Source organism: Arthrobacter halodurans (assembly GCF_041877255.1).
GTDB classification, from domain to species: Bacteria; Actinomycetota; Actinomycetes; order Actinomycetales; family Micrococcaceae; genus Arthrobacter_N; species Arthrobacter_N halodurans.
In genome coordinates, this window is the sequence record NZ_JBHDLJ010000008.1 from 1 (window position 1) to 55,893 (window position 55,893).

Annotated in this window: 53 protein-coding genes (1 of these 53 only partly in view); 11 read left to right on the top strand and 42 right to left on the bottom strand. The window is 73.0% G+C overall.

Translation table 11 applies throughout. The annotated features are described in order from the left end of the window. Positions 1-508: 508 nt before the first annotated feature. The 7 genes from tyrS to ACETWP_RS10820 form a co-directional block, all read right to left on the bottom strand. Complete coding sequence (gene tyrS, locus ACETWP_RS10790) at positions 509-1,828, bottom strand: tyrosine--tRNA ligase (RefSeq protein WP_373972252.1); 1,320 nt, start codon at positions 1,826-1,828, stop codon at positions 509-511. Between the two features lie 31 nt (positions 1,829-1,859). Then, complete coding sequence (locus ACETWP_RS10795; protein ID WP_373972253.1) at positions 1,860-4,160, bottom strand: UvrD-helicase domain-containing protein; 2,301 nt, start codon at positions 4,158-4,160, stop codon at positions 1,860-1,862. 50 nt (positions 4,161-4,210) lie between these two features. Continuing rightward, on the bottom strand, positions 4,211-4,747 hold the full coding sequence (locus ACETWP_RS10800; protein ID WP_373972254.1) for an adenine phosphoribosyltransferase: 537 nt from the start codon (positions 4,745-4,747) through the stop codon (positions 4,211-4,213). 143 nt (positions 4,748-4,890) lie between these two features. Beyond that, positions 4,891-5,517 carry a DNA-3-methyladenine glycosylase gene (locus ACETWP_RS10805; protein ID WP_373972381.1) on the bottom strand — a complete coding sequence of 209 codons (627 nt, stop codon included), beginning with the start codon at positions 5,515-5,517 and terminating at the stop codon, positions 4,891-4,893. Positions 5,518-5,576: 59 nt separating this feature from the next. Then, on the bottom strand, positions 5,577-6,314 hold the full coding sequence (locus ACETWP_RS10810; protein ID WP_373972255.1) for a maleylpyruvate isomerase family mycothiol-dependent enzyme: 738 nt from the start codon (positions 6,312-6,314) through the stop codon (positions 5,577-5,579). A gap of 145 nt (positions 6,315-6,459) precedes the next feature. Continuing rightward, on the bottom strand, positions 6,460-7,881 hold the full coding sequence (gene argH, locus ACETWP_RS10815; RefSeq protein ID WP_373972256.1) for an argininosuccinate lyase: 1,422 nt from the start codon (positions 7,879-7,881) through the stop codon (positions 6,460-6,462). Further along, a complete protein-coding gene (locus ACETWP_RS10820) occupies positions 7,882-9,093 on the bottom strand; it encodes an argininosuccinate synthase (protein WP_373972257.1) in 1,212 nt (403 codons plus the stop codon). A 136-nt stretch (positions 9,094-9,229) separates the two neighbouring features. Here ACETWP_RS10820 and ACETWP_RS10825 point away from each other — a divergent pair, with 136 nt between their 5' ends. Continuing rightward, positions 9,230-9,646 (top strand): ankyrin repeat domain-containing protein, encoded by a 417-nt coding sequence (locus ACETWP_RS10825; protein WP_373972258.1) that lies wholly within the window; start codon positions 9,230-9,232, stop codon positions 9,644-9,646. A gap of 2 nt (positions 9,647-9,648) precedes the next feature. Beyond that, entirely contained in the window at positions 9,649-10,179 is a 531-nt protein-coding gene (locus ACETWP_RS10830; protein ID WP_373972259.1) for a macro domain-containing protein, read from the top strand. A 76-nt stretch (positions 10,180-10,255) separates the two neighbouring features. Here ACETWP_RS10830 and ACETWP_RS10835 read toward each other — a convergent pair whose 3' ends face one another. From ACETWP_RS10835 to argC, 6 genes are all read right to left on the bottom strand, one after another. Continuing rightward, positions 10,256-10,783, bottom strand: coding sequence for an arginine repressor (locus ACETWP_RS10835; protein WP_373972260.1), 528 nt, complete (start codon positions 10,781-10,783; stop codon positions 10,256-10,258). Continuing rightward, positions 10,780-11,751 (bottom strand): ornithine carbamoyltransferase, encoded by a 972-nt coding sequence (gene argF, locus ACETWP_RS10840; protein WP_373972261.1) that lies wholly within the window; start codon positions 11,749-11,751, stop codon positions 10,780-10,782. The genes ACETWP_RS10835 and argF overlap by 4 nt, the downstream gene beginning before the upstream one ends. Then, complete coding sequence (locus ACETWP_RS10845) at positions 11,748-12,965, bottom strand: acetylornithine transaminase (protein WP_373972382.1); 1,218 nt, start codon at positions 12,963-12,965, stop codon at positions 11,748-11,750. Before ACETWP_RS10845 ends, argF begins: the two co-directional genes overlap by 4 nt. Positions 12,966-13,033: 68 nt before the next feature. Then, positions 13,034-13,990 carry an acetylglutamate kinase gene (gene argB / locus ACETWP_RS10850; protein ID WP_373972262.1) on the bottom strand — a complete coding sequence of 319 codons (957 nt, stop codon included), beginning with the start codon at positions 13,988-13,990 and terminating at the stop codon, positions 13,034-13,036. 8 nt (positions 13,991-13,998) lie between these two features. Beyond that, positions 13,999-15,204 (bottom strand): bifunctional glutamate N-acetyltransferase/amino-acid acetyltransferase ArgJ, encoded by a 1,206-nt coding sequence (gene argJ, locus ACETWP_RS10855; protein ID WP_373972263.1) that lies wholly within the window; start codon positions 15,202-15,204, stop codon positions 13,999-14,001. Continuing rightward, complete coding sequence (argC, locus tag ACETWP_RS10860) at positions 15,201-16,232, bottom strand: N-acetyl-gamma-glutamyl-phosphate reductase (protein ID WP_373972264.1); 1,032 nt, start codon at positions 16,230-16,232, stop codon at positions 15,201-15,203. Before argC ends, argJ begins: the two co-directional genes overlap by 4 nt. A gap of 179 nt (positions 16,233-16,411) precedes the next feature. On the opposite strand from argC, the gene ACETWP_RS10865 reads away from it, so the two are divergent. The 3 genes from ACETWP_RS10865 to ACETWP_RS10875 are packed head-to-tail and all read left to right on the top strand — an operon-like array spanning position 16,412 to position 22,673. Then, entirely contained in the window at positions 16,412-17,419 is a 1,008-nt protein-coding gene (locus ACETWP_RS10865; RefSeq protein WP_373972265.1) for a quinone oxidoreductase family protein, read from the top strand. Beyond that, a complete protein-coding gene (locus ACETWP_RS10870; RefSeq protein WP_373972266.1) occupies positions 17,416-21,285 on the top strand; it encodes a Pls/PosA family non-ribosomal peptide synthetase in 3,870 nt (1,289 codons plus the stop codon). The genes ACETWP_RS10865 and ACETWP_RS10870 overlap by 4 nt, the downstream gene beginning before the upstream one ends. Beyond that, the gene (locus tag ACETWP_RS10875) at positions 21,282-22,673 is read left to right on the top strand and encodes a M1 family metallopeptidase (RefSeq protein WP_373972267.1); all 1,392 of its coding nucleotides are present in this window, start codon (positions 21,282-21,284) and stop codon (positions 22,671-22,673) included. The genes ACETWP_RS10870 and ACETWP_RS10875 overlap by 4 nt, the downstream gene beginning before the upstream one ends. Positions 22,674-22,683: 10 nt before the next feature. On the opposite strand, the gene ACETWP_RS10880 is transcribed toward ACETWP_RS10875, so the two are convergent. The 3 genes from ACETWP_RS10880 to pheS form a co-directional block, all read right to left on the bottom strand. Further along, positions 22,684-23,385, bottom strand: a complete 702-nt coding sequence (locus ACETWP_RS10880; RefSeq protein WP_373972268.1) for a 4'-phosphopantetheinyl transferase family protein — start codon at positions 23,383-23,385, stop codon at positions 22,684-22,686. 78 nt (positions 23,386-23,463) lie between these two features. Then, a complete protein-coding gene (gene pheT / locus ACETWP_RS10885; RefSeq protein ID WP_373972269.1) occupies positions 23,464-26,007 on the bottom strand; it encodes a phenylalanine--tRNA ligase subunit beta in 2,544 nt (847 codons plus the stop codon). Between the two features lie 3 nt (positions 26,008-26,010). Then, positions 26,011-27,099 carry a phenylalanine--tRNA ligase subunit alpha gene (gene pheS, locus ACETWP_RS10890; RefSeq protein ID WP_373972270.1) on the bottom strand — a complete coding sequence of 363 codons (1,089 nt, stop codon included), beginning with the start codon at positions 27,097-27,099 and terminating at the stop codon, positions 26,011-26,013. Positions 27,100-27,226: 127 nt separating this feature from the next. Between pheS and ACETWP_RS10895 the strand changes: the two genes are divergently transcribed. Continuing rightward, positions 27,227-27,739 (top strand): hypothetical protein, encoded by a 513-nt coding sequence (locus ACETWP_RS10895; protein WP_373972271.1) that lies wholly within the window; start codon positions 27,227-27,229, stop codon positions 27,737-27,739. 26 nt (positions 27,740-27,765) lie between these two features. Here ACETWP_RS10895 and pcp read toward each other — a convergent pair whose 3' ends face one another. Beyond that, positions 27,766-28,395: a pyroglutamyl-peptidase I gene (pcp, locus tag ACETWP_RS10900; protein WP_373972272.1), complete on the bottom strand. Its 630-nt coding sequence runs from the start codon at positions 28,393-28,395 to the stop codon at positions 27,766-27,768. A gap of 79 nt (positions 28,396-28,474) precedes the next feature. Between pcp and ACETWP_RS10905 the strand changes: the two genes are divergently transcribed. Further along, the gene (locus ACETWP_RS10905; RefSeq protein WP_373972273.1) at positions 28,475-29,632 is read left to right on the top strand and encodes an Rv2578c family radical SAM protein; all 1,158 of its coding nucleotides are present in this window, start codon (positions 28,475-28,477) and stop codon (positions 29,630-29,632) included. A 123-nt stretch (positions 29,633-29,755) separates the two neighbouring features. Here the strand turns inward: ACETWP_RS10905 and ACETWP_RS10910 are convergent, their stop codons facing one another. From ACETWP_RS10910 to infC, 5 genes are all read right to left on the bottom strand, one after another. Continuing rightward, a complete protein-coding gene (locus ACETWP_RS10910) occupies positions 29,756-30,196 on the bottom strand; it encodes an NUDIX domain-containing protein (RefSeq protein WP_373972383.1) in 441 nt (146 codons plus the stop codon). A gap of 181 nt (positions 30,197-30,377) precedes the next feature. Beyond that, complete coding sequence (locus tag ACETWP_RS10915; protein ID WP_373972274.1) at positions 30,378-31,280, bottom strand: TrmH family RNA methyltransferase; 903 nt, start codon at positions 31,278-31,280, stop codon at positions 30,378-30,380. Between the two features lie 234 nt (positions 31,281-31,514). Further along, positions 31,515-32,186 carry a 50S ribosomal protein L20, sunset domain variant gene (gene rplT / locus ACETWP_RS10920; protein ID WP_373972275.1) on the bottom strand — a complete coding sequence of 224 codons (672 nt, stop codon included), beginning with the start codon at positions 32,184-32,186 and terminating at the stop codon, positions 31,515-31,517. A gap of 106 nt (positions 32,187-32,292) precedes the next feature. Further along, a complete protein-coding gene (gene rpmI, locus ACETWP_RS10925) occupies positions 32,293-32,487 on the bottom strand; it encodes a 50S ribosomal protein L35 (RefSeq protein ID WP_373972276.1) in 195 nt (64 codons plus the stop codon). 120 nt (positions 32,488-32,607) lie between these two features. After that, complete coding sequence (gene infC / locus ACETWP_RS10930) at positions 32,608-33,615, bottom strand: translation initiation factor IF-3 (RefSeq protein WP_373972277.1); 1,008 nt, start codon at positions 33,613-33,615, stop codon at positions 32,608-32,610. A gap of 317 nt (positions 33,616-33,932) precedes the next feature. Between infC and ACETWP_RS10935 the strand changes: the two genes are divergently transcribed. After that, positions 33,933-34,301 (top strand): DUF1844 domain-containing protein, encoded by a 369-nt coding sequence (locus ACETWP_RS10935; protein ID WP_373972278.1) that lies wholly within the window; start codon positions 33,933-33,935, stop codon positions 34,299-34,301. A gap of 162 nt (positions 34,302-34,463) precedes the next feature. Here ACETWP_RS10935 and ACETWP_RS10940 read toward each other — a convergent pair whose 3' ends face one another. The 8 genes from ACETWP_RS10940 to ACETWP_RS10975 form a co-directional block, all read right to left on the bottom strand. After that, on the bottom strand, positions 34,464-35,780 hold the full coding sequence (locus ACETWP_RS10940; protein WP_373972279.1) for an MFS transporter: 1,317 nt from the start codon (positions 35,778-35,780) through the stop codon (positions 34,464-34,466). A 3-nt stretch (positions 35,781-35,783) separates the two neighbouring features. Then, a complete protein-coding gene (locus tag ACETWP_RS10945; protein ID WP_373972280.1) occupies positions 35,784-36,749 on the bottom strand; it encodes an SseB family protein in 966 nt (321 codons plus the stop codon). Between the two features lie 55 nt (positions 36,750-36,804). Next, the gene (priA, locus tag ACETWP_RS10950; RefSeq protein WP_373972281.1) at positions 36,805-37,545 is read right to left on the bottom strand and encodes a bifunctional 1-(5-phosphoribosyl)-5-((5-phosphoribosylamino)methylideneamino)imidazole-4-carboxamide isomerase/phosphoribosylanthranilate isomerase PriA; all 741 of its coding nucleotides are present in this window, start codon (positions 37,543-37,545) and stop codon (positions 36,805-36,807) included. Positions 37,546-37,633: 88 nt separating this feature from the next. Then, positions 37,634-37,795, bottom strand: coding sequence for a CG2302 family histidine operon protein (locus ACETWP_RS10955; protein ID WP_373972282.1), 162 nt, complete (start codon positions 37,793-37,795; stop codon positions 37,634-37,636). After that, positions 37,795-38,430, bottom strand: a complete 636-nt coding sequence (gene hisH / locus ACETWP_RS10960; protein WP_373972283.1) for an imidazole glycerol phosphate synthase subunit HisH — start codon at positions 38,428-38,430, stop codon at positions 37,795-37,797. The genes ACETWP_RS10955 and hisH overlap by 1 nt, the downstream gene beginning before the upstream one ends. Further along, positions 38,431-39,051 (bottom strand): imidazoleglycerol-phosphate dehydratase HisB, encoded by a 621-nt coding sequence (gene hisB / locus ACETWP_RS10965; RefSeq protein WP_373972284.1) that lies wholly within the window; start codon positions 39,049-39,051, stop codon positions 38,431-38,433. Positions 39,052-39,117: 66 nt separating this feature from the next. Continuing rightward, complete coding sequence (locus tag ACETWP_RS10970; RefSeq protein WP_373972285.1) at positions 39,118-40,239, bottom strand: histidinol-phosphate transaminase; 1,122 nt, start codon at positions 40,237-40,239, stop codon at positions 39,118-39,120. Between the two features lie 221 nt (positions 40,240-40,460). Then, positions 40,461-40,940, bottom strand: a complete 480-nt coding sequence (locus ACETWP_RS10975; protein WP_373972286.1) for a LysM peptidoglycan-binding domain-containing protein — start codon at positions 40,938-40,940, stop codon at positions 40,461-40,463. 287 nt (positions 40,941-41,227) lie between these two features. On the opposite strand from ACETWP_RS10975, the gene lexA reads away from it, so the two are divergent. Further along, complete coding sequence (lexA, locus tag ACETWP_RS10980) at positions 41,228-41,947, top strand: transcriptional repressor LexA (RefSeq protein ID WP_373972287.1); 720 nt, start codon at positions 41,228-41,230, stop codon at positions 41,945-41,947. Here the strand turns inward: lexA and ACETWP_RS10985 are convergent. After that, positions 41,944-43,911, bottom strand: a complete 1,968-nt coding sequence (locus ACETWP_RS10985) for an ATP-dependent DNA helicase (protein WP_373972384.1) — start codon at positions 43,909-43,911, stop codon at positions 41,944-41,946. The two genes, lexA and ACETWP_RS10985, sit on opposite strands and share 4 nt — an antisense overlap. A 43-nt stretch (positions 43,912-43,954) precedes the next feature. Beyond that, positions 43,955-45,538, bottom strand: a complete 1,584-nt coding sequence (hflX, locus tag ACETWP_RS10990) for a GTPase HflX (RefSeq protein ID WP_373972288.1) — start codon at positions 45,536-45,538, stop codon at positions 43,955-43,957. Between the two features lie 393 nt (positions 45,539-45,931). On the opposite strand from hflX, the gene ACETWP_RS10995 reads away from it, so the two are divergent. Beyond that, a complete protein-coding gene (locus ACETWP_RS10995; protein ID WP_373972289.1) occupies positions 45,932-46,543 on the top strand; it encodes a class I SAM-dependent methyltransferase in 612 nt (203 codons plus the stop codon). 43 nt (positions 46,544-46,586) lie between these two features. Here ACETWP_RS10995 and dapF read toward each other — a convergent pair whose 3' ends face one another. The 6 genes from dapF to ACETWP_RS11025 form a co-directional block, all read right to left on the bottom strand. Continuing rightward, positions 46,587-47,522: a diaminopimelate epimerase gene (dapF, locus tag ACETWP_RS11000; protein WP_373972290.1), complete on the bottom strand. Its 936-nt coding sequence runs from the start codon at positions 47,520-47,522 to the stop codon at positions 46,587-46,589. A gap of 9 nt (positions 47,523-47,531) precedes the next feature. Next, positions 47,532-48,509: a tRNA (adenosine(37)-N6)-dimethylallyltransferase MiaA gene (miaA, locus tag ACETWP_RS11005; RefSeq protein WP_373972291.1), complete on the bottom strand. Its 978-nt coding sequence runs from the start codon at positions 48,507-48,509 to the stop codon at positions 47,532-47,534. 3 nt (positions 48,510-48,512) lie between these two features. Continuing rightward, positions 48,513-50,051 (bottom strand): tRNA (N6-isopentenyl adenosine(37)-C2)-methylthiotransferase MiaB, encoded by a 1,539-nt coding sequence (miaB, locus tag ACETWP_RS11010; RefSeq protein ID WP_373972385.1) that lies wholly within the window; start codon positions 50,049-50,051, stop codon positions 48,513-48,515. A 55-nt stretch (positions 50,052-50,106) separates the two neighbouring features. Continuing rightward, on the bottom strand, positions 50,107-50,820 hold the full coding sequence (locus ACETWP_RS11015; protein ID WP_373972292.1) for a regulatory protein RecX: 714 nt from the start codon (positions 50,818-50,820) through the stop codon (positions 50,107-50,109). Between the two features lie 3 nt (positions 50,821-50,823). Then, positions 50,824-51,873 carry a recombinase RecA gene (gene recA, locus ACETWP_RS11020; RefSeq protein WP_373972293.1) on the bottom strand — a complete coding sequence of 350 codons (1,050 nt, stop codon included), beginning with the start codon at positions 51,871-51,873 and terminating at the stop codon, positions 50,824-50,826. A 197-nt stretch (positions 51,874-52,070) separates the two neighbouring features. Continuing rightward, positions 52,071-52,292, bottom strand: coding sequence for a DUF3046 domain-containing protein (locus ACETWP_RS11025; RefSeq protein ID WP_373972294.1), 222 nt, complete (start codon positions 52,290-52,292; stop codon positions 52,071-52,073). 60 nt (positions 52,293-52,352) lie between these two features. On the opposite strand from ACETWP_RS11025, the gene ACETWP_RS11030 reads away from it, so the two are divergent. Then, positions 52,353-52,829, top strand: coding sequence for a MarR family winged helix-turn-helix transcriptional regulator (locus tag ACETWP_RS11030; RefSeq protein WP_373972295.1), 477 nt, complete (start codon positions 52,353-52,355; stop codon positions 52,827-52,829). A gap of 109 nt (positions 52,830-52,938) precedes the next feature. Here ACETWP_RS11030 and ACETWP_RS11035 read toward each other — a convergent pair whose 3' ends face one another. The 4 genes from ACETWP_RS11035 to ACETWP_RS11050 form a co-directional block, all read right to left on the bottom strand. Continuing rightward, positions 52,939-53,376: a helix-turn-helix domain-containing protein gene (locus tag ACETWP_RS11035; protein ID WP_373972296.1), complete on the bottom strand. Its 438-nt coding sequence runs from the start codon at positions 53,374-53,376 to the stop codon at positions 52,939-52,941. A gap of 170 nt (positions 53,377-53,546) precedes the next feature. Then, positions 53,547-54,038 (bottom strand): CinA family protein, encoded by a 492-nt coding sequence (locus ACETWP_RS11040; RefSeq protein ID WP_373972297.1) that lies wholly within the window; start codon positions 54,036-54,038, stop codon positions 53,547-53,549. Next, positions 54,039-54,641: a CDP-diacylglycerol--glycerol-3-phosphate 3-phosphatidyltransferase gene (pgsA, locus tag ACETWP_RS11045; RefSeq protein ID WP_373972298.1), complete on the bottom strand. Its 603-nt coding sequence runs from the start codon at positions 54,639-54,641 to the stop codon at positions 54,039-54,041. Positions 54,642-54,650: 9 nt separating this feature from the next. Continuing rightward, positions 54,651-55,893: the end of an FtsK/SpoIIIE family DNA translocase gene (locus tag ACETWP_RS11050; RefSeq protein ID WP_373972299.1), read on the bottom strand. Its footprint extends 1,673 nt past the window's final position; 1,243 of the gene's 2,916 nt are visible here — the last part of the coding sequence; the start codon falls outside the window, past its right edge; it ends in the stop codon at positions 54,651-54,653.

Genomic DNA, 55,893 nt, shown 5'->3' on the forward strand with positions numbered 1-55,893 from the left:
GCCATTCACCAATCGATAAAAAATCGGTGTCAACAAACATGGCACACTATTGAGTTCTCAAACAACAGACAGCTTACGGTTCCGAGCGAATGAATTCGAAAGAATTCGTTTTCTTTTCGCTTTTCGTCCGTAGCGATATTTATAATTTATTCGACGATCTGCTTGCTGTCAAATCGGTGTTTTCCGACTCGATCGCGACCAGATCGGCGCTCCCTGCCTCTCATCCGGCGTTCTCCGGCGCTCTAAAGCGTCCGGTGATTTCCGGGTGATGGGAAGGGGGTGGCCGCCCCGCGATTCCCAGCGTTTCCGCTGTCCTCGTCCCGGCGACTCAGAAAACAATACAGGCGTCCGCGGTCGACGCCAAATCGTCCCCGACGCCCGGGCGTGTCGCGCCGTCGTCGGGCCGTCGTCGGGCCGGACAGGCGCCTCTCCCCGGGCCCAGTAATGCAGAAAGGCCGCGCCGCCGGGAGCAATCCCGGTGGCGCGGCCCCTCGGCGAACCGGTTCGGCTAGCCTGCGACCTCGACCATCGCCAGGTGCTTCTTGCCGCGGCGCACCAGCAGGTAGCGGCCGTGGAGCAGGTCGTTGCTGCCGAGTACCTCGCCGGCATCGGCGATCTTGCGGTTGTTCACGTAGGCGCCCCCCTCGGACACCACCCGGCGCGCGGCCGATTTGGAGTCGGACAGACCGGAGGCGACCAGCAGGTCGACGATTCCCAACGCATCGGAGGCAACGGTCGCGCCGGGCAGTTCGGCCGTGGCGGCCTTAAGGGTCACCTCGTCGAGGTCCTCCAAGGCACCCTGGCCGAACAGCGCCCCAGACGCGGCGATCACGTTCTCGGTCGCGCGCTGCCCGTGCACCAAAGTAGTGACCTCGTAGGCCAACGCGCGCTGCGCCTCGCGTGCGAAGGGGCGTTCGGCCACCGCCGCCGCGAGCGCCTCGATCCGCTCCCGCGTCATGAAGGTGAAGACCTTGAGACGGTCCACCACGTCGGCGTCGGCGGTGTTGAGCCAGAACTGGTAGAAGGCGTAGGCGCTGCACATCGCCGGATCCAGCCAGATGGCGTTGCCCTCGCTCTTGCCGAACTTCGTACCATCCGAGTTCGTGATCAGCGGCGTACCGTAGGCGTGCACCGACGTGCCCTCGACCTTGCGGATCAGGTCGGTCCCGCTGGTCAGGTTGCCCCACTGGTCGGACCCGCCCGTCTGCAGGACACAGCCGTAGTCGCGAAACAGCTGGAGGTAGTCCATGCCCTGCAGGATCTGGTAGCTGAATTCGGTGTAGCTGATGCCTTCGTCGGAGTTCAGGCGCGCCGCGACGATGTCCTTCTTGATCATGGTGCCGACGCGGAAGTGCTTGCCGATCTCGCGCAGGAAGTCGATCGCGGACATCGGGGCGGTCCAGTCCAGGTTATTCACCATGCGCGCCGCCGACGGCCCCTCGAAGGACAGGAAGCGCCCGACCTGCCCCTGGAGGATGTTGACCCACTCGTTGACGGTCTCCGGGGTGTTGAGCACCCGCTCGGCGGTCTGTCGCGGGTCGCCGATCAGGCCCGTGGAACCACCCACCAGGCCGAGCGGCCGGTGCCCCGCCAGCTGCAGCCGGCGCATGTTCAACAGCTGCACGAGGTTTCCGAGGTGCAGAGAGGGCGCCGTTGGATCAAAACCGCAGTAGTAGGTGATCGGCTCCCCCGCGAGGAGCTCCTCCAGCTCGGACTCGTCGGTCGAGACGTGGACGAGCCCGCGCCACTTCAGCTCCTGCCAGATGTTGGGGAAGGACGGATCGTTGCTCTGCTCCGCGATCGCGCGGTTCTGTTCGCTGGATAACACGCGCTTAAACCTAGCAGTAGGGACCGCCCCGCTAGTCGAGGGACTCGATCCCGTCCGGGACATGACCTTCCGCGAGCACGCGGAGCCGCTGGGTGGCGCGGGTCATGGCGACGTACAGCGCCCCGACAGTCCCCTCGGCCTCCTCGACCAGTTCCTGCGGCTCGAGCACCACGACGACGTCGAACTCCAGGCCCTTGGACTCCGCGGCGGTCGTCACGACGATGTCCTGGTCCAGCCCGCCGGAACCGCCGCCGACGCGCCGCCCGTACAGCCCGACCACGGCGGCCCTGGCAGCGCGCAGCCGCTCGGCCGGCACGATGACCGCGACCAGGCCCCCCTCGGCGAGATCGACCTCGCCCGGGAGCACCTCGACCAGCCGGCCGATCAACCCACCGGCGGGCACGCGGTCCACGATCGGCGCCCAACGGCCCTCCCGGACCGCCTTCGGCGTGGAGACCACGAGTCCCGCGGACTGCGCCATGCGGGCCGCGGCCTCGGCGATCTGGGTGGGCGTGCGGTAGTTCACGGTCAGCTCCTCGAGCGCGAACCGGTCACCCACGAACGGGGCCATGGCCGCGTCCCAGCTGGACGCACTGGCCGCGGAGCTGGCCTGCGCGATGTCCCCGACGACCGTGAAGGACTTCAGCGGGCAGCGCCGCATCAGCAGGCGCCACTGCATGGGCGAGAGTTCCTGCGCCTCGTCGACCACAACGTGCCCGTAGGCCCACGTCCGGTCCTGCGCCGCGCGCTCGGCCGCGGTCATGCTCTCCTCGGTCTCCTCGTTGAGGTCCGCGAGGTCCTCGGCGCTGACGAGCCCGTCGTTGCCGGTTTCACGCAACATCGAGTCGACGTTGCGCAGGGCCTGCTCGGCGTTGGCGATGTCCCGTTTGCGGGCCGCCTCGCGTTGGGCCTGCTCGTGCCCGCCCGTGGCGTCGTGTTCCCCGAGCAGCTCTGCGGCCTCGTCGAGGAGCGGCACGTCGGCCTCCGTCCAGGGCGCGTCCGGCTCGCGGCGCAGGGCCCGCAACTCGGCCTCGGTCAGATGCGGCGCGGCGGCGGCCAGCTGCTCGGGTTTCGAGAAGAGGTCGCGCAGGAGCTTCTCCGGCGTCATGGGCAGCCAGCACAGGTTCAGCGCGATCCGCACGTCACGCGAGGATCGCACGTCCTCGATGAGGTAGGCGCGGTCCACGGAGTTGCCGGTGCCCGAAGAGTCCTCTAGTCGCTCCTGCAACTGGTCTGCCAGCTCGCGGAGGAGGATCTTCACGAACGTGGTTCGGGCCTCGTTGTGCGGCTTGTGCGTGGCGCGCGCCTTGTCGCGGGCGCGCCTGACCTGCCGCACGCCCAGGACCAGCGACGTTCCCTCGACGACGACGCGGCGGTCACCGTTGGGCAGGCGCTGGCGGTTCGCAACCGCGCGGGCGACCACCTCCGCCATGTCCAGCCGGCCCTTGATGCGGGCGACCTCGCGGTGCGGCTCGGGGACGGCACGGATGCCGGGCAGGAGGCGGCCGACGCTGGCCATGACGACGCCGGTTTCCCCGAGGGACGGCAGCACGCGTTCGATGTAGCGCATGAACGAGGACGACGGTCCCACCAGCAGCACGCCGGCGGACTTGAGCCGCTCCCGGTGTTGGTACAGCAGGAAGGCGGCGCGGTGGAGCGCGACTGCGGTCTTGCCCGTGCCCGGACCGCCCTGGACGACGAGGACGCCCGCCAGCGGCGAGCGGATGATGCGGTCCTGCTCCGCCTGGATGGTGCTGACGATGTCGGCCATCCGGCCGGTGCGCTTGGACGTCAGGGCGGCCAGCAGGGCGCCCTCGCCCTGGTGCTGGGCACCCTCCGCCAGAAGCGCCGAGTCCAGCACGTCGTCCTCGAGCGCCACCACGTTGCGGCCCTTGAGGATGAGGTGCCGGCGGCGGCGCACGCCGTGGCGGTCGAACGCGGTGGCCTGGTAGAACGCGCCCGCCTCGGGGGCCCGCCAGTCGATCATCAGGCGCGACTGGTCCTCGGCGGTGAGTCCGATGCGCCCGATGTAGCGCGCGTCGGCGTCGCCATCGCGGGCACGGTCCTGCCCGGGGGGCGCCCCCTCGAGGTCCAGGCGCCCGAACACGAGTCGGTCCTCGACGGCGTTGAGCTGCGCCAGGCGGTCCTCGTACATGCTCGCGAAGGCGTCGCGCTCGGAGACATTCTGCATCGATCCGACGGCGCCGCTGCGGCGCACGCGAGCCAGCTGGCCCGCCTTCTCCTCACGGAGCTCGTCCAGTCGTCGGTACAAACCGGAGACGTAGCTGCGCTCGAGTTCCAACTCCGTCGATGGAGACGGTGACTCTGGCATGGATCCTCCCTCATGCGGATCGGCGGACAGACAAGTCTACTCCGCGGTTCTCAAACCTTTTGCAGCGCGTGGACCAGGTGGTCCGTCAAGTGCCGGCGCCCGTTCAGGCCCTCCAGTTCCAGCACGACGCCGATGCCCGCCACGGGGCAGCCGACGCGCTCCACCAGCCGCACGGCGGAACCCACCGTCCCGCCCGTGGCCAGGACGTCGTCCAGGATCAGCACGCGGGTCCCCGGCGGCACGTCGTCCCGGTGCAGCTCCAGCGTCGCCGTCCCGTACTCGAGCGCGTAGTCCTCGGAGTGCACCGGGCGTGGCAGCTTGCCCTTCTTGCGGATCGTGAGCATCCCCGTGCCCGTCGCGTAGGCCGCCGCGGCGGCCAGCACGAACCCCCGCGCCTCCAGACCGGCGACGACGTCGAACGTCCCGACGAAGGGCTCGACGATCGCGTCGACCACGCGGCGCAGCCCCTGCGCGTCGGCGAAGACGGGGGTGAGGTCCTTGAAGGACACGCCGGGAACGGGGTAGTCGGGGACGACCGCGCAGAGGCGGTCGAGGAGTTCCGGGATGCTTTCCGTCCGTGATTGCACGCAACCACTCTATCCGTTGGAGAGAACCGCCCGGTCCGCGCCTCCCACTGCCGACCCTGGCCGGCCGCGCCGGACCCGGACCCGGACCCCGACCTCTCCAGTGAGCCGCACCGGCTTCTTCGCGCCGGCCTACTTCGGCCGGGCTACTCCGCCGCCCCGCGTGGCGGGCGGGCGACCGCCGCCCGATAGCGGGACACGGTCTCCTCCCCCGGCAGCCAAAACCGCCAGGCGTAGGCGTCTCCGCCGCCCGGACCGGAGACGCCGACGCGCGGGCCGCGCATCATGCCCGCCGGCGGGCGCGCCGCCACCCCGTCGAGGGTCGCCGCCGGGGTGCCGAGGGTCAGCGCCGCGGTGCCGAGGACGGCGCCGTCGTACCGACGGTCCAAGCCGAGCGCCTGCGCCAACTTGGCCGGCCCGTTGGCCAGGTCCCTGTCCCGTGCCGGGCCGCGCCGGCGTGCGGCGGCGGTCGAGCGCCCCTCCACGACCTCGCCGGCGCGCATCAGGACGGCGGAGGCCACGCCGTCGCCCCCGCACACGATGTTCGCGCAGAAGTGCATCCCGTAGGTGAAGTAGACGTAGAGCGTCCCCGGCGGGCCGAAGAGGGCGGAGTTGCGGGCGGTCCGGCCGCGGTAGCCGTGGGAGCCGGGGTCGCGCGCGCCCTCGTAGGCCTCCACCTCCGTCAGCCGGACGGCGACGCGCTCCCCGTCCACCTCCGTGGCGACGACGGCGTTCAGCAGCAGCGGCGCCACGTCGAGGGCGCCGCGGCGCAACGCTCCGAGCCCGACGTCGTCGGGCGCGGGTCCGGTCGAACCCGTCGCGTGCCCGCCGGTCACGCGGACGCCGGCACCGCCGACGGCCAGGGGCCGAGCGCCGGCAGCTCGCTGGCGTCGGCCGAGGCGGTCGCGCGGATCGGCCCCGAGGGCTCGCGGCCGGCGATCCAGGCGGCGAGGTCGAACTCCATGCCCGTGATGACCGTGCTGTGGCCGCCGGCGCCCAGGACCACCGGCGGCCGCCCGGTGGGCTGCAGGACCACCCGGGTCCCGGCGGGCAGGCGCACGGAGAGGAAATCGAAGAGATGCCGGGAGAACTCGGACGGCCAGTCGACGGGCCCGGCGCCCAGCCCGAGGTCCGCCGTGTGGATGAGCGCCTCGCGCCAGGCACCCAGCACGCAGTCGCGGACCGTGCCCTCACCCCGGAAGCTGGTGGGGGCGTCCCACCCGTCCTCGGGGATGTCGCCGAGGGCGCGTTCCAGGAGGTCCAGCCCCTCGAGGGCGCGCTCGGCCAGCTTCGCCGGCGCCATGAGGGCTCCGAGCGCGATGCGGTCGTTCCGCCCCTCCATGCCGCCGTCGTAGAACGCGACGCGCTCCCCGCGGCGGGCGTGCTCGAGCTGCCGGGCGATCGCCCGGGACACGCCGTCCACGTGGGCGACCACGTGCGCGCGCGTCCAGCCCGGCAGCGCCGAGGGCTCCGCCATGGCGGTTCCCTCCAGGGAGCCGATCGCTGATCGGAGGCCGCCGACGGCCTCCCGGACGAAGGCCTTGAGGGCCGGGGGCGAGAGCGTGGTCATGCGCACAGCCTACCGCCGGCCCCGCGGGACGCGGCGGAGCCGGACGCGGGGAGAAAGGCACCAGCGGAACCGGGCCGGCGCGGAGGACCGGCGGACGCGGCGCATGCCGCGCCCGAGGTCCCCGGGCGCGGCGGTCGGGCGCTGGCTAGCCCTCGCCCGCGTACGCCCGCGCGGCGGCGGCCTGCTCCCGCAGCGCGGCGAGCTGCGCGGCGACGGCCGAGGGGGCCGTGCCGCCCTGGGCGTCCCGCGACGCCAGCGAGCCCTCCGTGCTGAGCACCGTGCGGACCTCCGGGGTGAGCGCGGGCGAGATGCCGGCGAACTCGGCGTCGGTCAGGTCCCACAGCTCGACACCGCGGGACTCGGCCAGCTTCACGGCGGCGCCGGAGAGCTCGTGCGCGTCGCGGAAGGGCACGCCCTGGCGCACCAGCCACTCGGCGACGTCCGTGGCCAGCGCGAAGCCCAGCGGCGCCAGCTCGTGCATGCGCGCCGTGTTGAACCCCAGCGTCGCGACCATCCCGGAGACGGCCGGCAGCAGCAGCTCCAGCGTGTCCGCGGCGTCGAAGACCGGTTCCTTGTCCTCCTGCAGATCGCGGTTGTACGCGAGGGGCAGGCCCTTGAGCGTGGCGAGCAGCCCCGTGAGGTCGCCGATGAGCCGGCCCGACTTGCCGCGGGCGAGCTCCGCGACATCCGGGTTCTTCTTCTGCGGCATGATCGAGGACCCGGTGGAGTAGGAGTCGTGCAGGGTGACGAAGGAGAACTCCTTCGTCGCCCAGAGGATGACCTCCTCGGAGATCCGGGAGAGGTCCACGCCGATCATCGCGCAGACCCAGGCGAACTCGGCGAAGACGTCCCGCGAGGCGGTTCCGTCGATGGAGTTCCAGACGGCGGAATCGAAGCCCAGCTCCGCGGCCACCGCGTTCGGGTCCAGCCCCAGGGAGGACCCGGCGAGGGCGCCGGAGCCGTAGGGCGAGACGGCGGCGCGCCGGTCCCAGTCCGTGAGCCGCTGCACGTCGCGCAGGAGGGCCCAGGCGTGGGCCAGCAGGTGGTGCGAGAGCAGCACCGGCTGGGCGTGCTGGAGGTGCGTGCGCCCGGGCATCGCGGCGTTCGGATGCGCCTCGGCCTGGGCGACGAGGGCGTCGACCGTGGCCAGGACACCGCGGGCGATGATGCGCGCGTGGTCGCGGAGGAACATCCGGCCCAGCGTCGCGATCTGGTCGTTGCGGGAGCGGCCGGCGCGGAGCTTGCCGCCCAGCGCCGGGCCCGCCCGCTCGATGAGCCCGCGCTCCAGCGATCCGTGCACGTCCTCGTCGGACTCCGACGCGGTGTAGGCGCCGGAGACGACGTCGGCCTCCAGCCGGCCGAGCGCGTCGAGCATGCCCTCCAGCTCGGCGTCGTCGAGCAGGCCGGCCGCGCGCAGGACGCGCGCGTGGGCCCGCGAGCCGGCGATGTCGTAGCGCGCCAGCCGCCAGTCGAAGTGGGTCGACTTGCTCAGCGCGGCGAGGGCGTCCGCCGGTCCGCCGGCGAAGCGCGCCCCCCAGAGCGCGCCCTCGTTGGTGGACGAGGCCATCTACTCGGCTCCGCCCGTGAGGCGGTGGTCCCGCTCCGAGGCGACCTTCGAGGTCAGGCCGAAGATGTCGATGAAGCCGCGGGCGCTGGACTGGTCGAACGTGTCCCCGGTGTCGTAGGTCGCCAGGTCGAACCGGTACAGGCCGGTGTCGGACCGGCGCCCCTCGACCGTCGCGCGGCCGCCGTGCAGGACCATGCGGATGTCGCCGGAGACGTGCCGCTGGGTGTCCTCGATGAACACGTCCAGCGAGCGCTTCAGCGGGGAGAACCACAGCCCGTCGTAGACCAGCTCGGACCAGCGCTGGGAGACGCCGGCCTTGAAGCGGGCCTGGTCGCGCTCGACCGTGATGTTCTCGAGGTGCTTGTGGGCCTCCATGAGGACCATGGCGCCCGGCGCCTCGTAGATCTCGCGGGACTTGATGCCGACGAGGCGGTCCTCGACGATGTCGATGCGGCCCACGCCCTGCGCGCCGCCGCGGCGGTTGAGCTGTTCGATGGCCTCCAGCGGCGTGACGGCGATGCCGTCGATGGCCACCGGGACGCCCTGCCGGAAGCTGATGGTGACCTCGTCCGGGGCCGGCGGGAACTCCGGGGAGTCGGTGTAGCTGTAGACGTCCTTCGTGGGGCCGTTCCAGATGTCCTCGAGGTAGCCGGTCTCGACGGCGCGCCCCCAGACGTTCTGGTCGATCGAGTACGGGTTCTTCTTCGTGGTCTCGATCGGGAGGTTCTTCTCCTCCGCGTACGCGATGGCCTTGTCGCGCGTCAGGGCAAGGTCGCGGACGGGCGCGATGCACTTCAGGTCCGGACCGAGGGTCTGGATGCCGACCTCGAAGCGGACCTGGTCGTTGCCCTTGCCGGTGCAGCCGTGGGCGACCGTCGTGGCGCCGAACTGCTTCGCGGCGGTCACCAGGTGCTTGACGATCACGGGCCGGGAGATCGCGGAGATCAGCGGGTAGTGGTTCTGGTACAGCGCGCCGGCCTTCAGCGTGGGCATGCAGTACTCGTCGGCGAACTCGTCGCGGGCGTCGGCCACGTAGGCCTCGACGGCGCCGCATCCAAGCGCGCGCTGGCGCACGGTCTCCAGCGACTCGCCGCCCTGTCCCACGTCGACCGCCACGGCGATCACTTCGGCGCCGGTGGCGTCGCCGATCCAGCCGATGGCGACCGAGGTGTCGAGGCCGCCGGAATAGGCGAGGACGATGCGTTCCTTCACGGGGTGCTCCTAGGTTCTCCCGGCGCTGCCGGGCAGGTGGCGATCATTTCTTATTCACAAGTCTACATAAATATGCAGTCACCGCAACGGGCGACCCGCCCGCGGCGCCGCCCCACCCAACGGTAACCTTTGATGCATGACACAGGACCCGCAGGGAGCGACTCCCGGACTCACCGAGGAGGAACTCGCATTCCTCCACTCCACCTTCGACCTGGCCCGTTCCGGCGACGCCGAGAAGCTGCTGGCGCTCGTGGACCAGGGGCTTCCGGCCAACCTGACGAACCCGAACGGCGACACCCTGGCGATCCTGGCCGCCTACAACGGCCACGACGCGCTCGTGCGCGGGCTCCTCGAGCGCGGCGCGGACGTCAACCGGCTGAACGACAAGGACCAGTCGGCACTCACCTGCGCCGTGTTCCGGCAGAACGAGCCCCTGGTGCGCCACCTGCTCGAACACGGCGCGGACCCCCGGCTGGGCCGCCAGAACGCCGTCGCCGTGGCCGAGATGTTCTCGCTGCCGGAGATGGCCCGGGTCATCGGCGAGTACCTCTAGCCATGCGGGTCGCGGTCCTGCGCGGGGACATCGCCGCCCAGGAGGCGGACGCGATCGTCAACGCGGCGAATTCGGCGCTGTCCGACGGTGCCGGCGTGAACGGCGCCCTCCACGCCGCGGCCGGTCCGGCGCTCGCGGCGGCCTGCCGGGAGCTGCGCCGCCGCGACCTCCCCCGGGGCCTGCCCGTGGGGTCCGCCGTGGCGACGGCCGCGGGCCGGCTGGCGGCCCGCTGGGTCATCCACACCGTCGGACCCAACCGCCACGCGGGCGAGACGGATCCGGCCCTGCTCGCCTCCTGCTTCACCTCGAGCCTGTCGGTCGCCGCCGGGCTCGGGGCGCGCAGCGTCGCCTTCCCGGCCATCGGCGCGGGGATCTTCGGCTGGGACGCCGCCGAGGTCGCCGACGTCGCGGCCGGCGCGCTGGCCCGCTGGTCCGCCACGGACGCGGCCGGGAGCATCGACGAGGTGCGCTTCGTCCTGTTCGGCCCCGAGGCCGAGGCGGAGTTCCGGCGCGCGTTCGCCCCGCGGGACTGACGCGGCGCCGCCGGACCCCGCGGGACCGGACACGCCGGAACCGGGGACCCCGGGACGGAACAACCCGGGTGGCGCGCTACTGCGGGTCGGCGAGCGTGAGGAAGCGGGCGGCGATCTCCTCGCCGCCGTCGGGCTCACGGGTGACCAGCACGACGGTGTCGTCCCCGGCGATGGTGCCCAGCACGTCCGGGAGGATCGAGTGGTCGATCGCCAGCGCCAGGAAGTTGGCGGCCCCCGGCGGCGTCCGCAGCACCACGAGGTTCCCGGATGCCTCCGCCGTCACCAGCAGTTCGGCGCAGAGCTTCGCGAGCCGCGCGTCGAGGACCTCCTGCGTGAGCCCCGTGCGCGGCGTGCGGTCCCCGCCGTCGGACCGGATCGCGTAGACCAGCCCGCCGTCGACGCCGCGCACGCGGATGGCACCGAGCTCCACGAGGTCCCGGGACAGCGTCGCCTGGGTGACCTGCACGCCCTCCCCCGCCAGCAGCGCGGCGAGCTCGGCCTGCGAGCGCACCGATTCGGATCCGAGGATCGACTTGATGCGCGCCTGCCGCGCGATCTTGGTCGACGGCTGCGCGGACGGCTGTCCCGGGGGCTGGACGCTCATCGTCGCGTCCCGCCGTCCGCTGCGGCCAGCCCGGACCGGACCATGAGCCAGGCCATGAGCGCCTTCTGGGCGTGCAGGCGGTTCTCCGCCTCGTCCCAGACCACCGACTGGGGGCCGTCGATGACGTCCGCGGAGATCTCGTACCCGCGGTACGCGGGCAGGCAGTGCAGCACGACGGCGTCCTCGGCCGCCAGGCGCAGGGCCGCGGCGTCCACGGCGTAGGCGTCGAAGAGGCGCATGCGCTCCTCCTTCTCCTCCTCCTGCCCCATGGACACCCAGGTGTCGGTGGCCACGACGTCGGCCCCGGCCAGCGCGGCGGCCGCGTCGGTGGTGACCAGCACGGACCCGCCCGTCTCCGCGGCGCGCCGCTCGGCCGCCGCGACGACCGACGGGTCCGGCAGGTAGCCCTCCGGTCCCGCCACGCGGACGTGCATGCCGGCCGTGGCCCCGGCCAGGAGGTAGGAGTTGGCCATGTTGTTGGCCGCGTCTCCCAGGTAGGTCATGGTCAGTCCCGCCAGCGCGCCCTTGTGCTCGCGCACCGTGAGCAGGTCCGCCAGCAGCTGGCACGGGTGGTAGTCGTCGGAGAGGGCGTTGATCACGGGCACCCGGGAATTCGCGGCCATCTCCTCGAGGCCGGACTGCGCGTAGGTGCGCCACACGATCGTGGACACCATGCGGGAGAGCACGCGCGCGGAATCGGCGACGGTCTCCTTGTGCCCCAGCTGGGACTCCCCCGCGTTGACGACCAGCGGCGATCCCCCCAGCTCGGCGATGCCCGCGGCGAAGGACACCCGGGTGCGCGTCGAGGTCTTGTCGAAGAACACGGCGACGGTCTGCGGCCCGGCGAACGGACGGTGGCCGAAGCGGTCGGCCTTCATCGCGGCCGCGAGGTCCAGCACCTCGTTCTGCTCGGCCGGGCTGAGGTCGGTGTCGGTCAGGAAATGGCGGACGGTGGCGGGCGTGCTCACGGGGTCTCCTCGGAGGTGGCGGCGGCGTAGATGGCGGGCAGGGCGTCGACGAAGCCGAGCAGCTGCCCCTCGGTGACGATCAGCGGGGGCGCCAGGCGGACGGTGCCCGGGCCCGTCGCGTTGACGATGAATCCGGCGTCCAGCGCGTGCCGGACGACGGCGGGGGCGATCTCGGCGGCGAGGTCGAAGCCGATCAGGAGGCCGTGGGCGCGCACCCCGGTGACGAAGTCCAGCGCGCCGAGCGCCGCGGCGACGGCCGCGCCCGCCCGCCGAGCGTGTTCCAGGAGACCCTGCGACTCGATGGTGTGCAGGGTCGCCAGCGCGGCCGCGGTGGCGACCGGGTTGCCGCCGAACGTGGTGCCGTGCTGGCCGGCGGCCAGCAGCGTCGAGACGTCCTCGCCGAAGGCGATGAGCGCCCCGATGGGGAACCCCCCTCCCAAGCCCTTGGCCAGGGTCATGGCGTCGGGGAGGACCCCCTCGGAGGCGAACCAGGAACCGGTGCGCCCGACGCCGGTCTGCACCTCGTCGAAGACGAGCAGCGCCCCGGCGTCGCGGGTGATCTCCCGCGCGGCGCGCAGATACCCCTCGGGGTGGCCGCGGACCCCGGCCTCGCCCTGCACGGGCTCGATGAACACCGCGGCCACCGTCTCGTCCACCGCGGCGCGCAACGCGTCGGCGTCGCCGGCGGCGACCCACTCCACGCCGCCCGGGAGCGGTTCGAAGGGCTCGCGGTAGGCGGCCTTCCAGGTCAGCGCGAGCGCGCCCATGGTGCGGCCGTGGAAGGCGTTCTCCAGGGCGACGATCCGGGTCCGCGGCTTCCCCCCGGCCCCGGGGGCGGAATTGCGGCGGGCCAGCTTGAACGCGGCCTCGTTGGCCTCGGCGCCGGAATTCGCGAAGAACACCCGGGAGCCGGCCGGGGCGCCGGAGAGCGCCAGCAGCCGCTCGGCGAGCGCGATCTGGGTGGGGCTGGTGAAGAAGTTCGAGACGTGGCCGAGCGTGGCCAGCTGGCTCGACACCACGCTGGTCACGAACGGGTGCGCGTGGCCAAGCGCGTTGACGGCGATGCCGGCCAGCAGGTCCAGGTACTCCTTCCCGTCCGCGTCCCAGACCGTGCAGCCGGATCCGCGGACCAGGACGCGTTGCGGGGTGCCGAAGACACCCATCAGCGAGCGGTTGTACCGCTCCAGGAGCTCGGGCCCGTGCAGCCCGGCCAGGGCTCCGAGCCCGGCGGTGTCGGCGAGCCCGGCGGTGTCGGCGAGCCCGGCGGTGCCGGCTGAATCTTTCACTTGTCCTCCTCGCGCGGGACGATCTGGGTGCCCACGCCGGCGGAGGTGAAGACCTCCAGCAGCATGGAGTGGGCCAGGCGGCCGTCGACGATGTGGGCGCGTTCGACGCCCTCCTCGACGGCCCGCAGGCACGCGGCCATCTTGGGGATCATGCCGGACTGCAGCCGCGGCAGCATCTCCCGCAGCTCGGACGCGGCGAGCGAGCTGATCAGCGACGACTGGTCCGGCCAGTTGGCGTACAGCCCCTCGACGTCGGTGAGGATCACCAGCTTGGAGGCGCCCAGCGCGGACGCCAGGGCCGCGGCGGCGGTGTCCGCGTTGACGTTCAGGACCTGCCCGGTGGGCTCGCCGTCCGCGTCGACCTCCGGCGCGATGGTCGAGATGACGGGGATGCGGCCAGCCTTGATGAGGTCGAGGATGGCGCGGGGCTCGACGCCGGTCACCTCGCCGACCAGCCCCAGGTCGACGTCCTCGCCGTCGACGACGGTTCCCGTCCGCCCGGCGCGCAGCAGTCCCCCGTCCTCCCCGGAGAGGCCCACGGCGTAGGGGCCGTGCGAGTTGACCAGACCGACCAGCTCGCGGCCCACCTGGCCGGTGAGGACCATGCGGACGACGTCCATCGCCTCGGGCGTGGTGACGCGCAACCCGCCCCGGAACTCCGACTCGATGCCCAGGCGCGCGAGCATGGCGCTGATCTGCGGCCCGCCCCCGTGGACGACGACCGGGTGGATGCCGGCGTGGTGGAGGAACACGATGTCCTCGGCGAAGGCGCGGCGCAGGTCGTCGTTGACCATGGCGTTGCCGCCGTACTTGACCACCATGGTGGTCCCGGCGAACCGCTGGATCCACGGCAGGGCCTCGATGAGGGCCTCGGCCTTGCGCTGTGCCGCGGCGCGCGCGCCGCCGTCGTCGTCGTGGTCTGGCCGCCGTGCGGCCTGCTCGGTGCTGCCCATGGGATTTCCTAGCTGCTGTAGGCGGAGTTCTCGTGCACGTACTCGTGCGTGAGGTCGTTGGTCCAGATGCAGGCCTCGGCGTCGCCGGCGGCGAGGTCGATCTCCACCAGCACCTCGCGTCCCGAGAGGTCGACGAGCGACCGGTCCTCGCCGATGCCGCCGTCGCGGCAGATCTGCACGCCGTTCATGGCCACGTTCAGGCGGTCCGGCTCGAAGGCGGCGCGGGTCGTGCCGACGGCGGAGAGCACGCGGCCCCAGTTGGGGTCGCGGCCGAAGATCGCCGTCTTGAACAGGTTGGACCGGGCCACGGCGCGGCCGACCTCCTCGGCGTCCTCCTCTGTCGCCGCGTTGAAGGTGCGCACGGTGATGTCGTGGGCCGCCCCCTCAGCGTCGCGGATGAGCTGAGCGGCCAGGTCGGTGCACACGGCGGCGAGCCCCGCGGAGAATTCCGCGGCCCCGGGCGCCGTCCCGGAGGCGCCGGAGGCCAGGAGGATGACGGTGTCGTTCGTGGACATGCAGCCGTCGGAGTCGGTCCGGTCGAAGCTGACGCGCGTGGCCGCCCGCAGGGCGGCGTCCAGCGCGGCGGGTTCGACCGCGGCGTCGGTGGTCAGCACCACGAGCATGGTCGCCAGCCCGGGGGCGAGCATTCCTGCGCCCTTGGCCATGCCGCCGATCGAGTAGCCGCTGCCGCGGAAGCCGGCCTCCTTGGGCACGCTGTCGGTGGTCATGATGGAGGTGGCCGCGGCCGCTCCCCCGTCCTCCCCCCGGCCTCCGGCGAGCGCGGCGGCGGCCGCGTCGATGCCCGGAAGCAGCTTGTCCATCGGCAGCTGTTCCCCGATGAGCCCGGTGGAGCACACGAGGACGTCGCCCGGGCTCACGCCCAGGGCGGCGCCGACGTGCTCGGCGGTGGCGTGGGTGTTCTGGAAGCCCAGGGGCCCGGTGCAGGCGTTGGCGCCGCCGGAGTTCAGCACCACGGCGTCGGCGCGGCCGTCCGAGACCGCCTGGCGCGACCAGTGCACGGGGGCGGCGGCCACGCGGTTCGACGTGAAGACGGCGGCCGCGTGCCGCAGCGGGCCGTCGTTGACGACGAGCGCGAGGTCGGGCTTGCCGGAGGCCTTGAGACCGGCGGTGACGCCGGCGGCGCGGAATCCGGCCGGGGCGGTGACGCCGACCGCGGGCGCGGCGGGGGCGGCTGCTTCGGGGGTGGTGGTCACGGGGCGATCCCTTCGAGGTCGAGGCCCGCGGATTCGCGCAGGCCCAGGGCGATGTTCATGGACTGGACGGCGCCGCCGGCGGTCCCCTTGGTGAGGTTGTCGATGGCGCAGACGACGATCACGCGCCCGGCGTGCTCGTCGAAGGCCAGCTGGAGGGTGGCGTGGTTGGAGCCCAGGACCTGCTTGGTGTGGGGCCACTGCCCCTCCGGCAGCAGGTGCGCGAACGGCTCCGCGGCATAGGCGGACTCCCAGGCCGCGCGCAGCGCGGCGGCGCCGACGCCCGGCCGGACCCGCGCCGTGGCGGTAGTCAGGATGCCGCGCGCCATCGGGGCCAGGGTCGGGGTGAAGGAGACGCGGACCGGCTCACCGGCCGCGCGGCCGAACCCCTGCTCCATTTCCGGGGTGTGGCGGTGGCCCCCGCCGACGCCGTAGGGCCCCATGCCGCCCATGACCTCGGAGCCGAGCAGGTGCGCCTTGGCGGCCTTTCCCGCCCCCGAGGTGCCGGACGCGGCGACGATCACGACGTCGTCGGGCTCCAGCAACCCGGCGGCGAAGCCGGGGACGAGCGCCAGCTGCGCGGACGTGGGGTAGCAGCCGGGGACCGCGACGCGGCGCGCCCCGCGCAGGGCCTCGCGGGCTCCGGGCAGCTCGGGGAGGCCGTAGGGCCACGAGCCGGCGTGCGCGGAGCCGTAGAACTTCTCCCACGCGGCCTCGGACTCGAGCCGGTGGTCCGCGCCCGCGTCGATGACCAGCGTCCGCTCGGGCAGGCGGGCCGCGAGCTCCGCGCTGGCCCCGTGCGGCAGGGCGAGGAAAACGACGTCGTTCCCGGCGAGGTTCTCCGCGGTGGTGTCCACCAGCACGCGGTCCGCCAGGGAGTGGAGGTGGGGCTGCAGCGAACCGAGCCGCTGGCCCGCGTTGCTGTGGGCCGTGATGGCCCCGATCGCCACGTCCGGATGGTGCGCGAGCAGGCGGAGGACCTCGCCGCCCGCGTAGCCGCTGGCGCCTGATACCGCTACAGAGATGGTCATGCCGCGAGTCTACAGCCGATTTATGCACACTGGCTAATAATTATTCATGACGCATGGCGCCGCGGACGGCGTCCGGCAACCCGCGCGGGCTACTGTGGTGCCCGGAAGCCGGAAACCGCCGCGGTCCGCGACAGCGCGCCGCGGCCGCCGGGCAAGCCTGCCCAGAAGGAGCGATCCCCATGCCCCACGCCGTCCAAGCCGTCCGCGCCGGCGGACCCGATGTGTTCGAGGTCGTCGAGGTCCCGCGTCCCGCGCCGGGTCCGGGCCAGCTGCTGGTCCGGGTGGCCGCCGCGGGCGTGAACTTCATCGAGACCTACCAGCGCTCCGGCGTCTACGCGGTGGACTACCCGTTCACGCCGGGCACCGAGGCCGCCGGGACGGTCGAGGAGCTCGGCGAGGGCGTCGAGGGGTTCGCGGTCGGGGAACGGGTCGCCACCACGGAGGGCTCGGCCACCTACGCCGAGTACACGCTGCTCGACGCGGACAAGGCCCTGCCGGTCCCGGACGGCGTGCCCGACGACGTGGCCGCGGCCCTGCCGCTGCAGGGCATCACGGCCCACTACCTCGTCAACTCCAGCTACGACGTGCGCCCCGGCGACGCTGTCCTCACCTACGCGGGAGCCGGCGGGGTCGGGCTGCTCCTGATCCAACTGCTGAAGCTGCGCGGGGCCACGGTCATCACCACGACGTCCACGCCGGAGAAGGCCGAGCTGGCGCGCGCGGCCGGCGCCGACCACGTGCTCCACTACGCGGACGTCCCCGCGCGGGTCCGCGAACTCACCGGGGGCCGCGGGGTCGACGTCGTCTACGACGGCATCGGGAAGGACACCTTCGACGGCTCGCTGGCGGCGCTGCGCACCCGCGGCACGCTGGTCCTGTTCGGCGGGGCCTCCGGGCAGGTCCCCCCGTTCGACCTGCAGCGGCTGAACGCGCACGGCTCCCTGACCGTCACCCGGCCCAAGGTGGCGGACTTCCTGCTCACGCCCGAGGAGCGGCGCTGGCGCTCCTCGGAGATCTTCGGGCTGGTCGCCGTCGGGAAGCTGGACGTGCGGATCGGCGGGCGCTACCGGCTCGCCGACGCGGGACGGGCGCACGCCGACCTCGAGTCCCGCGCCACAACGGGCAAGCTGATCCTGGTTCCCGGCGGGCCGGCTCCCGCCGACCCCGGCGCGGCCGCGCGGGCGTGAGCGCCCACCTCCCCCAGCTGCCCGGCTCTGCCTCCGCGCCGGAGCCGCGGACGCTGATGGACGTCCTCGCGGAGACCGCCGCCGAGCACCCCGAGGCACCGGCGCTGGACGACGGCGACGCGGCGCTCAGCTACTCCGAGCTCCTGGCCGCGGTCAAGTCCCGGGCGCGCGACCTGCACGCGTCGGGGCTCGGGGCCGGCGACCGGATCGGCGTCCGCGTGCCCTCCGGCACCCGCGAGCTGTACATCGACATCCTGGCGGTCCTCGCCGTCGGCGCCGCCTACGTGCCGGTCGACGCCGACGACCCGGACGAGCGCGCCCGCCTCGTCTTCACCGAGGCCGGCGTCGCGGGCATCCTCCGGGGCGGCCGCCGGGCCGTCGTCGCGAAGGAGCGCGCGGCGCCGCACCCCGCGCCGCGCGACCCCCGGCCCGGGGACGACGCCTGGGTCATCTTCACCTCGGGCTCCACGGGAACCCCGAAGGGGGTCGCCGTCACGCACCGTTCGGCGGCGGCCTTCGTGGACGCCGAGGCGCGGATCTTCCTGCGGCACGAACCGCTCGGTCCCGGGGACCGTGTCCTCGCGGGACTCTCCGTGGCCTTCGACGCCTCCTGCGAGGAGATGTGGCTCGCGTGGCGCCACGGGGCCTGCCTGGTGCCGGCCCCGCGTTCGCTGGTCCGCTCCGGCGTCGACCTGGGTCCGTGGCTCGTGATGCGCGGCATCACCGCGGTCTCGACCGTCCCGACGCTCGCCGCCCTGTGGCCCGCCGAGGCCCTCGAGAACGTCCGGCTGCTGATCTTCGGCGGCGAGGCGTGCCCGCCCGAGCTCGCCGCCCGGCTTGCCGTCGAGGGCCGCGAGGTCTGGAACACGTACGGGCCCACCGAGGCGACCGTCGTCGCCTGCGCCGCCCCCCTCACCGCGAGCGGCCCGGTGCGCATCGGCCTGCCGCTGGACGGCTGGGACCTGGCCGTGGTCGACGAGGCGGGCGTGCCGGTCCCGGAGGGCGGGACCGGCCAGCTGATCATCGGCGGGGTGGGGCTGGCGCGCTACCTCGATCCCGCGAAGGACGCCGAGAAGTACGCGCCGATGGAGACGCTCGGCTGGGACCGCGCCTACCGTTCCGGGGATCTGGTGGTCTTCGATCCGGAGGGCCTGCTGTTCGTCGGCCGCGCCGACGAGCAGGTCAAGCTGGGCGGCCGCAGGATCGAACTCGGGGAGATCGACGCGGCCCTGCAGTCGCTGCAGGGGGTCGCCGGCGCGGCCGCGGCCGTCAAGACGACGGCGGCCGGCCACCAGATCCTCGTGGGCTACCTCGCGGCGCCACCCGGCTACGACATGGCCCCGGCCCGGGAGCGCCTGGCCGAGGCGCTCCCGGCCGCGCTGGTGCCCCTGCTCGCGGTCGTCGGGGAGCTGCCCACCAAGACCAGCGGCAAGGTGGACCGCGACGCCCTGCCGTGGCCGCTGCCCGGCACCGGGGACGACGGCCCGGCGGCCCTGCCCGCCCTGGCGCCGGACGCCCGCTGGATCGTCGACCAGTGGGAGGCGGTCCTCGGGACCCCGGCCGCGGGCCTCGACGCCGACTTCTTCGCCAGCGGCGGCGGATCGCTCACCGCGGCCCAGCTGGTCTCCGCCCTCCGCCGGCGCTACCCCACCGTGACGGTGGGCGACATCTACTCCCATCCGCGGCTCGGGGCGCTCATCGAGGCCGTGGCCGGCACGGTCGGAATCGACGCCGACGCCCGGCCGCGGCACGTCGCCCGGACCACCCGGCGGGCCCAGGTGTTCCAGACGCTGATGGGGATCCCGCTCTTCATCCTCGTCGGCATGCGCTGGCTGACCTACCTCATGGCCCTGAACAACGTGCTCGCCGCGCTCGGGGTGCTGACCGCGGCGCCGACGCTCTCCTGGTGGTGGGTGGGTGCCTCCTGGCTCCTCTTCGTGAGTCCCCCGGGTCGCATGGCCGTGGCCGTGGCCGCCGCCCGCGTCCTGCTGCGCGGCCTCCGGCCAGGATCGTATCCGCGCTCCGGCAAGGTGCACCTGAGGCTGTGGCTGGCGCAGCACATCTCGGACCTCGTGGACCCCGTCAGCCTGGCCAGCGCGGCGTGGGTGCCCTACTACGCCCGGGCCCTCGGCGCGAAGGTCGGACGCGACGTGGACCTGCACGCGGTCCCGCCCGTCACCGGCATGCTGGAGCTCGGCCGCGGCGCGTCCATCGAGCCGGAGGTCGACCTCAGCGGCTACTGGCTCGACGGCGACCGCCTCCACGTGGGCATGGTCCGGGTGGGCGCCGGGGCGACGGTCGGCGCCCGCAGCACGCTGCTGCCCGGTGCGCTTGTCGCCGACGGTGCGCACGTGGCCCCGGGGTCCGCCGTCGAGGGCCGGACCAAGGCCGGTCTGGCCTACGCGGGCTCCCCCGCGCGCCGCACCGGAACGGCCAAGGCGCCCCGGCCCCGCGAAGGCACGGGTCCGGGCGCCCTAGGCACCGCCGCGTTCGGCCTCGCCTCGGCGGTGCTGGCGGCGATCCCCTACGCGAGCGTGCTGGCCGCCGTCGCCGTGGCCGCGCCGTGGCTGCGCGACCACGGGTCGCTCTCGGACGCGGTCCCGGCCCTCCTGGCCGCGGTCCCGCTCGCGGCGGCCACCTGGTTCGTGCTCAACATGGCGCTGACGGCCGGCGCGGTGCGCCTCCTGTCCCTCGGGATCGTCGAGGGCTGGCATCCGGTCCGCGGGCGCGTCGGGTGGCAGGTCTGGGCGACGGAACGGATCCTGGACATGGCGCGGGACCTGCTTTTCCCGCTCTACGCCAGCCTGTTCACCCCGGTCTGGCTGCGCATCCTGGGGGCCAAGGTCGGGCGCAACGTCGAGGCCTCGACGGTCCTACTACTGCCCAAGATGACCACCATCGGCAGCGGCGCGTTCCTCGCGGACGACACGATGGTCGCCTCCTACGAGCTCGGCGGGGGGTGGATGCGCGTGGCGCCGGCGAGGATCGGCAAGCGCGCCTTCCTCGGGAACTCCGGGATGGCCGGCGCCGGGCGCCGGGTCCCGAAGAACGGGCTGGTGGCGGTCCTCTCCGCCACACCGGCCAAGGCGAAGGCCGGCTCCTCCTGGCTGGGCAGCCCGCCGGTGCGGTTGCGGCGGACGGCGGTGGAGTCCGACGACGCGCGCACGTTCGATCCCCCGCAGCGGCTCAAGGTGGCCCGCGCGCTGTGGGAGCTCTGCCGGTTCGTCCCCGTCATGGTGACGGTCGCGGTCGCCGCCCTGGTGCTCGCGCTGCTGGACGCCGTCGCCGTGCGCGCCGGATACGTCCCCGCGGCGCTGTTCAGCGGCGTCGTCATGCTGCTCGCGGGCGCGGCGGCCGCGCTGAGCGCCGTGCTGGCCAAGTGGATCCTCGTCGGGCCGATCCGGGCCGGCGAGCACCCCCTGTGGAGCTCGTTCATCTGGCGCAACGAGGTCGTCGACACCTTCATCGAGATGGTCTGCGCCCCGTGGTTCGCCCGCGCGGCGTCGGGCACGCCCGCCCTGGTGTGGTGGCTGCGCGCCCTGGGCGCGAGGATCGGCCACGGCGTCTGGTGCGAGAGCTACTGGCTACCGGAGGCGGACCTGGTCCGGCTCGGGGACTCGTCCACCGTCAACCGCGGATGCGTGGTCCAGACCCACCTCTTCCACGACCGCGTGATGGCCATTGATACGGTGGAACTCGCCGCGGGGTCCACGATGGGCCCGCACGGCGTCGTTCTCCCGGCGGCCTCCCTGGCCGCCGGCGCCACCGTGGGACCGGCGTCGCTGGTCATGCGCGGCGAAACCGTTCCGCCCTCCAGCTACTGGATGGGCAACCCCGTCAAGCCATGGAGTGGCCCCAGCCTATGAGCCCCAAGCGCAAGCCGAGCCGCCCGAAGAACCAGCCGGTCCTCCCGGATCCGTACGTCCCCGGGTCCGGCAGTCCCGACTACCGGGTCCGGCACTACGACCTGGACCTCGAGTGCAAGCTCGGCGGGAACCGCCTGGACGGGCGGGCCCGCATCCGCGCGGCGGCGGAGGTCGACCTGCGGCGCATCGAACTGGACCTCGCGGGGCTGCGCGCCACGAAGGTGCTGGTCGACGGCAGGAAGGCGGCCAGGTTCACCCACGCCGCCGGGCGGCTCGTCGTCGTCCTGCCGGCCGACATCGCCGCGGGCGAGGACTTCGAGCTCGACGTCCGCTACGGGGGCAGGCCGCACCCGCGGCGGGCCACCTGGGGCGAGGTCGGGTGGGAGGAACTCGAGGACGGGGTCCTCGTCGCGGGCCAGCCCAACGGGGCGGCCACCTGGTTCCCGTGCAACGACCACCCCAGCCAGAAGGCGACGTACCGCATCGGCGTCACCACCGACGCCGGCTACCGCGCCGTGTCGAACGGGGACCTGGTCCGCCACGCCAGGAGGTCCAGCCGCGAGGAATGGGTCTACGAGCAGACGCACCCCATGGCCACCTACCTGGCGACGCTGCAGATCGGACGCTACGGGTGGTTCGACCTGCGCCCGCCGGCGCCGTTCGCCACCGGCCGCGCCCGGCACGCGGACCCGGCCGAGCCCCCCGAGCAGCACGTCGCGGTGGGACCGGCGCTGGCGGCGCGGGCCCGTGCCGCGCTGGCCGACCAGCAGCGGATGATGGAGGCCTTTATCGAGGCGTTCGGTCCCTACCCCGCCGGCAACTACACCGTCGTGGTCACCGACGACGAGCTGGAGATCCCCCTCGAGGCCCACGGCATCACGATCCTGGGGCGCAACCACCTGGCGCCCGGGTGGGAGCAGCAGCGGCTGATCGCCCACGAGCTCTCCCACCAGTGGTTCGGCAACTCGCTGACCGCCGAGCGTTGGGACGACATCTGGATGCACGAGGGCTTCGCCTGCTACGCGGAATGGATCTGGTCCGAGGCCTCGGGCTCGCTGACCGCGGATGCGCGTGCCCGCACCGCGTGGCGGGCGCTGGACGCGCTGCCGCAGGACATCGTCGTCGGGGACCCCGGGCCGCAGGACATGTTCGACGACCGTGTCTACAAGCGCGGCGCCCTCGCCCTGCACGCCCTGCGGCTCGCGCTCGGCGACCTCGCGTTCTTCGGGATGCTGCGCGCGTGGACGATGCTCCACCGCCACGGCTCCGTTTCCCACGCCGCGTTCGTCGAGCACGTCGACGCCCACGCGCCCGGCGGCTTCTCCGCCGGGGCGTTCCTCCGGCCCTGGCTCTTCGACGCGGCACTGCCGCCGTTGCCCGCGGCCTGATCCGGACGTCCTAGTCACGCGGGAGCAGCACGGCGGCGGCGACGAGGCCGGCCGGGAGGCCGACGCGTTCGGCGTCGACCTGCTCGGCCACCGCCCGCGGGTCCCGGAGCGCCTCGTGCCGCCCGGCGCCGGCCACCACCGGCGGGCCGCCGGGCCCCGCGATGCCCTCGCCCAGCGCCTTGCCCAGCGCCTCCTTCAGCGCCCACCACCGGGCACGCGCCAGCGGGCGCCCGCCCGGTTCGAGGGCCTCCAGCAATGCGCGCTCGCGCGGCGCGTAGGCGACGTCGTCCAGGGGGTTGCCTCCGGGTTCCTCGGCGAACGCCGGGCTGGCGGCGTCGGCCAGGTCCACCCCGATCCTCCACCCCGGGGGGCCGACCCCGACCAGCAGCCAGCCGGACGCGCGCGAATAGCTCAGCGGCACCGGCACCGCCGCGCCGTCGGCCACCAGCTCCGGGCGCCCGTGCGCTCCGGGCCCGCACCACGGGCAAACGGTCCAGACCTCCAGCGATCCGGGGCCGCCGGGCGCGTCAAACAGCCCCGCCGCCAGCTCGCGGACCAGAAGGCGCCCCGCGACGAAGCGGCGCCGGGCGTCCCCGGAACCGTGCGCGTCGGCGCGTTCGCGCTCCGCGGGCGTCAGCCACCGCTCCGGCAGCCCCGCCGCGGCCGCGAGGGGCGCTGCGGCCAGGGCGATGCTGGGTCGGGTGTCGCCCACCGGAACCTCCCTCGGCCTCGTGCGCCCTTGCGGACGCGCCCAGTCTAGGCGTCCCGGACCCGCGCCGCCCCTCCCCGGCTAGCGCTGCACGGCCCCGAAGCGGGCGGCCGCGGCGGCCACGGCGGCGGAGCGGGCGCCGGAGGCCTCGTCGGCGGTGAGCGTCCGGTCGGCGGCGCGGAAGCGCAGGCCGAACGCCAACGACTTCTTGCCCTCCTCGATGCCCGGCCCCGCGTAGACGTCGAAGAGCGCGACCTCCTCCAGAAGTTCGCCGGCGCCCTCACGGAGCGCCTCGAGCACGTCCCCGGCCACCACGTCGGCCGCAACGACCAGCGCCACGTCCTGGGTGCTGACGGGATACGTGGACAGGTGCTTGGCGACGATCACGTCGGCGGCGGAGTCGAACAGCGCGTCGGCGTTCAGCTCCATCGCCACGGTGCGCGCGGGCAGGTCCAGGTCGGCGAGCAGCCGCGGATGCAGCTCCCCCGCGTAGCCGACCGTCTCGCCCGTGCGCAACGCCAGCCGCGCCGTCCGGCCCGGGTGGAACGCCTGGTGCGTGCCCTGGTGGGTCAGGAGCTCCACGCCCAGCACGTCGGCGGCGAGCCGGGCGGCGTCGACCGCGTCCGCCCAGTCGTAGGCCCGCGGGGTGTGCCCGGCGGCCGCCGGGGAGTCGTGCCCGGTGAGGACCGCGGCGATGTGCAGCGGCTGGTCGGGCAGCCCGTTGTACAGGGAGTCCAACACGTCCTCGGACGGGCGGGCGCCCAGTGGGGGGATCGACGGGGTCCCCAGCGCCGCGCCCGGCAGGAACACCAGCCCGGCCTCGAAGAGCGCGAGGTCGCGGAAGCCCCGGGAGTGGTTGCGGCGCGCGGAATCGAGCAGTCCGGGCAGCACGGACCGGCGCAGGAAGCCGAATTCCGCGGAAAGCGGGTTGGCGAGCCTGACGGCGCGCGGCTCGGATCCGGCCTCCGCGGTGCCGAACGTGTTGTTCTGCGCGGCGGAGACGAACGGGTAGCTCAGCGTCTCCGTGAGACCGGCGGCGGCGAGTGCCTGGAGCACGCGGCGGCGCTGCTGCTGGACACGGCTCAGCCCGCGCCCCGGCGGCGCGACCGGCAGCGTCTTCGGGATCTTGTCGTACCCGACCAGGCGCGCGATCTCCTCGGTGAGGTCGTCCCGGTTCGTCAGGTCGTGGCGCCAGGTCGGCGCCGTGACGCGGAAGCCGTCGGCGTGGGCCTCGACGCGCGCGCCCAGGTCCGTGAGCGTGCCCACGATCTGGTCCTCGGTGAAGTCGATCCCGATGCGCCGGGACGCGTAGTCGGCGGGGAGCTCGACGACGCTCGGCTCCGGCCGGGTCCCGACGTCGGTGGCCGTCGTCTCCGGCGTCCCGCCGGAGAGCTCGACGAGCAGGTCCACAGCGCGCTGCGCCGCCTCGTCGGCGACCTCCCAGTCGACACCGCGCTCGAAGCGCTTCGACGCCTCGGAGGGTAGCTTGTGGCGGCGGCGCGACCGGGCGATCGACACCTCCTCGAAGTGGGCGGCCTCGATGAGCACGCTGCGCGTCGCGTCGGAGACCTCCGTCGCCGCGCCGCCCATGACGCCGGCGATGCCGATCGGACCGCTGGCGTCGGTGATGAGCAGGTCCTCGGCGTCGAGCGTGCGCACCTTGTCGTCCAGGGTGCGCAGCGTTTCACCGGGGGCCGCGCGGCGGACCACGATCTCCCCGGACAGCCGGTCCAGGTCGTAGAAGTGCAGCGGCTGGCCGAGCTCGAGCATGACGTAGTTGGAGATGTCCACCACGAGGGAGATGGAACGGATGCCGGCCAGGCGCAGCCGGCTGGCCATCCACGGCGGGGTCGGCCGGGTCGGATCCACGCCGCGCACGGTGCGGGCGACGAAACGGTCGCAGCCGGGCTTGCCGTGGATGCCGTCCGCGTCCTCCAGGCGCACCGGATACCCGGGGCCCGACGGTTCCGCGACGACGACGAGGGAGGCAGGGTCCACGCTCGGCGTGCCCGTGGCGTGGCCGTACTCGCGGGCGACGCCGCGCAGCGAGAAGCAGTAGCTGCGGTCCGGGGTCACGTTGATCTCGGCGGCCTGGTCGTCGAGTCCCAGCAGCCCCAGCGCGTCGGAGCCGATCTCCGGGTCCAGCCCCATCCGCGAGAGCACGATGATGCCGTCGTGGTCGTCGCCGATGCCCAGCTCGCGCGCGGACGCGATCATGCCGGCGGAGACGTGGCCGTAGGTCTTGCGGGGGCTGATCCGGAAGTCCCCGGGCAGCACCGCGCCGGGGAGGGTCACCACGACCTTGTCCCCCTCGGCGAAGTTGTGCGCGCCGCAGACGACGCCCTGGACGCCGGAGGGGTCGATGCCCTCCTGCGTCAGCGTCTGCGCCTTGCCCTCGGGAACGACGCGGACCTGGCACCAGTTGATGGTCTTGCCGTTGGACTGCGGCTCCTTGACGATGCTGAGCACCTGACCGACGACGACGGGGCCGGAGATCTGGTCGGCGGGACGGTGCACGTCCTCCTCCTCGAGGCCGACCTTCACGAGCTCGGCCATGACGTCCTCGGCGGTGGCGCCGGGCGGGACCTGCGCGTACTCGCGCAGCCAGGAAAGTGGAATACGCATGGGTTAGATCTCCATCCCGAAGTGCTGGCTGAAACGGACGTCGCCCTCGATCATGTCGTGCATGTCGGGCACCTCGTTGCGGAACATCAGCGTGCGCTCGATGCCCATGCCGAAGGCGAAGCCGGAATACACCTCCGGATCGATCCCGGCCGCCCGCAGGACGTTGGGGTGGACCATGCCGCAGCCGCCCCACTCGATCCAGCCCGGGCCGCCCTTGGCGCCGGGGTGCCAGATGTCGAGCTCGGCCGACGGCTCGGTGAACGGGAAGAAGTTCGGGCGCAGGCGGATCGCCGCCTCGTCGCCGAACATCTGACGCGCGAAGTGCTCCAGCGTGCCGCGGAGGTCCGCCATGGAAAGGCCCTTGTCGATCGCCAGGCCCTCGAACTGGTGGAAGACGGGGGTGTGCGTGGCGTCGAGCTCGTCGGTGCGGAACACCTTGCCCGGGCAGAGCACGTAGATCGGCAGGTCGCGCTCGAGCATGGAGCGGACCTGGACCGGGGAGGTGTGCGTGCGCAGCACGAGGTGGGCCTCGGGCGGGTCGACGAAGAACGTGTCCTGCATCTCGCGCGCGGGGTGGTCCGGGGGGAAGTTGAGGGCATCGAAGTTGAACCACTCGGACTCGACCTCGGGACCCTCGGCGATCTCCCAACCCATGCCCACGAAGATGTCGCTGACGCGCTCCTGCAGGACGGACAGCGGATGTCGGGCACCGGCACGGCGGCGGCGCGGCGCGGCGGTCACGTCGACGGCCTCCTCGACGAGGATCCGCGCGGCGTCCTCCTCCTCGAGCACCGCGGTGCGTTCGGCGAGCGCCTTGTTGACCCGGCCGCGGGCGGCTCCGAGGAGCTTGCCGGCGGCGGCCTTCTCCGTCTTGTCGAGACGCCCGATCTCGCGGTTCGACAGGCTCAGCGGCGACTTCTCCCCCGTGTGCGCCAGGCGGGCGCTCTTGAGCTCCGCCAGGTCGGAGGCCGCGGCGATGGCGGCCAGCGCCTGCTCGGCGGCTCGCTCCACCGCTTCCGGGTCCGTGGGGTGGGGGACGGCCGGCCCCGCGGCGTCCGGGGCGCCGTCGGGGCGCGTCGATGGTTCAGACATGTGTGGTTGCTGCCCTTTTCCCTGTGGTTCGCGTGACCTGATTCGGGTCGAGTCTAGTGGAGGTCCGCGCCGCGCTCCGAACCGTTCCGCCGGACGTGACGGGTCCGCGCGCAGCTACACTGGCCGCATGCCGAGCTGGAAGCGGATCCGCACCGCAGCGAACTGGGTGAACCTCTCGACGCCCGCCGGGCTGGCCCTCGCCGCGGCCTGCCGCTGCCCGGTGCGCCGCGGACCGGACGGGCTGCGCCTGGCGTCGGGCTACCGCGCTCCGCTGCCCGTCGCGGGGGCGTTCACGGTGGGCAACGTCGTGTTCTTCCGGCCGCGGTACGAACGCCCGGAGGAGCATCCCCTCCTGCTCGGCCACGAATCGAGGCACGCCTCGCAGTACGCGCTGTGCCTCGGGTTGCCCTTCATCCCGCTGTACTTCGCGGCCGCGGCGTGGTCCGTGCTGCGCACGGGCGATCCGGCGTCGAGGAACCCGTTCGAGCGGTCCGCCGGCCTGGCCGCCGGCGGCTACCGCGAGCGCCCGGCCCGGCCGGTGTCCGCGGCGGTCCGCCCGGTTCTGTCGACGCTGCGCGGGTCCCGGCCGCACGACAAGACGGGGAACCGGTCCCTCCGGCCCCGCCGCCCGGGCCGGTGAACCGGTCCCTCCGGTCCCGCCCGCGGCTAGTGCTCCGCGCCGGCCGGCACCGCGGCGTCCGGCGAAGGATCGAGCGCCTGGAGGGCGATGGTCTGCAACGCGCGCGACAGGGCGTCGAGGCCCTGCCCTGGCTGGTCTGTGTGGCCGACGGGCGGGACGTGCACGAATCCCCCGCGGGCGGCTCCGCCGCGGGCACGCAGGGCGTGCATCAGGGCGTAGAACACCTGGTTGCACACGTAGGTTCCCGCGGTCTGCGAGATCTCGGCCGCCAGGCCCTCGCCCTCCAGGGCGGCAAGCGCGCGCTTGATCGGCAGCGTGCCGAAGTAGGCGGCGGGACCGCCGGCCTCGACCGCCCGGTCCACGGGCTGCTCGCCGGCGTTGTCCGGTATCCGCGCGTCGATGAGGTTGATGGCGACCCGCTCCAGCGACACGGCGCCGCGGCCGGCGGCGAGCCCGACGCAGACCACGACGTCGGGACCATGCCGTTCGATCGCCGCGCCGAGCGCGGCGGGAGCCTGGGCGAAGACGCACGGCAGCTGCTCGGCCGCGGCGTCGACCCCCGACGCGTTCAGGGCGGCCGCGGCCAGCCGGGCCGCGTCGATGGACGGGTTGGTCGCGTCGCCGCCGAAGGGCTCGAAGCCGGTCAGGAGAATCATCCGTCCATCGTAGGCCGGGGCGTCGGGGCGGTCCGCGGGTGTGTGGACGCGGCATTAGAAAGTATGTTCTAATCGTGGGGTGAGATGGGAAGCTCAGCTGGTCCGGCCCCCGGCCGGACCGCCGGAAGCGGGGTACGCCGACATGGTCGGCGCCCCGCTTCCGCTCGCCGGTTTCGGCGACGTCTCCGCCGCGGGCGCCCTGCCGCTGCCCGGGATCGTGCGTTCCGTTCGGACGCCGGAGTTCGCCGGCATGACGTTCCACGAGGTGCTCGCCAAGAGCGCTCTCAACAAGGTTCCCGAAGCCTCGAACATGCCCTTCCGCTGGACGGTCAACCCGTACCGCGGGTGCAGCCACGCCTGCGTCTACTGCTTCGCGCGCAAGACGCACACCTACCTCGACCTCGATGCGGGCGCCGACTTCGATTCGCAGGTGGTCGTGAAGCTCAACGTCGCCGAGGTGCTGCGCGCCGAGCTGCGGAAGCCCTCGTGGGGGCGCCAGCACGTCGCCCTGGGGACCAACACGGATCCGTACCAGCGGGCGGAGGGGCGCTACCGCCTCATGCCCGGGATCCTCGCGGCGCTGACCGACTCCGGGACACCGTTCTCCATTCTGACCAAGGGGACGCTGCTGGCGCGCGACGTCGACCGGCTCGTCGCGGCCGCCGGGGAGGTTCCCGTGTCGGTGGCGCTTTCGATCGCGATGACGAACGCCGAGCTCAGCGCGGCGGTGGAGCCCGGCACCCCCTCGCCGGAGGCCCGGTTCCGCCTCGTGGAGCGGCTCGCCGGCCGCGGCATCGACTGCGCCGTGCTCGCGATGCCGATCCTCCCGTGGCTCAGCGACTCGGACGAGGCACTGGACGCGTTGTTCGCGCGGCTCGCGCGGGCCGGAGCCTCCAGTGTGACGGCCGGGCCGCTGCACCTGCGCCCCGGGGCGCGCGAGTGGTTCATGTCGTGGCTCGCCGCGACGCATCCGCAGCTCGTGGAGCGCTACCGGCGCCTGTATCGCCGCGGGGCGGTGGCCGACCCCGAGTACCGCACGTGGCTCTCGGGCAGGATCAGGCACTTCCGGACCCTGCACGGGTTGGCGTCCGGTGGCGCGGCCTTCCGCGATGCCGCCGGCGCCGACGGCCCGGGTCCCCGGGCCGGTTCGGCCGCCGGCCCGGGGGCGGGTTCCGCCGCGGGGCCGCCCACCGAGGCCGCCCCCGGCCAGCCGGCGCTGTTCGACCTCCGGGGATAGCCCGCCGGCGCCCGCGCCGGCGGGGGGGGGCAGGCCACGTTGTTCGACCCGCGGCGAGCCATCCGCGCCCGCTGCGGGCCAGCGCCCCAACCCGCGGCTCGGTTCACACGCGACGGCAGCCGCCTAGAAGCCTCCCGCCCGGGCCGCAACGTGTTGCCGCAGAGCCAGAACGATCGGCCGGTCGGCGGGAATCCACTCGAGTTCGAGGAGCTCCGTGGAGTCGACCCCGACCCACCGCAACTGGTCGTGGTCCTGGAGCGGCCGGGGTTCGCCGGAGGCGACGGCGGCGAACCAGACCCTCATGGCCGCGGTGCCGTTCAGCGGCCACCCCTCCGCCAGCGGGCCCTCGATCTCCCCACCCAGGCGCGCGGAGACACCCAGCTCCTCGTCGAGTTCGCGCAGGAGCGCGTCCTCGCAGGTCTCGCCGGGCTCGACCTTGCCCCCCGGGAACTCCCACTGCCCGGCGTAGGCCGCCGGGCGGGTGCGCCGGGCGGCGAGGAGGCGCCGGGGAGCGTCCAGGGAGTCGACGATGGCCGCTCCCACGATCTGCCGGGGAACGGTCATGCGACCGCGGCCACCGGTCCACGCGGTGACCTTCGAGACCGCGATGGCGGGGTCGGCCGCCTGTGCCGCGGTTTCCCCCTTCGTACCGCCGGAAGCTGCCATGTTCTCCGCCTGATGTTCGGGTGCTGGGGGGCACGCGCTGAGGATTCCCCCCAACGCTACAGCGCCGGCGCCGGCGGCCCTAGCCGCGGCGTTGCGCGCGGGCCGAGGCGTAAAGGCAGACGGTGGCCGCAGTCCCGACATTCAGCGACTCGGCGACTCCGTAGAGCGGAACCGCCACCCGGTGGTCCGCCGCCGCCAGCTCGGCGTCGGACAGACCCGCGGCCTCGTTGCCGAAGAGCCACGCGGTCGGCGCCTCGAGGCGCGCGGCGGCCGCGCCGCCGTCGTTCCCCGCGCCGGGTGCCAAGCGCCGCGCTGCGCTCCGGTCCTGCAGCTCGTCGAGGTCCGTCGCCCCGTATCCGTCGGCGGCGAGGACTGCGAGGCCCGCCGCACGCAGGGTGTCGACGCCCTCGCCGAAGGAGAGCCCCGTGACGACCGGCAGATGGAACAGCGACCCCGCGGTGGAGCGGACCGCCTTGGGGTTGAAGATGTCCACGCTGCCTTCGGTCAGCAGGACGGCATCGGCGCCGGCTGCGTCCGCGGCGCGCAGGACGGTGCCCGCGTTCCCGGGGTCCTGCACGCGGCACATCACCGCCACAAGCCGGGGGCCGCGGGAGAGGACGTCGTCGAGCGTGGCGTGCGGCATCCTGCAGACGGCGAGGATCCCCTGCGGCGTCACGGTGTCCGCCATGGCCGCCAGCACCGCGTCGGTGGCCAGCCGCAGCGGCGCGCCCTGGGCCAGCTCGGCGAGGTCCGGGGAGCGGTCGAGGCACTCCGCGGTGGCGTAGAGCTGGTCCACCACGGGTTCTCCCCCTGCGGCGGCGCGTTCGCGGTGCAGGCGCAGGGCCTCGCGCACGGACTGCGGTCCCTCGGCCAGGAACTGACCGGCCCGGACCCTGCCGGAGCGGCCCGCCAGGCGCGCGACCTCGCGGACGCGGTCGGCGCGGGGGTTGGACATCGCGGCGGGGGATCCTGCAAGACTCATGCCGAAAACTGTAGCCGGGAAGTCCGGGGCCGACGGAATCCGCGGTGCACCGGCGGCCGGGGCCACCCCGTTGCGGGGCCACCGCGTTCCGGAGGCCACCCGCCCGGCGGGGCACGGCACGACGCCGGCGCGACAACCCGACGCGCCCGCCCGGTGGACGTGGAAGGGGGCGGAATCCTTGCGGATTCCGCCCCCTTCGCCGCGGTCCGGGGACCACAGGCCAGTCGGTGGAGACTAGCCCTTGAACTGCTGGCGGGACTCGCCGCCGGCCGGCTCGAACCCGGCGGCCTTGGCGGCCTCGACGGAGTTGAACCAGTACTCGGCGGTGGTCTGCTCGTACCAGGTGGAACCCGGGACGTGGTACTTGTTGGACTGGTTGCCCTTGATGACGTAGCCCTCCGGGGCGTCCTCGCCCTCGACGGCCTTCACGGCACCGGCGGACTCGCCGGCGGCCGGCGCGGCCTGGGCCGGAGCTGCGGACTTCGGGGCGGCGACCTTGGCGGCCGGCGCGGTCGGCGCGGCCTTCGCGGCGGCCGGGGCATTGACGTCCGACGGCAGGGCGTTCTTCGCGATGCCGACGAGCGCGCTGAAGGCGTTGGCGTCGGAGATGGCCAGCTCGGCCAGCATGCGGCGGTCGACCTCGACCTCGGCGGCCTTGAGCCCCTGGATCAGGCGGTTGTAGGTCAGGCCGTTGGCGCGGGCAGCGGCGTTGATGCGCTGGATCCACAGGCGGCGGAAGTCGCCCTTGCGCTTGCGGCGGTCGCCGTAGCTGTAGACGAACGAGTGGAGCAGCTGCTCCTTGGCCTTGCGGTACAGCCGCGAACGCTGGCCGCGGTAGCCCTTGGCCCGCTCGAGGATGACCCGGCGCTTCTTATGGGCGTTGACTGAACGCTTCACACGTGCCACGTGTGTACTCCTTAATGCTCTGCCCTCTCGCCGCCCACTGCGTGGGATCCGGACGGAGGAAATCTACGGTTGGACGAAAGCCTTCTGGCCCCCGGGGGTGCGGTGGCTAGATGCCCAGCATCCGCTTGATGGTCTTGGTGTCGGCCTTCGAGACGATGCGGTCGCCCTTGAGCTGGCGCTTCAGGCTGGAGGGCTTGTGCTCCAGGTAGTGCCGGCGGTTGGCCTGCTGGCGCTTGAGCTTGCCGCTGCCGGTGAGCTTGAAGCGCTTCTTGGCTCCACTGTGGGTCTTGAACTTCGGCATATCCGCCGTTCTCCTTACGTGCTCCCGAGTCCCTGACGGGCCGGGGATCATTCGGGCTTCCGGTGCCGGAAGCCCGTGGGTGGGGTGTTCGCCCCGAGGGGCTCGCCGTCCCGGTCCGCGCTACTTGGCCGGACCGGGCTTGGCTGGTTTGCGGGGAGCCGGCTTCGGCGCGGGGCCGGCCGCCGGCTTCGGGGTCGGCTTGGGCGTCGCCATCGGCTTCGGCGCCGCCTGGGGCGTCGCCGGGGCCTGGGGTGCGGCCGCGGGCGAAGCCGCAGCGGGCCGTGCCGGGGCCGCGGTCCTCGCCGGGGCCGTCGTCCGGGTGGGAACCGACGTCCTCGCCGGGGCCGGGGACGACTTGGTCGGGGCCTTCGCCTCCGGAGCCGCCTTGGCCGGTGCCTTCGCCGGGGCCGGATCGGCCGGTGCCTCGGCGGCAACCTCTGCCGCCGGGGCCTCGACCGGAGCCGGGTTCTTGGCGGCCTCGGCCGCGTCCGCCTCGACGCGGGCAAAACGCGCCATGAACTCGTCGGGGAGGTTGTCCCCAAGCGACTGGGTCAGCGCAGGCTGGTCGTCCGAGGTGTCCACGCGCTCCTTGGGCGACGAGGACCGGGCCTTGTCGGCCTCCCGCTGCGCCAGGCGGCGGGCCTCGGCCTTCGCCTCGGCCTTGTTCTTGAGCGGGCCGACCACCATGACCATGTTGCGGCCATCGATGCGCGGCGTCGACTCGACCAGACCGACCTCGGCGACGTCCTCGGCGAACTTGTTGAGCAGGCGGATGCCCATCTCCGGGCGCTGCTGCTCGCGGCCGCGGAACTGGATCATGGCCTTGACCTTGTCGCCCGCCGCGAGGAAGCGCAGCGCGTGGCCGGTCTTCGTCTCGTAGTCGTGCTTGTCGATCTTGAGGCGGAAACGGATTTCCTTCAGGACCGTGTTGGTCTGGTTCTTGCGGGCCTCGCGGGCCTTGACCGCGGCTTCGTACTTGTACTTGCCGAAGTCCATCAGTTTGCACACGGGAGGCTTGGCCGTGGGGGCCACCTCGACGAGATCAAGTTCGGACTCCGACGCGAGACGCAGCGCGTCCTCGATGCGGACGACGCCGACCTGCTCGCCGTTGGGTCCAACAAGCCGCACCTCGGGGACGCGGATTCGATCGTTAATGCGTGGATCGCTGATGTGTCGCTCCTGCTGTTCAGTGTTCGGAAGCCGCCCGCAACAGGAGAAGGCCCCCGGCTGCGAGGCAGGCGGAGGCCTTGTGAATTCGGAGGCGGCGGGCCGCCCGGCGCGGAACGAACTCCGTGCCACCGAATTGACCCGGCGGCCTTGCGGCTGCTGCGGGTGGGAGAAGGCCTCCACTTGCATACCGGTTCCGCGCGGTAACGCCACCCCGATGAATCGGGACGGCGCACACGAATACGTGAAACCAGTCGGTCTGTGAAAAGCTTAGCAGTATGAGCACCCCTGAAACCAATCCGGCCCCGAGCCCTTCTAACACCGACCACGTGCGCGACATCGCGGAGGTCGCCGCCGTCGAAATCATCACGACGGCGGCCGTTCACCTGATGAGCGCCGCCGCGGTCAAGTGCGGCCTCGCCGAGGGATCCGACGCCGAGGAGCTGAAGGACCTCGACGAGGCCCGGAAGCTCATCACCGCCCTCGCCGGCCTGATCACCGCCGCGGCCCCGGAGGTCGGCAGCCAGCATGCGGCCCCCCTGCGCGACGGGCTGCGCACCCTGCAGCTGGCGTTCCGCGAGGCCTCCACCATCCAGGACGCGCCGGGCAAGGGCCCGGGCGAGAAGCTGACCGGCCCGGTGAACTAGCCCGCAGGCCTGAACCAGTCCGCAGGCCCGGGGACGGCGCCCGCCGGCCCGCCCCGGGGTCGCGGGCGGCCCGGTTGTCCCGGGCAGCCCGGTTATCCAGGGCCAGGGCCCGCGGGGAGACGGCCGGGGCGCGCGCCCACCCGGGTGCCCGGGTGGGCGCCCTCAGACCAGCGCGGCCCGACGGCGGCGCACACCCTGGGCCGCCAGCGCCACGAGACAGAGTGCCGCGCCCGCGACGCCGACCACCACGAACCCGCCGCCGGGGGATCCGGCGTCAATCACCAGACCCACCAGCGGCGAGCCCAACGCCGTCCCCCCGGTCAGGGCGGAGCCGTACCAGCCCATCGCCTCGCCGCGGCGTTCCTCGGGGACGAGGTCGGCGAGCCGCTCCGACGCTGCGGAGAGCAACGGGGCGCAGAGCAGCCCCGGCGGAATGGCGAGCAGCGCCAGGGCCCAGGTTCCGTCGGCCCAGAACATGGGCACCGTGAGCACGGACATGCCCAGAAGGAGCGCCAGGGGCGAGACGCGGCGGCGCATCGATCCGTAGACCAGGCCGCCGACCACCGAGGCCCCGCACCAGAACGCGAACACGATGCCCAGCTCCCCCACGGCCCCGATCCGCTCCAGGACGGCGATCATCGCGACCTCGGAGCCGGACAGCAGCAGCCCGGCCCCGGCCGACGCGATGAAGACGGCCACCACGCCGGCGCCGACCCACCCGAACCGGCGGCGGAACGTCCGTCCGCGCCGGGCGACCCGCGCACGGGTCTCTTTTCCGCCGGCGTCCAGCAGCCCGGCCTCGGCCTCGGCCAGGTGCGCCGGCGCCGAGGCGACGACCGCGGCCTCCGCGCCGCGCCGCTCCTCCTTCGCGTCGCTCTCCGCGACGGCGCCCGGCTGCCCCGAACGGGTCGGCGGGTTGAGCCACATCAGCACGAGTCCGCTGGCGGCGCCGACCAGTCCGACGGCCGTCAGTCCCGCGGGGGTGCCCGCGCCGATGGCCACGATCGCCGCGAGCGCGGGCCCCGTCATGAACACGAGTTCGGTCGCGATGGCGTCCAGCGCGAACGCCGAGCGGCGCGTCTCCCCCGCCGTCATGACGCCGAGCGCCTGGCGCACCACGCTGAAGACGGGCAGGGCGAACACCCCACCCAGGAACGCCAGCGGCAGCAGCCAGTGGTAGGGGACGTGCGGGACCGCCGACCAGACGGCGGCCTCGGCGACCACGGACGGCACGAGCGCCCGGCGAAGGCCCACGGTGTCGATCCGTCGGCCGCGCCACGGCGCGCCGAGCGCGATCCCGACCGTCATGACCGCGGCGGCGGTCCCCGCGGCGGTCCAGTCCAGGCCGAGGGTCCGGACGACGTGCAGCGTGAGCAGGATGCCGGCCGCGGAATGCGGCAGGCGCGCGGCCATGCCGACCGCCAGGAGGGGCGCGACCCCCGGGCGGCGCAGCAGCTGCGCGTAGCGGGCGAAGTTCACGTCCTAGGCGCCCGGCGCCACGGGCCCGGACGGCGGCGCCGATCGGAGCGAGAGTTCGAGCGAGTCGACGCCCTCCGCGAACCCGGCGTCGGCGCCGAGCGCGCGTTGGATCCGCGTGGCCGCCGCCCGGGCGTCGGGTTCGCCGGTCCCCGCCCGGAAGGTGAGCTCCACCCGCAGCTCCGGCCCGGGGCCGCCCCCCGCGAGGACGTGCCCTGACGCGGACCTGGTGGCCACGCCGCGCCCCGGACCGACGGCGATGCCCGCGACCGCGGGCTCGCCCTCGGCGAGCCGGCCGAGCAGGTCCAGGTGCGCGGGGTCCCGGTAGCTGGGGAGCCACGGCTGCTGCTGGGCCAGCGCCCAGACGCCGGGGCGGCGGAGAACGAAGGTGACGTCGGCCCCCGGATCGATGACCAGCAGCTGCGCGTCCTCGGCGACCGCCGACAGCGCCGCGCGCGCGGCATACACCGCGACCGGGCGGGCCTCCGGGTGCCATTCCCCCAGCCGGGCGGCGGTCGTGAAGGCGGGCAGCGCGCGACGCCCGTCGGGCGCCGTGAGGGTCACCAGCGCCATGTCCGCCTCCTTGTCCTCGGCGAATCCGTGCGCGCCGACACCCCCGTCGGCAAGCGTCGCGACCACCGGGATGAACACACGGGCCGACGCCAACGCGCGGTGGACGTCCTCCTCGGACCCCGTCCCGGCGAGTAGCGCGGCGATGGCCGCCTCGTAGCCGGCGTCCGCGGCTCCGTCGTCCTGGTCGAAGCGGTGCAGCGGGTTGCCCTCGCCGCCGAGGTCGCGCCCGGCCCAGGGGCGGCCCGCGGAATCCGCCCCGCCGCCGGCGCGTTCCAGCGCGGCCGCGATGTGCCCGGGCAGGTGCCGCGCGGGGGCCGCGGCCGGGAATCCGGCGTGATGCGCGGGCGGGCCGCCGGCGGGTGCGGCGGATCGGCCGCGCGCGGGATCGGCGGCACTCACCCGGTGACCTGTGCTCTCATGGTGGTTCGTCCTCGACGGCGCGGGCGGGGGCGCGCTAGCGCCGTCCGGCGACGTCCAGCGCCTCGGGCAGCGTGAACTTCCCGGCGTAGAGCGCCTTCCCGACGATCGCCCCCTCAACCCCCGCAGGGACCAGCTCGCGCAGGACGCGCAGGTCCTCGAGGCTGGAGATGCCGCCGGACGCGACGACCGGCTTGTCGGTTCGCTCGCACATCTGGCGGAGCAGCTCGACGTTCGGGCCGCGCAGCGTGCCGTCCTTCGTCACGTCCGTGACCACGTAGCGGGCGCAGCCGGCGTCCTCGAGCCGGGCCAGCACCTCCCACAGGTCGCCACCCTCCTTGGTCCAACCACGGGCGGCCAGGGTGGTCCCGCGCACGTCCAGCCCGACGGCGATCTTGTCGCCGAAGCGCTCGATGGCGCGGGCGGTCCACTCCGGGTTCTCCAGGGCGGCCGTCCCCAGGTTGACGCGCGCCGCGCCCAGCTCCAGCGCGGCCTCCAGCGACGCGTCGTCGCGGATGCCCCCGGAGAGCTCCACACGGGTCTTCAGCTGGCGCACCACGCGGCCGAGGATGTCCCGGTTCTCGCCGCGGCCGAAGGCTGCGTCGAGGTCCACGAGGTGGACCCATTCGGCCCCGTCGTTCTCCCACGCCAGCGCCGCGTCCAACGGGTCGCCGTAGCCGGTCTCGCTGCCGGCCTCGCCCTGCACGAGGCGCACGGCCTGGCCGTCGGCGACGTCGACGGCGGGGAGGAGTTCGAGGATCGGGTTTTCGGGGCTCATGTCACGCACTTTCGGTTCGGGGGCGGGCGTTGCGGGTGGCGGCGCCGCGGGCGGGGCCCGGCGCCGGGGCCTGGAGGCCGGTGGCGGGTCAGGCGCCGCCGTCGAGGGTCAGGAGGTAGGCGGCCAGCAGGGACATCCCGGCCAACACCCAGCAGACGACGGGCCAGGAAGCGTGCGCCTTCTGCTGGCGCAGCGACAGGGCCCCGCCGGCGAGGATGCCCGCGAGGGCCATGAGCAGGATGCTCCACATCAGAGGGTGCCCAGCCAGTTCTCCAACAGCTGGGCGCCGGCGTCGCCGGACTTCTCCGGGTGGAACTGGACGGCCGACAGGGGCCCGTTCTCGACGCCCGCCACGAACGGCGCACCGTGCTCGGACCACGTCACGAGCGGGGGCGTCATCCGCGGCTGCAGCACCTCGAAGTCCCAGCGCTGCACCGCGTACGAGTGGACGAAGTAGAAGCGCTCGTCCTCGATGCCCGCGAAGAGCCGCGTGTCCTCGGGGGCATCGACCGTGTTCCAGCCCATGTGGGGGACGATCGGGGCGGGGAGCAGCTCGACGGTCCCGGGCCATTCGCCGAGTCCGGGAGTCCGCACGCCGTGCTCCACGCCCTCGTCGAAGAAGACCTGGTGCCCGACGCAGATCCCGAGGACAGGTCGGTTTCCGGCGATGCGCCGGCCGATGTGGCGGACGGCCCCGACGTCGTTCAGCGCGGCCATGACGGCGGCGAACGCGCCGACGCCCGGCACCAGGAGGCCCTCGGCCTCCATCACGTCCTCCGCGCGCGCGCTGAGCGTCACGTCCGCGCCGACGCGCTCGAGGGCGCGCACGGCGGAGCGCACGTTCCCCGAACCGTAGTCCAGGACGGTGACCCTCGGCGCGGCCATCTAGAGCGCCCCCTTCGTGGAGGGGATGGCCCCGCCGAGCCGCGCATCCGGCTCCAGCGCCGCGCGCAGCGCGCGGGCCAGCGCCTTGAACTGGGCCTCGGCAACGTGGTGCGGGTCGCGGCCGCCGAGCACGCGCATGTGCACGCAGATCTGGGCGTGCAGCGTGATGGCCTCGAAGACGTGGCGCGTCAGCGATCCCGTGAAGTGTCCGCCGATGAGGTGGTATTCCTGTCCCGCGGGTTCCCCCGCGTGGACCAGGTAGGGACGTCCCGAGATGTCGACGACGGCGTGCGCGAGCGCCTCGTCGAGGGGAACCGTGGCTTCCCCGAAGCGGCGGATCCCGGCCTTGTTGCCCAGGGCGGTGCGCAGCACCTCGCCGATCGTGATGGCGACGTCCTCCACGGTGTGGTGGACGTCGATGTGGGTGTCGCCCGTGGCCCGGACGGTCAGGTCCATCAGCGAGTGCTTGGCCAGCGCGGTCAGCATGTGGTCGTAGAACGGCACGGACGTGCTGATGTCGGCGGCGCCGGTGCCGTCGAGGTCGATCTCCACGACGACGGACGACTCGCTGGTCGTCCGTTCCATGCGGGCGCGGCGGCCGCTGAGCAGTTGTGCAGACATCGGTGATCCTTAGGGCCTGGAGGGTGGTGGGGTGGAGGTCCGGGGCCGTCCTTCCCCGGGTCAAGTCTACCGGGGCGCGGCGTCACTCTCGGCCGCGAGGAGGTCCTCGAGGCCGCGCAGGAAGGCCGTCGTTTCGGCCTCGGTGCCCGCCGTCACACGGAGGTGCCCGGGGATCCCGACGTCGCGGACGAGCACCCCCGCATCCAGCAGCCCCTGCCAGATGCGTGCCGGATGCGACAATCCGCCGAAGAAGACGAAGTTCGAGTCGCTCGGCGCCGGACGCAGGCCCAAGCGGCGGAGCTCCGCGACGATCCGGTCGCGCTGCGCCTTGATGTCCTCGACGTTCGCCAGCAGCGCATCGACGTGCTTGAGCGCCGCGTTGGCCGTGGCCTGCGTGACGGCGGAGAGGTGGTACGGCAGGCGGACCAGCCGGAGGGCGTCGGTCACGGACGGATCCGCGGCGAGGTACCCCAGCCGGGCGCCAGCCAGGGCGAAGGCCTTGCTCATGGTCCGCGACACGATCAGCCGCTCCCGTCCGGGCAGCAAGCCCAGGGCGGAGCGCGTGCCGGCCTTCGCGAACTCGGCGTACGCCTCGTCGACGACGACGATCGCCTGGCTCGCCTCGCCCGCCGCGTAGACGGCCTCCACCACGTCGAGGCCGAGCGCGGTTCCCGTGGGGTTGTTGGGCGAACACAGGAAGACGATGTTGGGGGCCCGCTCGGCGACCTGCCGGGCCGCGGAGTCCGCCGTCAGCTCGAAGTCGGCCGCGCGCGAACCGGCGATGTACCTCGTGTCCGTGCCGCTCGCCAGGAGCGGGTACATGGAGTAGGTCGGCGGGAAGCTCATCAGGCTGCGCCCTGGGCCGCCGAAGGCCTGGAGGATCTGCTGCAGCACCTCGTTGGACCCGTTGCCGGCCCAGATGTTCCCGGGTGCGAGTCCGTGTCCCAGGTATGAGGCCAGCCGCTCGCGGAGTTCGGTGAACTCGCGGTCGGGGTAGCGGTTCAGGCTTGCGGAGCAGGCGCGGACATCGCGGGCGATCGCCTCGCGGACCTCGTCGGGGAGGGGGTGGGTGTTCTCGTTGACGTTGAGCAGGATGGGCACGTCCAGCTGGGGGGCACCGTAGGGCTCCAGGCCCCGGAGGTTGTCCCGCAGCGGAAGTCTGGCCAGTCGTCGCAGCTGATCACTCACCGAACAATTCTAGGGCGCCGGCGCAGTGGCCCCGAATCGGCGGGTGGGGCCGCTTAACGTTGCCGGCACCGGCGGGGCAGACGCCACCCGGGCCGAGCCCGGCCCCGCGGTTCACCACCGGCGGTCCCGCGGGGCGTCCCGCCCGCGTTCCCGACGGCCGTCGGCGGGGCGCGCGTCCCGGCGGTCCCGGATCCTGCCCCGACACGCGCGTCCGCGACCCGCTAACCGCCGGTCGGGACGAAGAGCGTCTGGCCGGGGATCACCGTGGACCCCGCGAGGTTGTTCAGTTCCGCGATCTCGGCGATGACGACGCGCGGGTCGCGCCCCGGGGCGAACTCCGCGGCGATCTCCCAGAGGGTCTCCCCCTCCAGGACGGTGACGGAGGCCGCCTCGACCCGGACGGAGGCGCCGGAGTCGGCGGCCATGACGGGGGCCGTGAAAATGCCCACCAGGACCAGGGCAGAGGTCGCCGCGAGCAGGACGGGCAGGCCGATGAGGAGAAAGCGGCCCCGCCGGGTCAGGCGGACAGGTCCGCGGACGGCGGATGCCGCGGGGGCCGGCGCCGCGGCGCGGGGAGACGTTCCGCGTGGGGAGCCCCCGGGGCGGGCGACGGGAAGGCTGAGGACGTTCGTGGTCCGGCGGGGATCCCCGCCGAGGCGTGCCGCGGGCTGAGCAGGGGTCGCGAAGGCGATCTGAGCCATGGTTTTGCCTTTCTCTCGCGCCGGGCCGCCTCGCGGCCGCACCGACGGTTCGGTGTTCGAAGATCGAACCGGTCGAAACTCGTATTCGAACGCTTGTTCGATCTCGCTCGTCCATTTGTAGCATTCCTGACCGAGGAATGTCGAGACACGTTCGAACAAATCTTTGAAAGCCCCGTGGTGGTCCACTAACGTGGTGACCAGCGGCTCGTTGGATCCAGTCCAACAGGCGCCTCCGACAGAATGCGGAACGGCCCGGAGCCACGGGGACAACCAGGATGGGGCACACCATGAGCACAGCTGACACTCCGGCACCGAAGCGCACGCCGAAGAGCCTGACGGTTCGCCAGAAGAAGATCCTCGAGACCATCCAGCGCGCGGTCGCGGCGCGCGGCTATCCGCCGTCGATGCGCGAGATCGGCGACACCGTCGGCTTGGCGAGCCTGTCGAGCGTCACGCACCAGCTGGCCCAGCTGGAGAAGCTCGGCTACATCCGCCGCGACCCGCGCCGTCCGCGCGCCATGGAGATCCTGACGCCACTGACGCTCAGCGACGCTCGCGAGACCGCCGAGGCCGCGCACGACGGACTCCGCGCCATCAACGGCACGCCGGTCTCCGAACTGAGCACCGCCTCCGACACGGCGATGGTCCCGCTGGTCGGCCGCATCGCCGCCGGCGGCCCCATCCTCGCGGACCAGACGATCGAGGACGTAATGCCGCTCCCCCGACAGCTGGTCGGACACGGCGAGCTGTTCATGCTGAAGGTCAGCGGGGACTCCATGGTCGAGGCCGCCATCTGCGACGGCGACTGGGTCGTGGTGCGCCGGCAGCAGAATGCCGTCAACGGCGATATCGTGGCCGCCCTCCTCGACGACGAGGCCACCGTCAAGACGTTCCGGCAGCGCGACGGGCACACGTGGCTCCTCCCCCAGAACCGCCAGTACGAGCCCATCCTGGGCGACCACGCGACGATCATGGGCAAGGTCGTCTCGGTGATGCGCTCGCTCTAGGGCGTCCGCGCGGGGGCGAGCCGCTCCAGTGCCCCCACCACGGTCGCCTTGTCCGTCGTCGCCCACATCGGGGGCAGCGAGGCGCGCAGGAAGTTGCCGTACCGCTCCGTGGCCAGGCGCGAGTCCAGCACCGCCACGACCCCCCGGTCCGACGTCGAGCGGATCAGGCGTCCGGCGCCCTGCGCCAGCCGCACGGCCGCGTGGCTGGCCGACACCGCCATGAAGCCGTTGCCCCCGTGCCGCGCGACGTCGCGGCTGCGCGCCGTCGACAGGGGATCGTCGGGGCGCGGGAAGGGAATCCGGTCGATGACCACGAGTCGGCAGGCCGGCCCGGGGACGTCCACGCCTTGCCAGAGCGTCATGGTGCCGAAGAGGCACGTGTCGAGGTCGTCGGCGAACTCCTTCACCAGCGACGCCATGCTGGAGTCGCCTTGGCACAGGATCGTCTGGTCCAGCCGCGGCCGCAGCGCCTCGGCGGCCTCCTCCGCGGCCCGGCGCGAGGAGAAGAGCGCGAGCGTGCCCCCGCGCGCGGCCCGGATCAGATCCTCCAGCTCCGCGAGCGCCTCCGTGGAGACGTTCCGGGACGGCTTGGGCAGGTGGCGGGCGACATACAGCATGCCCTGCCGCGGATAGTCGAAGGGGCTTCCCACGTCGACGCCGGTCCAGGCGGGGGCCCCCTGCCCGAGCAGCCCCAGCGCCCCGGCGACCGGCTCGAAGGCCGCGCCGACGGCGAGCGTCGCCGACGTCAGCACCACGGTGCGTCCATCGAACAGCCCCTCGCGCAGCCGGCCGGCGACGGAGAGCGGCGCGACGTTCAGCGTGGCGGGTGTCGAGTCGTCGGGCTGCACATAGCCCTCTCCGGGGGTGAACTGCCCGGGACGGGACGCCCAGACGACCTCCCGCGCCTCCGCGGCGCCATCGAGCCGGTCGCACTGCTCGACGAGGTAGAGCAACTGCGACCGGGCCATCTGCCGCCCGCCGTCCACGGCCTCCTGCGGCGCGGGCTTGGAGTCCGAGAGCGCCACGCGGGCGGCCTCGCGGACCTGGTCCACCGCGGCCGCCTGCGCCTCGTTGAGGCCCGAGGGCATCAGCCCCGCGGGGATCCACTCCAGCGATTTCTGCAGCGCGCGCGACGCCAGATTGAGCGCGTCGACGTTCACGTGGCAGTGCTTGCGGGCGGCCGACGCCGCGCCGGAGACGAGCGCGACGGACAGGGGACGAGTGACGGAGCCCGTGACGCGGTCCTGGAGCTCGTGCGCCTCGTCGATGACGACGGTGTCGAACTCGGGCAGCACGGCGATCCCCTCGAAGGCGGAGACGGCGAGCATGGCGTGGTTCGTGATGACGATGTCCGCCTCGGCGGCCTTCTTGCGCGCCAGCTCGCTGAAGCACTCCTCCGCCATGGGGCACTTCTGGGCGCCAAGGCAGTCCATCGCGGTGACCGAGACCTGGCGCCAGGCGCGGTCTCCGACGCCCGGGACCAGGTCGTCCCGGTCCCCCGTGTCCGTCTCCTCCGCCCATTCGCGCAGCCGCACGACCTCCTGACCCAGTGCGCTCGCTGGTCCCGCCCCCGCGGTCAGGGCGCGTGCCGCGCCGTCCTCGGTGAGGGCGAACAGCGCGCCCTCGTCCTCGTCCGGGTATCCCCCGCCGAGTTTGTACTTGCACACGTAGTTGCCGCGGCCCTTGGCGAGGGCGACATCGAGCTTCCGGGGCAGGTGCGGGGCCAGCTGCTCCAAAAGGCGCGGCACGTCCCGGCCGACGATCTGCGCCTGCAGGGCGAGGGTCGCGGTGGAGACCACGACCGGCTTCTCCGCCTCCAGGGCGTGCGCGATCGCGGGCACGAGGTACGCCAGCGACTTGCCGGTGCCGGTGCCCGCCTGGACGAGTAGGTGCCGGCCCGAGTCGAGCGACTCCACGACCTGCCGCGCCATCTCGTGCTGGCCGGGACGGTTCTGGCCGCCCATGCCCTCGACCGCGGCGTCGAGCAGCCCGAGGACCCGTTCGACGTCAGCCACGGAGGGAGAACGGCTCCAGCTCGGCGGCGAGGCCCTCGCGGACCTTGACGACGAGGCGGGTGCCGTCGGCGACGTGTTCGGTCTCAAGGATCTCCGCGTCCGAGCCGTGCAGGCGGTTGACCAGCTCCCCGCGGTCGTACGGGATCAGGAGTTCGAGCCGCACGTCCGGGCGCGGGATCGACTCGCCGATGCGCCGCAGCAGCTCGTCGATGCCGACGCCGGTGCGCGCCGAGACGACGACGTGGTTGGGCTCGCGCTGCCGGATGCGCTCGATGACGAACGGATCGGCGGCGTCCGCCTTGTTCAGGACGATGATCTCGGGGACGTTCTGCGCGTCCACCTCGGTGAAGACCTGCCGCACCGCGTGGATCTGGCCCTCGGGGTCCGGGTGCGAGGCGTCGACGACGTGCAGGATGAGGTCCGCGTCGGCCACCTCCTCGAGGGTCGAGCGGAACGCCTCGATGAGCTGCGTCGGCAGCGACCGGACGAAGCCGACGGTGTCCACCAGCGTGTACCCGACGCCGTCGGAGGTTTCCGCCTTGCGCACCGTCGGATCCAGCGTCGCGAAGAGGGCGTTCTCCACGAGCACGCCGGCGTTGGTCAGCCGGTTCAGCAGCGACGACTTGCCGGCGTTGGTGTACCCGGCGATGGCGACGGACGGCACCGTGTTGCGCTTGCGGTTGGCGCGCTTGGTCTCGCGGGCGGGCTTCATCGCCGCGATTTCCTTGCGCAGCTTGGACATGCGGGTGCGGATGCGACGGCGGTCGAGCTCGATCTTCGTCTCACCGGGGCCGCGGGAGCCGATGCCGCCGCCCGCCGCGCCGACGCGTCCGCCGGCCTGCCGCGACATCGACTCGCCCCAACCGCGCAGGCGGGGCAGGAGGTACTCCAGCTGGGCCAGCTCGACCTGCGCCTTGCCCTCGCGGCTCTGCGCGTGCTGGGCGAAGATGTCGAGGATCAGCGCCGTGCGGTCGATGACCTTGACCTTGACGATGTCCTCCAGGCCGCGCCGTTGCGACGGCGAGAGTTCCGAGTCGACGATGACCGTGTCGGCTCCGGTGGCGGCGACGATCTCCTTGAGCTCCTGCGCCTTGCCCGACCCCAGGAAGGTGCCCGGGTCCGGCTTGATGCGGCGCTGGATGACCCCGTCGAGGACCTCCGAGCCGGCGGTTTCCGCGAGGGCCGCGAGTTCGCGCAGGGAATTCTCCGCGTCGGCGGCGGTCCCGTCGGTCCAGATGCCCGCCAACACCACGCGCTCCAGCCGCAGCTGGCGGTACTCGACCTCGGTCACGTCCTCGAGTTCCGTCGAGAGACCCGCGACGCGACGCAGCGCGCGCCGCTCGGCGAGGTCACGCTGGTCGCCGTCGTGCAGCGAGTGCTCGCCGCCCTCGCCGCCGAGGGCCTGGGCGCGGCCGCCGCTCAGCGCGCGCGGCTCTCCCCCCGCCGGGATGGGCGGCCGGGCCACCGTCTTCTTCGACGCGGCGCCGTCGGCCGCGAGGATCCGATCGATCACGGACTGGATCTCGGCCTCATTCAGGTCGCGGTCCCCAGGGTTAGGCTGGTTGCTCTTGGTCATGTTCCCCTTTGAAGAATGCTGAGTTCCAGAATAGTCCCCGGGTCCGACGATTGGACCCCCGTTCGCCGCAGGGCGAACGGGGAGGGAGGGGTCGGTGCCCCGTGGCGGGGATTCGCCCGGTCCGTCGCCGTGGGGTGTGGGGTGCTGTGTCATGGGGGGCTCCGTGGGAAGTAGGCGGGCGCGCGCCGTCCATAGGGCGCGCGGCGGGCTGGCTGGCGGTCCCGGCGTGCCGGGGACGCGGCTACTTCAGAGTCATAGGGAAAACCCTATCACTTCCGCGAAATCCCCTGGAGCCGACGGATGGCGCGTGCCACGGGGGCGAAGGGGGTCCGTGTCGCCCACCCGGCCGCGCACCGATTAGCGCGGGGGCGCGGCGGCGGTTAACCTGCCAGCATGGGTTCGGACCACTATTTCAGCGCACAGCCGTCGACGCCGTTCACGCGCAGGAGCATCACGGCGACCCTCGGCGGTGCCGAGCGGCGCCTCACCACGTCCGGGGGCATCTTCAGCCCGGACGGCGTGGACAAGGGGACCGCGGTGCTGCTCGCCGGCGCCCCGGCGCCCGCGCCCGCGGGGGCCCTGCTGGACATCGGCTGCGGGTGGGGTCCCATCGCGTTGAGCCTGGCGCTGGCCTCGCCCGCCGCGACCGTGTACGCGGTGGACATCAACGAGCGGAGCATTGAACTCACCCGTCAGAACGCCGCCGACCTGGGGCTCGCGAACGTCGTGGCGGGGCTTCCGGAGAGCGTTCCGGAGGACCTGCGGTTCGACACGATCTGGTCCAATCCGCCCATCAGGATCGGCAAGGAGGCGCTGCACGAGCTGCTGCTGCGGTGGCTACCCCGGCTCGCGCCGGGCGGCGAGGCCTGGCTCGTGGTGCAGAAGAACCTCGGCTCGGACTCGCTCCAGTCCTGGCTCGGCGGACAGCTGCCCCCCGCGTGGACGGTGGAGCGCGCGGCGACCGCCAAGTCGTTCCGGCTCCTGCGGGTCGCGCGCCCCGCCTAGCGGCCCGGCGCACCGGGTTCCGCACGCGTGGACCGGAACGGGGTCAGACCAGGGATCCGCGCGCGACGAGCACGGCCGGACCGCTGAGCTCCACGTGCTCGGCTCCGTCCGGGGCCGGGATGAACCGGACCCCGACCGTGCCGCCGGGAACCTGGACCTCCCACCGGTCGGCCGGGGTTTCCCCCGCCCAGTGCCGCGTCGCCACGACGGCGGCGCACGCCCCCGTCCCGCACGACTGGGTCTCTCCGACGCCGCGCTCGTGCACGCGCATCCTGATGCTGCCGACGCCACCCGTGACCAGCGGCTCCGCCGGTACCACGTATTCGACGTTGGTTCCGTGGTCCGGCACGGGATCCACGCGCGGCGCGTGGTGCAGGTCGGCCTGCTCCAGCTCCGAGGCCTCGGATAGCGCGACGACCGTGTGCGGGTTGCCCATGCTCACGCTCAGGGCGGGCCGGGCCACCTCGAGGCCGTCCGTCTCCACCAGGGAATCCAGGGCGCGCTCCTCGGCGCGCGCCGGGTGGATGAACTCCCAGGGGCCCATGTCCACCGCGTAGCCGTTCGCGGCGCGGGCGACCGTCTTGGCGCCGGCGCGCGTGCCGATCGTGAGGGCCTCGCCCTCGGCGAGTTCCACGAGGCCCTCCTCGATGAGGAAATGCACGAAGACCCGGACCCCGTTGCCGCACATCTCGGACACCGAACCGTCCCCGTTCCGGTAGTCCATGAACCATTCGGCCCTTGGGTTCACGGCCAGCAGGGCGTTGCCCTCCGGCAGCGCCGAGGACCGGACGGCCCGGATCAGCCCGTCGCCGCCGATGCCCTGGTGGCGGTCGCACAGGACGGCGACCTGCTCCGGCGCGAGGAAGAGCGTTCCGTCGGGGTCGGCGACGAGCACGAAGTCGTTGCCCGTGCCGTGCCCCTTCGCGAAGGCCAGTCCGGACAGCGGGGTGGGGGGCAGCGCGTTGGGTTCCGTCGTCATGCCCCTAGCCTACGGGCGCGCGGGGTCCGGAGGCGCGGCGGCTCCCCGGGCCGCGGCGGCGGGGGTCTCCGCGGCCGCCGCCGCGACGATCCGCAGGGCCCGGTCCGCCAGGTCCGGGGACGCGGCGTCGAGCCAGTGCACGCGGTGGTCCGCGCGGAACCACGTGAGCTGCCGCCGGGCGAACTGTCGGGTCGCGACCACCGTCTGCTCCGCCGCCTCCTCCGCCGTGCACCCGCCGTCGACGACGGCCAGGAACTGCGCGTAGCCGATGGCGCGGGACGCCGTCCTGCCGCGCCGCAACCCCCGCGTGTCCAACGCCGCGACCTCCTCCAGCAGCCCCGCCCCGGACATGGCGCGCACGCGGGCGCGCAGCCGCTCGTGCAGCACCGCACGGTCCAGGTCCAGCCCCAGCTGGATGGCCGGTCGCGCGTACCGGCGGTCCGGCATGAAGGAGCTGAACGGCCGGCCCGTGAGCTCGTGGACCTCGAGCGCGCGGACGACGCGCCGCGCGTCGGACACCCGGGCCGCCGAGGCCGGGTCCACCGCGCGCAGCCGCTCCAGCAGCGGCCCGACGCCGCCCGCGTCGGCCTCCGCCTCCAGCCGCGACCGCACGGCGGCGTCGGTGGGGGGGAACTCGAGGACGTCCAGCGCGGCGCGCACGTAGAGCCCGGAGCCCCCGACCAGGATCGGCACGAGTCCGCGCCCCTGGATGTCGTCGAAGGCGGCGCGCGCCGCCGCCTGGAAGGCCGCGACGCTGGCCTCCTCCGTGACGTCGAGGGTATCCAGCAGGTGGTGTGGCACGCCGCGGCGCGCGGCCGGGTCGAGCTTGGCCGTGCCGATGTCCATCCCGCGGTAGAACTGCAGCGCGTCCCCGTTGACGACCTCCCCGCCCAGCCGCAGGGCCAGTTCGACGGCGAGGTCGGACTTGCCGGTGCCGGTGGGCCCGACGATGGCGACGATCGGGTGGCGCGCCGCGCCGTGCCCCACGGCCTACGCCCGCGGCGGCAGCGTCGGCATCCCCAGCGGGACACCGCCGGCGGGCGCACCACCGGCGGACGGCGCCGGGGCCCCGCACGAGTCGGCCTGCGACCGGTCCCAGGCGTCGCCGGCGCGCGAGCGGCGCAGCCGGTACTCGGAGGGCCCGGGATCCGCCAGCAGGTGGAACGACGCCGCCGCGGTGACCGGGAGCGTCACGAGGTCCCCGGGCCGGGGCTGCTCGGCGCCGTCGGGGACCGTGAAGTGCACGAGCCGCTGGTCGCGCGCCCTGCCGGACAGGCGGTGCGTCTCCCCGGACTTCCGGCCGGCCTGCGCGGTGACCATGACCTCCACGACCCGGCCGACCTGGAGGGCGTTCTCCTCGGCGCAGATCCGGTCCTGCAGGGCGGTGAGGCGCTCGTAGCGTTCCTGCACGACGGCCTTCGGGAGCTGGCCGGGCAAGTCGGCCGCCGGCGTCCCCGGCCTCCGCGAGTACTGGAAGGTGAAGGCGCTGCTGAAGCGGGCGCGCTCGACCACGTCGAGGGTCGCCTGGAAGTCCTCCTCCGTCTCGCCGGGGAAGCCGACGATGATGTCCGTCGTGATCGCCGCATGCGGGATGCGGTCGCGGACTCCGTCCAGGATGCCCAGGAACCTCTTCGAGCGGTAGGAGCGCCGCATTTCCCGCAGCATCCTGTCCGACCCGGACTGCAACGGCATGTGCAGCTGCGGCATGACATTGGGGGTCTCCGCCATCGCCTCGACGACATCGTCGGTGAAGGCCGCCGGGTGGGGGCTGGTGAAGCGCACGCGTTCGAGCCCGGGGACGTTGCCGCAGGCCCGCAGGAGCTTTCCGAAGGCCAACCGGTCGCCGAACTCCACGCCGTAGGAGTTCACGTTCTGCCCCAGCAGCGTGACCTCGATGGCCCCGTCGGCGACCAGCGCCTCCACCTCGGCCAGGATGTCCCCGGGCCGGCGGTCGCGCTCCTTGCCCCGGAGGCTGGGGACGATGCAGAACGTGCAGGTGTTGTTGCACCCCACGGAGATCGAGACCCACCCCGCGTAGACCGACTCGCGCTTCGTCGGGAGGGTGGATGGAAAGACGTCGAGGGACTCGAGGATCTCGAGCTGCGCCTCGTTGTTGTGCCGCGCGCGTTCCAGGAGTGCCGGCAGCGATCCGACGTTGTGGGTCCCGAACACGACATCGACCCACGGCGCCTTGCGCAGGATCGTCTCCCGGTCCTTCTGGGCGAGGCAGCCGCCGACGGCGATCTGCATCCCGGGACGGCGCTCCTTCACCGGGGCGAGCCGTCCGAGGTTGCCGTAGAGCTTGTTGTCGGCATTCTCGCGCACCGCGCAGGTGTTGAAGACAACCACGTCCGCGGCGTCGTCCCCCGACGGCGCGGGCACCAGGCCCGCGGCCTCGAGGAGGCCCGCAAGGCGTTCGGAATCATGGACGTTCATCTGGCAGCCGAAGGTCCGAACCTCATAGGTGCGCTCGGCGTCCGCGGGCGCGGTCGGAGCTGTTCCGGGGGTCCGAACGGGGGCTGGGGGCATGGTCGGGCTCACCGTTCAAGCCTACCGAACGGCGGGCCGGGCCAGGACCGTTCGCCTAGGCATCGCCCATCCGCGCCTCCCACGCCTCCGACGCCGCGCGGAACGCCAGGCCGGGCGGGTACCCCTTGCGGGCGAGCATCCCCACCACGCGGCGCACCGCCCGGTCCCGGTCTGTGCCGGGGGCGACGGACCGCAGCCTGCGCTCGGCCAGGAGCCGGGCCGCGTGGGCCTCGTCGTCGGCGCCGAGCTGTTCGAGCGCGGCATCGGCCAGTTCGGGGTCGATGCCCTTGTCCCTGAGCTCTCGCCGGAGGGCACCTCGGGCCAGGCCTTTCGACTGCGAGCGGCTGCGCACCCACGCCTGGGCGAACGCCGCGTCGTCGACCAGCTGCAGCTCCTCGAAGCGGTCCAGCACGGAGCGCGCGGCCGGCTCGGGGATCTCGCGCGCGCGGAGCTTGTCCTCCAGTTGTTTGCGGCTTTTGGCGGCGCCGGTGAGCTGGCGCAGCACGATGGCCCGGGCCGCGGATTCAGGATCCGTCTCGCGGGCCGCGCCGGACCCGTCCCTGCCGCCGGGGCGCTGACCCCGCCCGCGGGCGCCGCCGGGACGGCGACGGTCGGGAGACGGACCGTCCGGACCGTGGTCCGCGCCGCCAGGACCGCCGACGCCGCCCACGCGGTCCCGGTCCACGGTCCCGTCGGGGTCGTGGGGAACCCGGCCGGCCGTGCCGTCGCCGGCGTCGGTCAGTCCGCTCCAGTCGGGGGTCGTCGCCATGGGCTAGGAGTCCGAGACGGCCTTCAGCTTCGGGTCGCCGGTCTCGGGCGCGGGCTGCACGCCGATGCCGAGCTTCTCCTTGATGCGGCGCTCCAGTTCGTTGGCGAGGTCGGGATTGTCGCGTAGGAACTTCCTGGCGTTCTCCTTGCCCTGCCCCAGCTGGTCGCCGTCGTAGGTGAACCAGGCGCCGGACTTCTTGACGAAGCCCTCCTCGACGCCCAGGTCGATCAGGCCACCCTCGCGGGAGATGCCCTGGCCGTAGACGATGTCGAACTCCGCCTGCTTGAACGGCGGGGCCATCTTGTTCTTCACGATCTTCGCGCGGGTGCGGTTGGCGACCGCGTTCGTCCCCTCCTTGAGGGTCTCGATGCGGCGCACGTCGATGCGCACGGAGGCGTAGAACTTCAGGGCCTTGCCGCCGGTGGTCGTCTCCGGGCTGCCGAAGAAGACGCCGATCTTCTCGCGGAGCTGGTTGATGAAGATCGCGGTGGTCTTCGTCTGGCTGAGCCGGCCGGTGATCTTCCGGAGCGCCTGGCTCATCAGGCGCGCCTGCAGGCCGACGTGGCTGTCGCCCATGTCACCCTCGATCTCGGCGCGTGGCACCAGCGCGGCGACGGAGTCGATGACGATCACGTCGAGGGAACCGGAGCCGATCAGCATGTCCATGATCTCCAGGGCCTGCTCGCCCGTGTCCGGCTGGGAAACCAGCAGGGCGTCGGTATCCACGCCCAGTGCCTTCGCGTAGTCGGGGTCCAGCGCGTGCTCGGCGTCGATGAAGGCGGCGATGCCGCCGTTGCGCTGGGCGTTGGCGACCGCGTGCAGCGCGACGGTCGTCTTACCGGAGGACTCCGGTCCGTAGATCTCCACGACGCGCCCGCGCGGGAGACCGCCGATCCCCAGCGCGATGTCCAGCGCGATGGAACCGGTGGGAATCACCTCGATCTTGGCGCGGGTGTCGTCGCCGAGACGCATCACCGATCCCTTGCCGAACTGCTTGTCGATCTGGGCGAGAGCTGCGTCGAGCGCCTTCTCGCGGTCCATTGCTGCGGCCATTGTTCACCTCGGTTGTGTCGTGGCCTCGCGGCCTGATGTCGTCCTGCCAACCACGCTAGGCGGTGCCCCGGACATTTTGGCCCGCGGTGTTCGGCTTGTGGACGAGCGGGGCCGTGGGCCCCGTTCCTTGTCCCTGTGAGGAGCCTATACCTTACCGAACAAATATTCGATAGTGGGAACGGCGTGTCCGGATCCGGTCACGGTTTCGGCGGGATGTCGCGGCCGAGCCGCCGCTCCGGCGGCACGTCCTGCTTCAGGCAGACGGCGGACCACACCGCCTTCGGGTTTTCGCCCGCGCCCAAGGCCTCCAGCGGCGTCCTGCCGCCGAGGTCCGCCAGGACCAGGTCCCCCGCGAGGACGCGGGAGTACCCCGCGCCGAACTCGTCGTCCATCAATCTCCAGAACTCGCTCAGTCGCACCCCTGCATTCTCCCACGCGCGCCCGGGCGCGCGGGGCAACCGCCACCCTATGATGGAGCCATGACGGACCACGAGGCCCCCGCCGCACCGGAAGACCGGGCGCTGGCCATCCAGGACATGGAGGAGCAGCTCAGCTTCCTCTGGCGGCGTGCCCGCGCCAACGGCAACCGCGTGGCCCGGCAGGTTCACCCGGAAATGGAGCCCGGCGCCTACGGCCTGCTGAAGGCGCTCCAGCGCCGGGGCAGCCTGCGCCTGACGGACCTCGCGGCGGAGATCGGCGTGGGCAAGCCCTCGGTCAGCCGCCAGGTGACGCTGTTGGAGAAGCTCGGCGTGGTCCAGAAGGTCCCCGATCCGGAGGACGGGCGCGCCCAGACCATCAGCCTGACGGAGGCGGGATCGCGCCAGCTGGCGTCGGCCCAGGCGGCGCGGCGGGACGTGTTCACGGACCTGCTGGCCGACTGGCCCGTCGATGATCTCGCGCAGCTGGCCGACCTGCTGAGGCGCCTGAACCTGGCCTACCTGAAGGACCCCCTGTAGGAGCGGGCCCAAGGACCCGGAAGCACGCGTGGGACCCGCCGGCCGGCGGGTCCCACGCGTTGTTCGACGGTCGCCGGGAGCCGTCCGGCGCCCGGCAAGGAGGTCGGGGCTAGCGGCTGGAGGCCAGTCCGTTGGCCAAGCCCTCGGGCCACTGCCCGTTCATGACGGAGCCGAACTGGCTGGCGAGTTCCGACGGAACGGTATCGGGGATGTCGACGCCCTCGGCGATGGCCACCCGGTCGCTGACCTCGCGGAGCATCAGCGACAGCGGAACGTCCAAGGCGCCGCAAATGGAGGAAAGGAGCTCGGATGAGGCCTCCTTTTGGCCGCGTTCGACCTCGGAAAGGTAACCGAGCGACACGCGTGCGTTGTGTGACACTTCACGCAGGGTGCGACCCTGGCGCTGGCGGACGTCCCGCAGGACATCGCCGATCTCGTGGCGTAGGACAACCATCTTGCGCTCCTTCTGGTCGCGACGGGCATCTTCTGTCAGTCCCACATCCCGCCAACGGACCACGCCGTTCACGGTTACGGGTTGCTTGACCATGTGTATTGCCTTACTCCTTCGGTCCCTACGCCAAGTTGACGTTCAGGCTGCGGTGCGCATTCTTCGCGGCCCCACAATTCTGTCAACTCCCGGGGGCGGCGTTTTGTTCCCCCGCCCTCAGCCTATCCACACCGGTGCGCACCCTGCCAGTGGTACGCGCGGGTTGTGCGCTATGTGGCGTCCCAGACCAGCGCCAGGAGCCGGGCGAGGGCGGCGTCGCGCGACGCGGCCCGGATCGCCTGCCGGTCGCCGGTGAGGTGCAGCCGTTCGGCCCCGCTGCCCGCGGGGCCCGCGTAGCCGATGAACACGGTGCCGACGCCCTGGCCGTCGTGCGCGGCGGGGCCGGCGACACCCGTGGTCGAGACGGCGAGATCGGAGCCGCAGGAGCTCCGCGCGCCGACCGCCATCTGGCGGGCCACCTCGGCGTCCACGGACCCCGACGTCGCCAGCAGGACCGGATCGACGCCCAGGAGTGCGGACTTGACGTCGTTGTGGTAGGACACCACGCCGCCGCGCAACACCGCCGACGAGCCCGGCACGTCCGCCAGCGCCGCGGCGACCAGCCCGGCGGTCAGCGACTCAGCGGTGGCCACGGTCAGCGATCTGGAGGCCGCCTCCTCGACGGCGCGGCGGGCCAGCGACGGTTCCTCGGCGGGATCCATTCAGGCGGTCCCGCGCGACCGGGCGCGCAGCCGGGCCGCCTGGGCCACGTACTGCCCGCCGGTGTAGAGCGTGATCGCCACGGCCGCCAGCATGACCACGTACGCCGCGGCGCCGAGCCAGGCGACGGTGTGCGTGACCGGCAGGAGGTACAGGAACACGGCCAGGGACTGCGTGACGGTCTTGAGCTTCCCGCCCCGGGAGGCGGGGATGACCCCGTACTTGATGACGGCGAAGCGCAGGGCGGTGATCCCGAGCTCGCGCAGCAGGATCACCGCGGTGATCCACCAGGCCAGCTCGCCGAGCACCGACAGCAGCACCAGGGCCGAGCCCAGCAGCAGCTTGTCGGCGATCGGATCGGCGATCTTCCCGAAGTTCGTGATCAGGCCCCGGCTCCGGGCCAGGTCGCCGTCCAGCTTGTCCGTGTAGATGGCGACGGCGAAGAGGGCGACGGCGACCCACCGCAGCGCCCCGTACCGCCCGTCGTCCGCCAGGAGGGCCCAGACGAAGAAGGGGACCATGACGATCCGCAGGGTCGTCAGGACGTTGGCGATGTTCAGGGTGGGGACCGGATCCGGCCGGCCGTGCCCTTGCTGGTCTGTCACCGTCTCAGGCTACCTTCCGGTCAGGCTCCACGCGTCCTCGGACCCGTCGTCCTCGCCGTCGCGGTCGTCGTAGTCGATGGCCTGCGTCCTGTTGGCCAGGTCCTCCGCGACCAGGTCGACGCCGAAGTGGTTGGCGTTGGCGTTCTCGGCCAGCGCCGCCTCGCGCGGCGCGGGCGCCGCGGAGCCCGGTGCCTCGTCGCCGCGCATGGTCGCCAGGACGCCGGGGAGGTCGTCGGGCTTGACCAACACGTCGCGCGCCTTCGAACCCTCGGAGGGGCCCACGACGCCGCGTGACTCCAGGAGGTCCATCAGGCGGCCGGCCTTCGCGAAGCCGACGCGCAGCTTGCGCTGCAGCATCGACGTGGAGCCGAACTGCGTGGTCACGACCAGCTCGGTGGCCTGGAGCAGCAGCTCCAGGTCGTCGCCGATGTCGTCGTCGATCTCCTTCTTGGGTGCCTCGACGGCGACGTCCTTGCGGTACTCGGCCTTCAGCTGGCCCTTGACGTGCTCCACGACCTTGTGGATCTCCGACTCGGTGACCCAGGCGCCCTGCACGCGCATCGGCTTCGACGCGCCCATGGGCAGGAAGAGCGCGTCCCCCTGGCCCAGGAGCTTCTCGGCGCCCGGCTGGTCCAACACCACCCGGGAGTCGGTGACGGAGGAGGTGGCGAAGGCCATGCGCGAGGGCACGTTGGCCTTGATGAGGCCGGTGACGACGTCGACGGAGGGTCGCTGGGTCGCCAACACCAGGTGGATCCCGGCCGCGCGGGCCAGCTGCGTGATGCGCACGATCGAGTCCTCGACGTCGCGCGGGGCGACCATCATCAGGTCGGCGAGCTCGTCCACGATGACCAGGAGGTACGGGTACGGCTTCATGACCCGCTTCGAGCCCTCCGGCGGGACGGCCTTGCCGTTGCGCACGGCCTTGTTGAAATCGTCGATGTGCTTGTAGCCGAAGTTGGCCAGGTCGTCGTAGCGCGTGTCCATCTCGCGGACGACCCACTGCAGCGCCTCGGCGGCCTTCTTCGGGTTGGTGATGATGGGCGTGATGAGGTGCGGGACGCCCTCGTACGCGGTCAGCTCGACGCGCTTGGGGTCCACCATGACCATCCGCACCTCGTCGGGCGTGGCCCGCATGAGGATGGAGGTGATCATCGAGTTCACGAACGAGGACTTGCCGGCGCCCGTGGCGCCCGCGACCAGGAGGTGCGGCATCTTGGCCAGGTTGGCGACGACGAAGCCGCCCTCGACG

What these genes read in the sequence shown, in the direction of transcription:
- ACETWP_RS10975 (WP_373972286.1), bottom strand. Translation starts at nt 40,940, where the DNA reads ATGGCTCAGATCGCCTTCGCGACCCCTGCTCAGCCCGCGGCACGCCTC.
- ACETWP_RS10875 (WP_373972267.1), top strand. Translation starts at nt 21,282, where the DNA reads ATGAGCCCCAAGCGCAAGCCGAGCCGCCCGAAGAACCAGCCGGTCCTC.
- ACETWP_RS10865 (WP_373972265.1), top strand. Translation starts at nt 16,412, where the DNA reads ATGCCCCACGCCGTCCAAGCCGTCCGCGCCGGCGGACCCGATGTGTTC.
- argB (WP_373972262.1), bottom strand. Translation starts at nt 13,990, where the DNA reads ATGGGCAGCACCGAGCAGGCCGCACGGCGGCCAGACCACGACGACGAC.
- ACETWP_RS11030 (WP_373972295.1), top strand. Translation starts at nt 52,353, where the DNA reads ATGACGGACCACGAGGCCCCCGCCGCACCGGAAGACCGGGCGCTGGCC.
- ACETWP_RS11040 (WP_373972297.1), bottom strand. Translation starts at nt 54,038, where the DNA reads ATGGATCCCGCCGAGGAACCGTCGCTGGCCCGCCGCGCCGTCGAGGAG.
- argH (WP_373972256.1), bottom strand. Translation starts at nt 7,881, where the DNA reads ATGGCCTCGTCCACCAACGAGGGCGCGCTCTGGGGGGCGCGCTTCGCC.
- ACETWP_RS10895 (WP_373972271.1), top strand. Translation starts at nt 27,227, where the DNA reads ATGCCGAGCTGGAAGCGGATCCGCACCGCAGCGAACTGGGTGAACCTC.
- ACETWP_RS10995 (WP_373972289.1), top strand. Translation starts at nt 45,932, where the DNA reads ATGGGTTCGGACCACTATTTCAGCGCACAGCCGTCGACGCCGTTCACG.
- ACETWP_RS10795 (WP_373972253.1), bottom strand. Translation starts at nt 4,160, where the DNA reads ATGCCAGAGTCACCGTCTCCATCGACGGAGTTGGAACTCGAGCGCAGC.
- dapF (WP_373972290.1), bottom strand. Translation starts at nt 47,522, where the DNA reads ATGACGACGGAACCCAACGCGCTGCCCCCCACCCCGCTGTCCGGACTG.
- ACETWP_RS10985 (WP_373972384.1), bottom strand. Translation starts at nt 43,911, where the DNA reads ATGGGCGGCCAGAACCGTCCCGGCCAGCACGAGATGGCGCGGCAGGTC.
- hflX (WP_373972288.1), bottom strand. Translation starts at nt 45,538, where the DNA reads ATGACCAAGAGCAACCAGCCTAACCCTGGGGACCGCGACCTGAATGAG.
- ACETWP_RS10825 (WP_373972258.1), top strand. Translation starts at nt 9,230, where the DNA reads ATGACACAGGACCCGCAGGGAGCGACTCCCGGACTCACCGAGGAGGAA.
- ACETWP_RS10935 (WP_373972278.1), top strand. Translation starts at nt 33,933, where the DNA reads ATGAGCACCCCTGAAACCAATCCGGCCCCGAGCCCTTCTAACACCGAC.
- ACETWP_RS10810 (WP_373972255.1), bottom strand. Translation starts at nt 6,314, where the DNA reads ATGACCACGCTCTCGCCCCCGGCCCTCAAGGCCTTCGTCCGGGAGGCC.
- miaB (WP_373972385.1), bottom strand. Translation starts at nt 50,051, where the DNA reads ATGCCCCCAGCCCCCGTTCGGACCCCCGGAACAGCTCCGACCGCGCCC.
- hisH (WP_373972283.1), bottom strand. Translation starts at nt 38,430, where the DNA reads ATGGCCGCGCCGAGGGTCACCGTCCTGGACTACGGTTCGGGGAACGTG.
- ACETWP_RS10835 (WP_373972260.1), bottom strand. Translation starts at nt 10,783, where the DNA reads ATGAGCGTCCAGCCCCCGGGACAGCCGTCCGCGCAGCCGTCGACCAAG.
- hisB (WP_373972284.1), bottom strand. Translation starts at nt 39,051, where the DNA reads ATGTCTGCACAACTGCTCAGCGGCCGCCGCGCCCGCATGGAACGGACG.
- pcp (WP_373972272.1), bottom strand. Translation starts at nt 28,395, where the DNA reads ATGATTCTCCTGACCGGCTTCGAGCCCTTCGGCGGCGACGCGACCAAC.
- recA (WP_373972293.1), bottom strand. Translation starts at nt 51,873, where the DNA reads ATGGCCGCAGCAATGGACCGCGAGAAGGCGCTCGACGCAGCTCTCGCC.
- ACETWP_RS10910 (WP_373972383.1), bottom strand. Translation starts at nt 30,196, where the DNA reads ATGACCGTTCCCCGGCAGATCGTGGGAGCGGCCATCGTCGACTCCCTG.
- rpmI (WP_373972276.1), bottom strand. Translation starts at nt 32,487, where the DNA reads ATGCCGAAGTTCAAGACCCACAGTGGAGCCAAGAAGCGCTTCAAGCTC.
- argC (WP_373972264.1), bottom strand. Translation starts at nt 16,232, where the DNA reads ATGACCATCTCTGTAGCGGTATCAGGCGCCAGCGGCTACGCGGGCGGC.
- ACETWP_RS10955 (WP_373972282.1), bottom strand. Translation starts at nt 37,795, where the DNA reads ATGTGGAGCATCCTGCTCATGGCCCTCGCGGGCATCCTCGCCGGCGGG.
- pheT (WP_373972269.1), bottom strand. Translation starts at nt 26,007, where the DNA reads ATGCGTATTCCACTTTCCTGGCTGCGCGAGTACGCGCAGGTCCCGCCC.
- priA (WP_373972281.1), bottom strand. Translation starts at nt 37,545, where the DNA reads ATGAGCCCCGAAAACCCGATCCTCGAACTCCTCCCCGCCGTCGACGTC.
- ACETWP_RS10830 (WP_373972259.1), top strand. Translation starts at nt 9,649, where the DNA reads ATGCGGGTCGCGGTCCTGCGCGGGGACATCGCCGCCCAGGAGGCGGAC.
- ACETWP_RS11015 (WP_373972292.1), bottom strand. Translation starts at nt 50,820, where the DNA reads ATGGCGACGACCCCCGACTGGAGCGGACTGACCGACGCCGGCGACGGC.
- pheS (WP_373972270.1), bottom strand. Translation starts at nt 27,099, where the DNA reads ATGTCTGAACCATCGACGCGCCCCGACGGCGCCCCGGACGCCGCGGGG.
- lexA (WP_373972287.1), top strand. Translation starts at nt 41,228, where the DNA reads ATGAGCACAGCTGACACTCCGGCACCGAAGCGCACGCCGAAGAGCCTG.
- ACETWP_RS10915 (WP_373972274.1), bottom strand. Translation starts at nt 31,280, where the DNA reads ATGAGTCTTGCAGGATCCCCCGCCGCGATGTCCAACCCCCGCGCCGAC.
- ACETWP_RS11035 (WP_373972296.1), bottom strand. Translation starts at nt 53,376, where the DNA reads ATGGTCAAGCAACCCGTAACCGTGAACGGCGTGGTCCGTTGGCGGGAT.